Here is a 57,671-nt window from a genome sequence, read left to right on the forward strand (position 1 = left end):
CCATCACATTGGCAAGTGCTTTTTTCAGTTTTTTTTGATTTTTTTGCTGTTTGGGTATTTTCTATTCAAAACCATCTGTTTTTGTCACTTTTCTACGCCAATAACGGCAAATTCCCCCTTCTTACTAGGAGATAAAATGAGCTCTCTGCGCAGTTATAAAGGTATCAAGCCCCAAATCGGTCAACGCGTCTATATAGATAGTAGTTCTATTTTAGTTGGCGACATTCAAATTGGCGATGACTCTAGCGTTTGGCCTTTAGTTGCCGCTCGCGGAGACGTTAACCATATCCATATTGGCGAACGTACTAATATCCAAGACGGAAGCGTCCTTCATGTTACGCATAAGAACGCGGCCAACCCAGAAGGCTATCCTCTTATTATTGGCAATGACGTAACCATAGGTCACAAGGTGATGCTTCATGGCTGTACCATCAAAGACCGTGTTTTAGTTGGTATGGGCGCAATCGTACTGGATGGTGTTGTAATAGAAGATGAGGTAATGATAGGAGCAGGCAGTCTGGTTCCACCCGGAAAGGTTTTGCAAAGCGGTTATCTTTATGTAGGCAGCCCAGTCAAACAAGCACGCCCTCTTAATGATGCCGAACGTGCTTTCTTGCAAAAGTCTGCAGATAACTATGTACAGAACAAAGAGGACTACCTGCATCAGGTAGAAGACCTTAACTAGTTACCTCTACTTTTCCATCAGCGTTGAACTCTTCATCTTCGATAAGCTGCTCGGCAAGTTCCTCTAGATCAAAACGATATTGAGCAAATAGGTCTAGGGCTTGCTGAGCATTGTTGATGGTTTGTCCGGATAATTTTTCCAATTCAGCCTGAGTAACGACACATTCAATCAGTGCCCCAGCCTGCTGAGCAGGGAACGTCATCTCTTTATGTTGCTCATCCCAAGACTGTAGTTCTGGAAATAGGATCGACTGATTCAATTTTACATTCCTTCTAGATTCTTACGCAGTTCGCGCAGAATTTGTTTGGTGCCAGGTCTAAGTCCGCGCCACAACATAAAACTTTCTGCGGCCTGACCAACCAACATACCTAAGCCATCGTAGGCAGCGGCTACCTTATTATCTATAGCCCATTGATTAAACGCTGTGTTGCCAGCACCGTACATCATGTCGTAGACATGAGTGTGCTTAGTAAATATATCAGGAGAGATTTCAGGGAGTTCACCACTTAGACTCGCCGACGTAGAGTTAATCACCACATCAAAACCATCATTTATCTCTGACATTGCTGCGGAATGGACTCGTCCATATGGGGAAAACATCTCTTCAAGTTGTAACGCCTTTGAGAATGTTCGGTTGGTAATAACTATTTCACTTGGTTGTTGATCAAGTAATGGCTTTATTACCCCTCTCGCTGCGCCACCTGCACCAATGATTAGTATTCGCGCATCTTTCAGCGGCACTTGGTGTTGCAACAGATCTTGTACCAACCCTTCCCCATCGGTGTTGTCACCAATGATTTCACCATCATCTAGCTTCTTTAGGGTATTAACCGCACCAGCGAGTTTCGCTCGCTCAGTAAGTCGTGTCGCGAATTGGTAAGCATCTTCTTTGAACGGCACTGTCACATTGCACCCTTTACCACCATTGGCAAAAAATACCTCAGCGCTACTGACAAACTCCCCGACCGGTGCAAGTTCAGCAGTATAGGTGAGAGACTGGTTAGTCTGGCGGGCAAATAGAGTGTGAATAAATGGTGATTTACTGTGTCCAATGGGATTACCAAAAACGGCATAACGATCTATTTGCTGTGTCATATCCTTACCTGCAGAAATAAAAAAGGCCAACTTAGTTAAGTTGACCCTATCACTATCTATATAAGGAAGAAAGCCTTACCACTCTCTTGGTTTAAGGTAATGATCATAGAGCTCTGCTTCCGGTGAGTTAGGTTCAACTTGATAAGCATACTCCCAACGCGCAAGCGGAGGCATCGACATAAGGATCGACTCAGTACGGCCACCACTTTGCAGGCCAAACAGAGTGCCACGGTCAAACACTAAGTTGAACTCAACATAGCGACCTCGGCGATATAACTGGAACTGACGTTCACGCTCGCCATATGCAGTCTCTTTACGACGCTCGATAATAGGTAAATAAGCTTGGGTATAACCTTCACCTACCGCTTTGATGTAATCGAAACACTTATCAAACTCCCAGTGGTTAAGATCATCAAAGAACAGACCGCCAACACCTCGTGTTTCATCGCGATGAGGTAGATAGAAGTAGCGGTCACACCATGCCTTATGCTCAGAGTAAACATCGCTACCGAATGGTGCACACACTTCTTTAGCCGTATTGTGCCAGTACTGGGCATCTTCTTCGAATGGGTAGAATGGCGTTAAATCGAAGCCACCGCCGAACCACCAGATAGGTTCTTCACCCTCTTTCTCGGCAATAAAGAAACGCACATTAGCATGAGAAGTTGGTACATATGGGTTATTCGGGTGCATAACCAAAGAGACACCCATCGCTTCAAAGCGACGCCCAGCAAGTTCAGGGCGATGTGCTGTAGCAGATGCAGGCATTTCTTTGCCTTCAACATGGGAGAAGTTAACGCCACCTTGCTCAAATACCGCACCATCTTTCATGACACGAGTACGACCGCCCCCGCCCAATTTCTCTCCAGGTTCACGGTGCCATTCATCTTCGACAAACACCGCTTGTCCATCAGCCTCTTCCAATTGCTGACAAATTGAATCCTGAAGTTTCATTAAAAACTGCTTAACCGCTAGTTTATCTATGGCTGACATACGACTTCCTTTACTGCAGGGTTATCCCTGTCTTAATACTTGTGAGGTTTTAGCATCGCGAATCTCACTGGGTTTATTACGCCCCCCAGTTTCCCCCTCCAAGACAGCAACCAATTGGCTACCCAATTGCTGGTAGACTTCATCAGTCGTCATACAAGGTGGCTGACCGGTCAAGTTCGCGCTGGTAGAGGTTAACGGCTTTCCAAATGCATTACACATCTTTTGTACCAAAGGATGATCACTCACACGAACTGCAATCGAATTATATTGACCACAAACCCAGACAGAGACTTTATCACTACAAGGCATAATCCAAGTTACCGGTCCTGGCCAACTTTGCTTTACTTGCTCTAACTGCTTTGGCGTTAACTGAGATTCATCAATATAAGGCAACAACTGCTGATAACTTGCTGCGATGAGGATCAGCCCTTTGTCCTTTGGTCTCTGTTTGAGTTTTAGTAGCTTATCTATTGCTTGAGGACTGTCGGGATCGCATCCGACCCCAAACACGCCTTCGGTTGGGTAAGCGATGACTTCACCATTACGCAAAGCGCTGAGCGCCTTATCAAAGTTATCCACCAAGTCACTTCCTATTAATCATCAATCAGAACAAGTGTACAAACATTCGCAACCACACACTAAAGCTATTTATCGACAAATTCATAGGCGTCGCTTTTAAACCCAACGCAAACGTTTGCTTCAGTCAAAAATCCCCGTATAATGCGCTCAAATTATTTGCTCACTATTCTATGTGCTTTGAAGGAGTTTGAGATGAAAGTCGGTATCATCATGGGTTCAAAATCAGATTGGCCAACAATGAAGCTAGCCGCAGAAATGCTAGACAAGTTTGGCGTTGAGTACGAAACCAAAGTTGTGTCAGCGCACCGTACCCCTCAGCTTCTTGCAGATTACGCAACCAACGCAAAACAACGCGGGCTAAAAGTGATTATTGCTGGCGCAGGTGGCGCTGCACATCTACCAGGTATGGCGGCAGCCTTTACATCTCTACCTGTACTGGGTGTACCGGTTCAGTCTCGTGCACTGAGTGGATTGGATTCACTGTACTCAATCGTTCAGATGCCAAAAGGAATTGCTGTTGGTACTCTTGCTATTGGTGAGGCTGGTGCAGCAAACGCAGGCATTCTCGCCGCTCAAATCCTAGGTACTCACGATGAAGAGATCATGGCGAAAGTGGAAGCTTTCCGTCGTGAGCAAACAGAAACCGTTCTAGCAAACCCAAATCCAGCAGAGGATTAAGTCGATGCATGTTTTAGTGTTAGGTGCAGGCCAACTGGCACGAATGATGTCACTTGCTGGCGCACCTCTTAACATTGAGATCTCTGCCTACGATGTCGGTAGTGAAAATATTGTTCACCCACTAACACAAGCTGTTATTGGCCACGGGTTGGAAAATGCGATTGAACAAGCGGATGTCATCACCGCAGAGTTTGAACATATTCCACATCCTATTCTTGAGATCTGCGAGCAAAGCGGAAAGTTTCTCCCATCAACACAAGCGATTAAAGCTGGCGGCGATCGCCGACTTGAAAAATCGCTTCTCGATCAAGCAGATGTTCGTAACGCTAAGTATTATGTGATAGAGACGCGCGAAGATTTCGATCAGGCTATCGACCATGTCGGTATTCCAATGGTACTCAAGAGTGCATTAGGTGGCTATGATGGAAAAGGCCAATGGCGTTTGAAAGAGATGGCTCAAGTAGACCAAATCTGGAATGAGATGGCTGATTGCATTGCGGCAACGCCTACACAAGCAATCGTTGCCGAACAGTTTGTTCCTTTCAACCGAGAAGTCTCTTTGGTTGGCGCTCGTGGTAAAGATGGTTCAATCGCCGTCTACCCACTCGCAGAGAACATCCACACAGACGGCGTGCTGACTCTCTCAACCGCGATTGCAGATACTGAACTGCAAGAACAAGCAAAGGCGATGTTTACTGCGGTCGCAGAGCGACTCGAGTATGTAGGCGTATTAGCGCTGGAGTTTTTTGATGTCGACGGTACCCTGCTGGTCAATGAAATCGCCCCACGAGTACACAACTCAGGTCACTGGACTCAACAAGGTGCAGAAACCTGTCAGTTTGAAAACCATCTACGTGCAGTGTGTGGCTTACCACTTGGCAGCACAAAACTGATTCGTTCGACCTCAATGATCAACATCTTAGGTGAAGATACATTACCAACAGAAGTGCTTGCGATGGATGGGTGTCATATTCACTGGTACGGCAAAGAGAAACGTGCTGGGCGCAAGATGGGGCATATCAATGTCTGTGGAGACTACAACGGTGAGCTTCAGCGTAAATTATGTGCACTGGCCAACCTACTTGATAAGCAAGCGTTTCCTGCGGTGCATGAATTTGCCGAGCACTTCTCGGAATAGAGAATAAGAAGCAAAACGGCGCTTTATGCGCCGTTTTTTATTGCTCTGATTGGGTATGGTGACACTTCCGATTTGCGCACTGGCGCTTGTTGCCACTGGCGAGTTTCTTCTCGACTAATAGTGGATAACCACATTGCTCGCAACTGCCTGCAACTGGGGGTTGATTCAAGGCAAACTTGCATTTTGGATAGTTGTCACAGGCATAAAAGAGTTTACCAAAGCGCGTCTTACGTTCGACAAGCTGCCCTTTATGACATTCAGGACAAGTGTACGTTTGTGGCGTTTGCTCTTCTTTTGGCTTTTCGAGCGACTCAATATGTTGGCACAGGGGATAGTGACTGCATCCAATGAACATGCCATAGCGACCCTGACGCAAAACCAGTTCATTACCGCACTCTGGGCACGCTACCCCTAGCTCTTTAACGATATGGCCATCATTTTGATGCAATGGCTTAATGTAGTCGCAGGCCGGATACTGGTTGCAACCGAGAAAAGGACCATGCTTACCATGACGAAGCTGAAGTTCACCCTCACGGTGCTGTTCCTGACACTTAGGACATGCTTGATGCTCTAACGCATGTTCATGGGCAGAGAACAGCTGATGATCTATTTTGTTACTCATATCTACTCTTGAAGATTAATGCAGAATACCTTGCTCTTTGGTATACAACAGCTCTTCCATAAGCGTATAAGCGTTTTCATTACCTGGCACATTAAATAGCACCATCAACACAATCCATTTCAGATCGTCTAACTCAAACTCATCGGTTTCTAAACCCATAATGCGGTCGATAACCATTTCACGAGTTTCTGTCGTCAACACATTAACCTGCTCTAAAAAGGTTAAAAAGCCACGACATTCAAGGCTCAGACGTTCACACTCTTTAGCCGTATAAATACGAGTTGAGTTTGAAGTGCTACACACTGAAATCGCCGAGTGAGTTTCACTTTGCTGCAGTGCTGCTAACTCTTCTAGCCAGACGAGAGCTTTGTATATGTCTTTTTGATGAAAACCAGCGCGAAGAAGCTCTTCTTCTAGCTCATCTTGATTGACCTGTAAATCTGCATCGCTATGGATGTAGGTCTCGAATAGATACATTAGGATATCCATCATCATAGCTAGCCCCTCCCCTTAAGAATATAGCCACCACTAACTGCAACAACATGCCCTGAGAGCTCAAGCTCCAAGAGCTGCATCATGACTTCCTGCACAGGTATATTGGTCCTGTTTGCAAGAATATCAACTGGTGTAGCCTTACTTCCTACGTTAGCTAACAGCTGAGGAAATGGCAATTGTTCTTTACCACCAATTTCATTGAATAGTTCATTTTGAATCGGAGGCTCACTTTTGTTAGACCACTGCAAAAGCGTTTCTACTTCACTCACAATGTCATCCACCGTTAATACCAAGCAAGCCCCCTGTTTAATCAGAAGGTTACACCCCCTCGCGTTCACATTGTGAATTGAACCTGGCAAGGCAAACACTTCTCGACCTTGTTCAAGAGCGTAACGAGCAGTAATGAGGGAACCACTCTTTTCCGCCGCCTCGACAACCAAAACACCCACAGAAAGACCACTAATTATTCTGTTACGACGTGGAAAGTGTGCCGACTTCGGCTTTGCGTGAGGATGCAATTCAGAAATAAGCGCGCCTCCTGCATCAATAATTCGCCCCGCCAAATCACGGTGGCGTGCCGGATAAACGGTCTGTAGACCACACCCTAGAACAGCAAGAGTTTGTCCGCCTCCCTGTAGAGCACCATCATGTGCGTATCCATCGACCCCAAGAGCTAGCCCACTGGTCACAGCTAAACCCTGCTTCACCAAATGCTTGGCAAACTGACGAGCCGTATTAAGCCCTTCATGACTGGCGGATCGACTGCCCACTATCGCTATTTGAGGTTGCGACAAGCTCGCAACACTCCCTTTAACAAATAAAATTGCGGGTGAACCTGAAGCCTGTTTTAAAAGTTCGGGATAACCTTGATCAAGCAATGTGACAATGTGGTTATTGCCCGCCAGCGCCTGCCATTCAAAACACTGCTCTACGTCTTTCAGCGCGCGATAGTGAAGATAGTCAACCTGCCTGTCGTTCATTCCTAGCGCTAACAAGGCGGTAGCTTTAGAGGTAACGATATTGATTGGAGAATCATATTCCAATAAGCGAGTAAAGCTCTTAGGACCAATTCCGGGAGTAAAATACAGTGACAACCAAGCACTGAGTTCTTCATCAGATACCACTGCTATTCCTTGATGTTTTACAAGCTCGCCTTAGGGGCACGTAGGCAGCTTGAAGTTTAAGGATTTCCTACCCCGTAAATATGCACCAAGCACTCAATCACTTAACAAAACCACCACAATTACCACCTCTAGTTGCTTGGTTTTGTCATCGACATCACTAGCTTCATGAACAAGATGCGACTCAAAAAGCCGCATTGATGCTGTCATTTGAGATGTAAAATGTCTAGAATTGAGCCAACAAGGTTTATCCTGATTTGGCACAGTTCAACATTCGAGTGTATATGTCTGTATTACAAGTATTAACATTCCCAGATGATCGCCTGCGCACAGTGGCAAAGCCCGTAGAAGCAGTGACACCTGAGATTCAAAAGTTCGTTGATGACATGATTGAAACCATGTACGACGAAGAAGGTATCGGCTTGGCAGCAACCCAAGTAGATTTCCACCAACGTATCGTTGTTATCGATGTTTCCGATACCCGTGACGAACCTATGGTTCTGATCAACCCAGAAATTATCGAAAAACGCGGTGAAGATGGCATTGAAGAAGGCTGTCTATCGGTTCCTGGCGCACGTGCACTGGTGCCACGAGCGGCTGAAGTAACGGTAAAAGCACTTAATCGTGATGGCGAAGAATTCACTTTTGAAGCTGACGATCTATTAGCTATTTGTGTTCAGCATGAGCTTGACCACTTAGAAGGCAAACTTTTTGTAGATTATCTTTCGCCTTTAAAGCGTAAACGCATCCAAGACAAGCTTGCGAAAATTAAACGCTTCAACGAGAAAAATACGAACGCTTAATAGCTAACTAATAGAAGGAAGGTACCTTGAGCAAACCTTTAAAAATTGTTTTTGCTGGTACTCCGGATTTCGCCGCCCGTCACTTGGCGGCGTTGTTGTCTTCGGAGCACGAGATCATTGCTGTTTACACTCAACCAGATCGCCCAGCGGGTCGAGGTAAGAAGCTGACAGCAAGCCCAGTTAAAAATATCGCTCTTGAGCATAACATTCCGGTATATCAGCCAGAAAACTTCAAATCAGATGAAGCGAAACAAGAATTGGCAGAACTCAATGCCGATCTCATGGTTGTGGTTGCTTACGGTCTGCTTCTGCCTCAAGTGGTACTCGATACACCAAAACTCGGTTGTATTAACGTTCACGGTTCAATTCTTCCACGCTGGCGTGGTGCGGCTCCGATTCAACGCTCGATTTGGGCGGGTGACAAAGAGACTGGCGTGACCATCATGCAAATGGATATCGGCCTTGATACTGGCGATATGCTAAAAATTGCCACTCTACCCATTGAGGCTAACGACACCAGCGCATCAATGTACGAGAAGTTGGCGGAACTTGGTCCTCAAGCTTTGGTGGAATGCCTGACAGATATCGCGAATGGTACGGCTGTGGCAGAAAAACAAGACGATGAACTGGCAAACTACGCGAAAAAACTCAGCAAAGAAGAAGCTCGTATCAACTGGAATGATGAGGCTGAACACATCGAGCGTTGCGTCCGTGCGTTCAATCCTTGGCCAATGAGCCACTTTGATGCCGCTGAAAATAGCATCAAAGTTTGGCAAAGCCGTGTTGAAGAGCAAACTTCAGCGAAACCTGCTGGCACAATTTTGCAAGCAGACAAGTCTGGTATCTATGTCGCGACAAGCAAAGGTGTACTTGTTCTAGAACAGCTACAGATACCGGGTAAAAAAGCCATGCCAGTACAAGACATTCTTAACTCTCGTGCAAACTGGTTTGAAGTGGGTAGCGTACTTAGCTAGTCCCCGTTCGAGCCCAGTCATTATCATTGGGCTCACTATTACGAACTTTTCGAGAGCAGAGATGCTCTCGCACCATTAAGGTACTCAACATGAATGTTCGCGCTGCTGCAGCCAACGTCCTATTCCAAGTGGTCGACAAAGGTCACTCTCTTTCGAGCGCACTCCCTGCGGCTCAACAAACTATCAAGCCTCGTGACCACGCACTATTACAAGAAATTTGTTATGGCGCATTACGTTACCTCCCACGTTTGGAATCCATTGCCAACGAGTTGATGGATAAGCCGCTCAAAGGTAAACAACGAGTCTTTCACCACCTGATTCTGGTTGGTATCTACCAACTTAGCTTTATGCGTATTCCCGCGCATGCGGCGGTAGGTGAAACGGTAGAGGGAACAAACACTCTTAAAGGCCCACGTCTACGCGGCTTGATCAACGCAGTTTTACGTAATTATCAGCGCAATCAGGAAGAGTTAGACGCTATAGCGGTGAGTCACAATGCTGGCAAATATGGTCATCCAAGTTGGCTACTGAAGTTACTGCAAGAGAGCTATCCTGAGCAGTGGCAAGAGATTGTTGAAGCGAACAACAACAAAGCGCCGATGTGGCTACGTGTTAACCACCAGCACCACTCGCGTGATGAGTACCTTGAATTACTTAAAAATGAAAACATTGATAACACGATTCATAGTGAAGCCAAAGACGCCGTAAAATTGGCCGCCCCATGTGACGTGACAAAACTGCCTGGCTTTGAAAAAGGTTGGGTGTCTGTTCAAGATGCGGCTGCGCAGTTATCGATTAACTACCTAACACCGCAAGATGGCGAACTGATCTTAGACTGTTGTGCGGCCCCTGGCGGTAAAACAGCACACATTCTGGAACACACTCAGGGTTGTGAAGTGGTTGCCATTGATTGCGACGATACACGTTTGAAGCGCGTTCACGATAACTTGCAGCGTTTGAACCTCAAAGCCAAAGTGATTTGCGGTGACGCACGAAATCCGCAAGATTGGTGGCAAGGCGAGCAATTTGATCGCATTCTACTCGATGCACCTTGTTCTGCGACTGGCGTTATCCGTCGTCACCCTGATATCAAGTGGTTACGCCGAGCTGACGACATTGCAGCCTTGGCTGAGCTACAAAGCGAAATCCTTGATGCTATGTGGCAACAACTGAAGCCGGGCGGCACACTAGTGTATGCAACCTGTTCAATCACGCCTCAAGAGAACAAGGAGCAGGTGAAAGCTTTCCTTGCTCGCACTTCAGACGCTCAGTTACAAGGTTCAGATGTGAGTAACCCTGGACGTCAGATTTTGCCAGGTGAAGAGGATATGGATGGATTCTATTACGCCATCCTAACTAAGAACGCGTAAGTGATATGGCGGCAGCAACCCTGTCGCCTTTTTAAGTAGTTAAACGAGAAAACGGTATGAAAATCATCATTCTTGGTGCGGGTCAAGTTGGCGGCACGTTGGCAGAAAACCTTGTCGGTGAGAACAACGACATAACCATCGTCGATAAAGACTCAGATCGTCTACGTGAGCTTCAAGACAAATACGATCTCCGTGTGGTTAATGGTCATGCAAGTCACCCAGACGTACTGCGCGAAGCTGGTGCACAAGATGCTGATATGTTGGTTGCAGTAACCAACATGGATGAAACTAACATGGCAGCTTGTCAGGTGGCTTTTTCTCTGTTTAATACGCCAAACCGTATCGCTCGTATTCGTTCACCAGAATACCTCGCTGAAAAAGAAGCACTATTCCAATCTGGCGCCGTACCCGTCGATCATTTAATTGCACCTGAAGAACTCGTCACCAGCTACATTGAACGCTTGATCCAGTATCCAGGTGCTTTGCAGGTTGTGAGCTTTGCCGAACAAAAAGTCAGCCTAGTAGCGGTGAAAGCCTATTACGGTGGCCCATTAGTGGGTAATGCGCTGTCGGCATTGCGTGAACACATGCCGCATATCGATACTCGTGTAGCGGCGATTTTCCGTCAAGGTCGACCTATCAGACCTCAGGGCACAACCATTATCGAGGCTGATGATGAAGTATTCTTTGTCGCCGCCAGCAATCATATCCGCTCAGTCATGAGTGAACTGCAACGTCTTGAAAAACCTTATCGTCGTATCATGATCGTCGGCGGGGGTAACATCGGTGCCAGCCTAGCGCGTCGTCTTGAGCAGTCATACAGCGTCAAACTTATTGAACGAAGCTATCAGCGAGCTGAAAAGCTATCTGAAGAACTAGAGAACACCATTGTTTTCTGTGGCGATGCTGCCGACCAAGAATTGCTAGCGGAAGAGAACATCGATCAGGTTGATGTATTTATTGCTTTAACCAACGAAGATGAAACCAACATTATGTCAGCCATGCTCGCCAAACGTATGGGAGCAAAGAAGGTAATGGTGTTGATCCAACGCGGGGCCTATGTTGACCTTGTACAAGGCGGTGTTATCGACGTTGCGATCTCGCCACAACAGGCAACAATATCCGCACTGCTAACCCACGTGCGTCGAGCGGATATTGTCAACGTATCTTCACTACGTCGTGGAGCCGCTGAAGCAATCGAAGCAATCGCCCACGGCGATGAAACCACGTCCAAGGTGGTTGGCCGAGCGATTGGCGACATCAAACTACCACCGGGTACCACTATCGGCGCAATCGTTCGTGGTGAAGAGGTACTCATTGCCCATGACCGTACGGTTATCGAACAGGATGATCACGTAGTGATGTTCCTCGTGGATAAGAAGTACGTACCAGACGTAGAAGCACTATTCCAGCCAAGTCCATTCTTCCTATAGGCTCGGGTTATGGTTAACTTTCGTCCCGTACTTTTTGTAATAGGGTTAGTACTTTCTAAACTAGCCCTATTTATGTACGTCCCTACCTTAGTCGCCTTTATCACTGGTACTTCGGGTTTTCTCGAATTTGGTCAAGCTGTGCTAATCACCCATTTAGCCGCCTTCTGTTGCCTGAGTGTTGGGCGAACGAGAGACTTTAAACTCAGTGTGCGTGACATGTTTCTGATCACCAGTTTGGTATGGACTATCGCCAGTGCTTTTGCCGCCTTACCATTCGTGTTTATCAATCACATCAGTTTCACTGACGCCTACTTTGAAACCATGTCCGGTATTACTACCACAGGTTCGACTGTACTTAGTGGTTTAGACACCATGGCACCAAGTATTCTACTGTGGCGATCTATATTACAGTGGCTTGGTGGTATCGGCTTTATCGTAATGGCTGTTGCGGTTCTTCCAATGTTAAACGTTGGTGGTATGAAGCTATTCCATACCGAATCATCCGACTGGTCAGATAAAAGTAGCCCAAGAGCTAAAACAGTGGCTAAAAACATTGTTGCGGTTTATCTGGCGTTAACGGGTTTGTGTATTGTTGGCTACCTGATAACAGGAATGAATCTGTTTGAGGCCATTAACCATGCCTTTACCACGCTATCGACTGGTGGCTACTCCACTTCTGATGGTTCAATGAACCACTTCTCAAATGGCGCTCATTGGGTCGCGACCTTGTTTATGTTTTTAGGTGGGCTGCCCTTCTTGCTGTTCGTTGCCGTCATCAGAAAACGTCGATTGAATGAGTTACTCAATGATGCTCAGGTGCGTGGATTCACTTACTTATTTCTTATAAGCAGCCTCATTATATCGGCTTGGTTGGTGATTCGAGATGGCTACGCGGTGCTCGATGCCCTACGCGTATCTATGTTTAACATCGTCTCCGTTGTCACGACCACCGGATTTGGTCTTGAAGATTTCACCGCTTGGGGAGCTCTGCCAACCACTCTATTTGCGTTCTTAATGATGGCAGGCGCCTGTTCCGGTTCTACCTCTGGCGGCATCAAAGTTTTCCGCTTTCAGATTGCTGTCACCCTACTCAACAAGCAGATGATGAAACTAATTCACCCTTCTGGTGTATTTGTTCAACGCTACAACAACCGTCCGGTCAATGATGATATCGTGCGTTCAGTCGTGGCTTTCGGCTTAACTTTTTTTATCACTATTATCGCGATTGCTGGGGGACTGAGTGCCATGGGCCTTGACCCAATTACCAGTATTTCTGGCTCTATTACTGCCGTTGCAAACGTTGGACCTGGGATGGGTTCTATTATCGGACCAACAGGCAACTTTGCTCCCCTACCTGACGCTGCTAAATGGCTACTCAGCCTAGGAATGTTAATGGGACGCTTAGAGATACTGACTCTACTGGTACTTTTCTTCCCTGCCTTCTGGCGACGTTAAGGAATAAATATGAAAACGACGATTGGACTTTCATGCTTGCTTGCGAGCACCATGATTTACGCGGCGCAGACAGTCACTCTTGCAGATGGACGCCAAGTACAGTTGAATGATGATTTTACTTGGCAATACATAGTTGAAGCGGCAACTGATACACCGTCTATCCCAGTGAAAACCATCGCGGCAATTCCTGTGATTAACCGACAAGTGGGCAGCGTAATTCAACTTGGTAGCCCAAAACCCGTAATGCAGCTATCTGATTCTGGCGTCGATGTACTACTTGGCGCCGCACAGTATCAATCAGATCAGTTGGTTATTGAGACCTCTTTGACTAACCAAAGCACCCAGTCTGTGGTACTGGTTGAAGTAGAGGTAGAGTTATTAAACCTGTCTGGAGAGGTTATCTCTGAACAAACATTTTCGGTTTGGACTTCCATCAAACGCCTTGCTGATACCTACCTAAGGCCTCAACAAGCCGTCGCAGGTAAAACAATCAAGATCCCTGTTGAACGCGCTGAACAGTACCAAATCAACGCAAAAATCATCAAAGTCGAAACCCGTTAAACAGGATCGACATAAAGATAAATCGCGAAAAAATGGCATGCGCATCCTGCTAAAACAAAACCATGCCAGATTGCATGATTGTAGGGGATGCGTTTAGCAACATAGAAGATCACACCCAACGAATAGATCACTCCACCAGCAGCAAGCAAAGTGAGCCCTCCAAGCGCTAAATGCATCGCTAATTGATAAATCACTATCAATGACAACCAACCCATGATCAGATACGTGGCAAGAGAAAGTCGTTTAAACCGATAGACAAACGCCATCTTCATAATGATGCCAAACAGAGCAATACTCCAAATCACCACCATCAAACTGATTGCTAAAGGTGTACGCAAACTCACCAGAAGAAACGGTGTGTAGCTACCCGCTATAAGTAAGTAGATAGCGCAATGGTCGAAAGTTTTAAGCGCTCGTTTCGCTTTTTGATAGGGGACGGCATGGTAGAGAGTAGAAGCAAGAAACAGCACAATCATGCTGCCGCCGTAAATACTCATGCTGGTAATTGTCAGCGCATCGGCGTTGTGTTCTGTAGATTTGAGCAGTAACAGTACCAAGCCAACAATACTCAGCACCATTCCTAAAGCATGGGTGCTCGTATTGGCAAACTCTTCTTTAACACTGTATGCAGCGGCTGGATTCGCAGACATTTGACCTTACTCTTGAGTAACGATTGGAATAATTACTCAGGAGTATGGCATATTAGGCTTACACTTGTAAGCTGAAAATGGTTAATTTTTGGTTAAGAGTGGTTATCCAAATACTCGATCACTTTCTGCCCCGCTTCTTGAGCTGATGTATGCAGCGGAATCGACATCTGACGCTTAAGATCACCGATACCCAGTAAGCTTGCGAGCATACCTTTAGCACCTTCTCGATGGCGATCAATCTCAAACCACATTTGCAGCTCGTCTTCACTACGATAAGCAACCACTTCTAACTCTCGCCAGCGACCGTGAAACGGCCCCGTGGTTGGCACGAACTCAAACTCCTGCACAAACGGCATGGCAAAACCATCGACAGCTTCACATTCCACCTGACGAATACGTAAACCTTGTTCTTCCAGTGCTGTAAAAATGCCATCTAGTAGAGGATCAGGTCGTACCGTCAAGATATCTTTATCGGTTGGATCTTTAGCCATTGCGATATCTAGACCTGTTTCAAGCCAGACTTTGGAATCACCAATCGTGACGGGCGTATTCCAAGGCACATCAAGTTCGACAGAGAAGTCTCGACTTTCACCCGGTTCAATGGTGAACGCATATGGAAGTGACCACTCAGCTAACGCATAACTTGCCGGAACACGGCGCATTCGCCCTGCATTGGCTTTATCTTTATCGTGGTTAGCCGGAACCTCTTTGATATAGCGGCAGTATAGCTTGAGATCGATGTTATCAATCTCTTGCGCAGTCGAGCCACCGTAGACATGAATCGTAATATTGAGTTTTTGTCCCGGATACAGCACTTCTTGCTGAAGCACAGAGTCAACCTTTGCTGAGCCAATACCAAACGTCGCCAGCGTTTTCTTAAACAACGACATACATACCTCCTTGGCAAACACGAGACCATAACAATGTTTCATACTAATCTTGTTTGCTGTCTCACTACTAGTGACTTGTTCACATTATTGCAGCATCTACACATCGATTACATATCGACCAATCTTACTGATAATGCTAATCTATTTATTGATGTGCTTGCATATCAATATTCCTGATTAATTATTTGGATTGGCGTGCGCCAGAAGAGCCAAACTTCAGTAATGGAGCTCAACTCATAGTTAATCAGGCCATTACATTGGCAATGGATATGCCTGACAGTTAGGTAACTCGATGCGCCCAACAGCAGTCAGGTTTTCGCACACAAATCGTAGTGCGATGCGCCGTCGTAGTGGTTTTGCGACCGCTCCAATGGCAAAACAAGTCGCTACTACCATGACTTTAGTTGAAAAAACAGCCTTGATGGCTGCCGCTTCTCCTAAAGTGGTTAAAGCAGCTTAATTAAAAAGCGCAGTCTAGGCTGCGCTTTTTTCTTACCTTCTCCGCACCTATTTGATACCTTTAGCGACAAATCATTATAAGTTGTGTGGAGAAAGCCAATGAAATGCCATCGAATTGAAGAACTGCTCGAACTGCTAGAACCTGAGTGGCAAAAAGATCAGGAAATGAACCTGCTGCAGTTTATCGTCCAACTGGCGCAAGAAGCGGGTTACCATGGGAAACTTGAAGAGTTGACCGATGACGTACTGATCTACCACCTTAAAATGCGCAACAGCAGCAAAGATGAAATGATCCCAGGTCTGAAAAAAGACCAAGAAGATGATTTTAAAACGGCGATTTTACGCGCGCGTGGGATCATCGACTAAAAAAGAGCTCTCCCAAAGGCGACCAGTGGTCGCTTTTTTTATACGCACACAGCTCTTAAAACCCAAACTGTTAGGCGATTTATTTATAAAACTGTAATGATTTTTGTTGTTAAAGGTTGATAGTGTTAAAGAAATAATAATGTTATAGCGTATATAATCGCCGCCCATAAGAGATTACTAAAATAATAGTCAGCAATGTCTACTGAGCGAGAACATAAGAAATCTCGCCAATTAGCCTAAAGAAGGAAGCGTAATGAGTCAGGATAAAATCGATATCAAAGATGTGACTCCCAAGACCTTTAACCCTAAGACTCATAAAACTAAGGGTGACAGGTTTAACCCAAGCAACCGAATCTATGTTCGCGAAAGTAAAGGTACCTTTCAAAAATTACGCCGCTATGGCGGTTGGTTCCTACTGCTATTTTTCGCCCTAATTCCTTGGATCTCTTACGGCGACCGACAAGCCATCTTGTTAGACATTGGCCATCAGCAGTTTAACTTTTTCGGTACAACCCTTTACCCGCAAGACCTCACACTACTTGCACTGCTGTTTATGATCGCCGCATTTGGCCTATTTTTCCTCACAACCTTCTTAGGCCGCGTATGGTGTGGCTACCTCTGTCCACAAACCGTCTGGACCTTTATGTACATATGGTTTGAAGAGAAGCTCGAAGGCAGTGCGAATAAACGTCGCAAACAAGACTCTGGCAAGCTCACAGCTAATCTTGCAATGCGCAAAACAGCAAAACATCTCGCTTGGTGGGCGATTGCGCTGGCCACAGGCTTTACTTTTACTGGCTACTTTGTGCCAATCAAAGAACTCGTCGTAGGCTTTTTCACCTTTAACGCTGAGTTCTGGCCAGTATTCTGGGTGTTGTTCTTTGCAATTTGTACCTATGCCAACGCAGGTTGGATGCGCTCAATTATGTGTATTCACATGTGCCCATACGCTCGCTTCCAGTCAGCCATGTTCGACAAAGATACCTTTATCGTCGGTTATGACACGAAACGTGGAGAAACACGTGGCCCTCGCTCGCGCAAAGCCGATCCAAAAGCACTAGGCTTGGGTGATTGTATTGACTGTGACCTGTGTGTGCAGGTTTGCCCTACAGGTATCGATATTCGTGATGGTCTACAGTACGAATGTATCAACTGTGGTGCCTGTATTGATGCGTGTGACAACACGATGGAACGAATGGGCTATGACAAAGGATTGATCAGCTACACGACCGAACATCGTTTATCTGGCAAGCACACCAAGGTCGCTCGTCCTAAACTGATCGGTTATGGTGCCGTTCTACTCGTTATGATTGGTCTGTTTTTTGTTCAAGTCGCTAGCGTCGATCCTGCGGGTCTAAGCGTACTCCGCGATCGTAACCAGTTATTCAGAGTGAATGGGCTGGGTGAAGTTGAAAACACATACACTCTAAAGATCATCAATAAAACTCAGCAACAGCAAGAGTATCAGCTCAATGTTGAAGGACTTAGTGATGTCTCTTGGTATGGAAAACAGACGGTACAGGTAGCTCCTGGTGAGGTACTTAACCTTCCGATGAGCCTAGGTGTTAACCCTGACAAACTCAGCTCTCCTGTTTCAACAATTCAGTTTATACTGTCCGACAGCGAAGACTTCACTATTGCCGTAGAAAGTCGCTTCATTAAGAAGCTCTAGATTGTCTACTCACCCAATGGAAAGAGGCTCAGCAATGAGCCTCTTTTATTTTATGACACAGCAAGCCTTTAACTTTGATGCATTAACGCCTGACTTTATGTGGTATGCCCTCGAGAGCATCGGTATACGCGCCGAATCGGGATTCTTGGCACTCAACAGTTATGAAAACCGCGTCTATCAGTTCACTGATGAAGAACGCCAACGCTATGTGGTTAAGTTCTACCGACCTGAACGCTGGAGTCAGGAACAGATTCAGGAAGAACATAATTTTACGCTTGAGCTGATCGAATCAGAAATTCCCGTCGCTCCACCAGTCATCATTAATGGTCAAACTCTGCATCACTATCAGGGGTATCTATTTGCCCTGTTTGCCAGTGTTGGTGGCCGTCAATTTGAAGTGGATAACCTAGAACAATTGGAAGGGGTTGGCCGTTTCTTAGGTCGTATCCACAAAGTCGGCTCAAAGCAGGTATTTAAACACAGACCCACTATTGGTCTCGAAGAGTATGTTTATCAGCCGCGCAAGTTACTGCAAAACTCAACCTTTATTCCCATGCATTTGGAAAACGCCTTTTTCAATGATCTTGACCTACTGATCAGCAATCTCGAGACGCACTGGACGGATTCCACTAGCATGATACGTCTGCATGGCGATTGTCACCCAGGCAACATTCTGTGGAGAGATGGTCCTATGTTCGTCGACCTTGACGACGCTCGCAATGGCCCAGCAATTCAGGATCTATGGATGCTACTGAGTGGTGATCGGGCAGATAAAATAATGCAACTCGACATCATCTTAGAAGCGTATCAAGAGTTTAATGACTTTAATCTCAATGAATTGAAACTAATCGAACCTTTGCGTGGTCTACGTATGGTGCACTATATGGCATGGCTAGCAAAAAGATGGCAGGATCCGGCATTTCCTCTCGCCTTTCCATGGTTTAATGATCCAAAATATTGGGAAAGTCAGGTTCTCGGGTTCAAAGAGCAAATATCTGCCCTCAATGAATCACCACTTTCACTCATGCCACAGTGGTAACAACAATAATTACACATGGAGTTAAGAATGAAAAAGCTGTTTGCACTCGTCGCAACAATGATGCTGAGCTTATCGGCTCACGCTGCACAATTTAGTCAAGGTGAACACTATAAAGTCCTTGAACTTGAAGCTTCAAAGAAACCGACAGTGACTGAGTTTTTCTCCTTCTACTGCCCCCACTGTAATAGCTTTGAGCCTATCATTCAGCAGCTAAAAACGCAGCTACCTAAAGATGCTAAGTTCCAGAAGAACCACGTCTCTTTTATGGGTGGCAACATGGGAGAGTCTATGAGCAAGGCTTACGCCACCATGATTGTGCTAAAGCTCGAAGACAAGATGACACCTGTGCTGTTTGACCGAATTCATAACATGCGCAAAGCACCAAAGAACGATGAAGAACTACGTCAAATCTTCCTTGATGAAGGTGTCGATGCAGACAAGTTTGATGCTGCGTTCAATGGTTTCGCTGTGGATTCTATGGTTCGTCGTTTCGACAAGCAGTTCAAAGATAGCGGTCTTTCAGGTGTGCCAGCCGTTGTGGTCAACAACAAATACTTAGTACAAGCTCAATCGATTAAAACGCTTGATGAATACTTTGCATTGGTCAACTACCTACTGACACTGAAGTAATCGCTACAGTTCAAAAAAAGGGAGCCTATGGCTCCCTTTTTAATCCCAATGATGTAATTACTTTTCCTGATGCAACTCCTTGAGCACGGCATCTTTTTCCTTCCAAACATCCCCTAGCCATTGCTGAAACTGACGTTTATACGGTTTGTCGTTAAAGTAATCACCTCGCACTTTTTCATCAACGGGCAGAACCTGGGTACGAACCACTATTCTTTGCATTCTTCCCATCAAAGCATCTTTAAATGGCTTTTCTATATTGTCAGGGTAAGCCAGTGTGACATCGATAATATTATCAAACTGATCGCCCATCGCCGCTAACGTGTAGGCAATACCACCTGTTTTAGGTTGGAGCAGATATTCGTAGCCAGCTGTACTCTTACGCTGCTTTTGCGGTGTAAAACGTGTCCCCTCTACGTAATTCACCACTGTTGTCGGCGTGTGTTTAAATTTGGCACATGAACGACGAGTGGTTGCTAGATCCTGACCACGCTTTTCCGGATGACGAATCAGATACTCCCGCGAATAACGACGCATAAATGGCATATCCAAAGCCCAGCAAGCCATTCCGATGAAAGGAACATAGAGTAATTGTTGTTTAAGAAAAAACTTGGGCATTGGAATGCGATCTTTAAACACGCAGCACAACACGACAATATCAGTCCAACTCAGGTGGTTACTGATCATCAAATACCAACCGTCTTTCTTTAGCTCATCTCCTCCTTGAACATCCCATTCAACTTGGTTCGAAACATTCAGAATGGCCGAGTTAATCGTCGCCCATAACCACATCACTTTATTGGCTAATTGGGTGCCTTTCGCTTTCAACGCCGCAGTTGGAAGAAGAAGCTTGAATATAGCGATAATACAGATAGCTACCGAACACAAAGCTGAGTTTAAGATAACTAAGGAAACATTCAGAATAAGAAGTAAATGTGCCAACATAACGCTTAATAATGAGATTTGAAGAAAATTTAATATAGTTTTACTAATGGATAATAAAACAGCGTGTAATTATACAAGCCATTGGAAAGTTTGAAACTAATCTGGCTATGGTCAGAGTAGTTAATCAACACTATTTCCGGTGATGTCACCTTATTTAGCATTACACTTTTGGAGAACCCACAATGAGCACCAAACCTATCATGCTCTCAGCTGCCATTTTCTGCGCTGCTCCAGCAATGGCCCAACTGTCAGACACCGCTGGTATCAGTGGTGAAATTTCGTTGAGCGCCGGTTACCTTTCTTCAACATCCAATTTCAATACCGATGCCAACGCAACCATTAATGACAACACCCAAAAAGGCGAAAGTGACAGCAGTTTTATACCTGTACCTCTTGGTAGCATCGCCTATACGTTTGGAAGCCAGTTAGATAAACAGTTATATGTGGGTACATCTCGAGAAGATATTGCAGTAGGTACCTTAGCGTTAGAGTTGGGCTATAAGCAACTTCTGGCAAATGGAACAGTGATAGATGCCTCTTTCCTACCGACAATCATGTCTGGTGAAACGTGGTCAGATCCTTTTAAAACAGGTTCGGCAAGAAGCGTGACAGATGAGAAAGGCAATGCCTTCCGTCTAAAATTCAGCAATATCAATAATTCGGGCTTTAGCTTGGACACTGCTTATGCCAGTCAGGAAGTAGAGAACGAACGTTCAGGTTTAGATTCTGGCTACGTGTCATCCGCTCACCTTTTAAAACGAGATGCAGACAAACTCTACCTAAAGGGCGACTATCGGATGCGCATCCAACCCGGTACGTTTTTAGCACCCTCTATTACTTTCGTAAAATCGGATGCTGAAGGGGATGCCTATTCCTTTACTTCATGGGGAGGCGAACTATCCCTATTTAAAGTAATTGAGCGTCACCAGTTTGCTCTCACAGCTGGCTACACGCACTTCAGTTACGATGCATCTAATCCGGTTTACAATACAACGCGTGCTGATGATGAATTTAGCCTGTTTGCGGCCTATGAGTACCAACAATTAATGGGTTTACCTGATTGGTCTCTGATCTCTTTTGCTGGCTATGGACAAAAAGACTCAAACATCAACTTTTACGAAGAACAACAGTTAATATTCTCCGTAGGTGTTAACTACAAGTTCTAAGCATCGGGAAGCCCACGGAGCACCTTCCGTGGGCTTCCATTCAATCTATACCGCTTGTGCGGTAAGTTGTCGCAGCAATCGGTCCATAGAACGATAACCAAGAGCCTCAGCAAGATGATTACGCTCTATTTGAGGTGAACCTTCTAAATCAGCAATGGTACGGGCGACTTTAATGATTCGGTGATACGCACGAATCGATAGACCCAATCGATGCAAAGCATTTTCTAGAAACTGCGCATCCTGCTTTTGCAGTGGACAATAACTCTCGATTTCTCGACTAGTGAGTAAAGCGTTAACCTTGTTGGCACGCGAGAGCATTTTTTCACGCGCTAGCAACACACGCTGTTTGACAACCGAGGTCGACTCTCCTCTATCACCCCCCTCTGCTAGTGTCCCCTTTGGTAAGGCAGGGATTTCCAACGACATATCAAATCGGTCAAGTAAAGGCCCGGACAAACGACTCAAATAACGCAAAATAACTTGTGGGTTAGCTCGAGATAAATTGCCCTCGTAATACCCCGTAGGACTAGGGTTCAAAGCGCCAACCAACTGAAATCGTGCCGGAAATCGCGTTTTCCCTTGCGCGCGTGAAATAATAATTTCACCAGACTCAAGAGGTTCCCGCAAAGAATCCAACACTTTGCGTTCAAATTCTGGCATTTTCCTAATACCGGTTTTAAGTTAGAAATGTTATCAATTAGATACTAGTGATCTTGTCAGGGTTAGTGGGACACATTGCTTCAGATGCTAGCGAAACGATAGGTGGCTGCATCTAGTTTTTAGCCGAGCAACCATCAGTGTTACCTATTCAATCTGACTTCTTTATCTAACTCCTCATCATGAATGGATATTCACTTAGTCGTTAGCTGTAACAACTCACTCACTGAACTCAGATCGAGAGAGGAACACCCCTTAATCATGACCACCACATTAAATTACTAATGCCAAGAGGTGTGCCAGTGCGCTCATCGCTAACACCGTTTTGCCCCAAAGTTTGTTACGTTTCTAAATACGTTCCAGTTACTCAGCTAGTTTTGATGTACAAAAGTAATGCGTGGCAAAACGCAAGGCTTGTCCCATTACCTTCTTAGGCATCATTTGACCCCGACCCAAAATCACCACCTACATAGCCAATCACGTTAGTAGCATTTCAATCAACGTGTGACCGACATCAAGCTTAATTTTGTATGTTATGTGATAAATTTCATAAAATTTTTTAGGTTGGTGAAAATTAAATGCGCTTGTACGAACACGGTTCAGAGTGGAGACGATGGGATCTTCATGTACACACTCCCGATTCAGTATTAGAGACACAATTTAAAGGTGATTGGGATGGTTACATCGCAGCCATCGAGCAATCTGACTCTGGTGTTGCTGTAATTGGTATAACAGATTATTGCTCTATATCTGGTTATGAAAAGGTTGTGGAGTACCGCCAACATGGGCGAATGAAAAACATCGAAACAGTTATCCCCAATATTGAGTTTAGGATTACCCCCAATACCGAAAAACATAAAGGTATAAACATCCATATACTCGTTAATCCTGATTCCACACATCATATAGCTGAAATCAAGAACGCTCTCAGTCGTTTGTTCATAGACCATCACGGTCAAAACTATGCTTGCTCTGAAGACCAGTTAATGAGCTATGGTCGAGCGTTGTATCCAAAGACAGCCCACTGCGATAGAACGTCATTAAGAGAAGGTATTAATAACTTCAAACCGTCTTACGATGTACTCAAGAAATGGTACAGCGGAGAGAAGTGGTTAAAAGAAAACTCCATAGTTGTTGCAGCTAATGGTTCTAATGATGGTGTGTCCGGTATTAGAGACGGTGGGTTTACAGGCTTAAAGAAAGACATCTACCAGTTTATCGACATGGTATTTTCAGCCACACCAAGCGACATTAAATACTTTACGGGTCAAGGTACTAAGAGCAGAGAAGATATTGTAAGTGAACTTGGTCGTCTCGTACCTTGTGTTCATGGCTCGGACGCACATTCTATCGACAAACTGTTTGAACCAGACCAAAAGAGATACTGTTGGATTAAGGCTGACCCTACGTTCAATGGCCTAAAACAGGTTGTTTTTGAGCCTGACCGTGCATTTATTGGTGAACTTTCCCCAGAAACGAAAGCTGAATATCAAACTATCAAACAAGTAAGATACATTGATAATTCTGGTGCTAATAAGTTTTCGAATAAGTGGATACCTCTTAACAAAGACCTGAACACAATCATTGGTGGTAAGTCTTCCGGTAAATCAATGCTTCTGTACCACATTGCGAAGGCTATCAACCCTAGCGAAGTCTCAACCAGAGTAGAGCTATCAAAGTCATCAACCTACAGTGACATTCCTAATTTAGATTTCGAGGTTGAATGGTCGAATAATGAAGTGTCTAGGCTGTCTGATGCTGACGACCAAGCAAAGGCTATCACCTATATACCTCAACTTTACATCAACCAATTGGCTGATAAAGATGGTCGAGATGATTTAAACGAGTTGGTATCTAAAACTCTTCTTCAAGATGAGCAATACAAAGACTTCGTTAATGCTCTTGAGAATAGGGTACGCACAGTCAACTCATCTATTAATGACAAAATTGACACTCGATTCCTACTGATTAGTGAGTATCAAAAGCTACTCAGTGAACTCAATGAAATTGGTAACGATAAGTCTGTTAAAAATGAAATTGCAGCACTTGAAGTGAGAGCAAAGGAGATTCGAGACAAATCTAAATGGACAGAAGAACAAGAGAAGTATTACGCCTACCTAGTTCATAAAAGACAGTGCGTTATTAGGGCAAAAGACAGGCTTACGTATATTCAGTCTGGCTTACGAAAATTCATAGAGAGTATTGATAATCGACAAGAACAATGGATTGACGCGATTCGAGATCAGCTACAACAAGACTCAGGGTTAATTGCACAATCAACGGTTCTCAAAGGCTTACTTGATTCGATGCAACAAGACTTGGCAGAAGGCTTTACTTCAACCAAGGACAAGGCGAATCGAAAGCTAGATTCGATCCCCGATAGATTGACAGCACTAAACGACAAGCTTGAGGGAGTAGAGCATGAACTGAAACCTCTTGAAGAAAACGTGAAAGACAAAGCTGCCCTTGAACAACTGAATAAGCAACTCAAGGTTGAGCGAGAGAAGCTTGCAAAAATCAATGTCAAACTTAAAGAGCTTGAGGCAATTACCAAGAAAGGTGAAGAGTGTATAAAGGAACTAAATGAGCAGTTCAGTTCGTTAATAAATCTATACAAATCTCACTGTACCAAAGTCAGTGAGCACCAAATGGATGACGACATAAAGATTGAGGCAAAGGTTGTTGTCGATGCTAGCAAGTTTGATTCGTTTGTCAGTTGCTACCACAAGTCAGGGGCAATTCGCACGGTAGTCGATGATGTTCAGGATGAAAACGGTGACTACCATTTTGACATTGATACTCACGCTGCGTTTGTAGAGAAGACCGCCAATACAATTAGAGGCAGTCAATCCCCTACCTTGCGCAAGAACCAGAGCCTTAAAGATGCTTACAGGCTCCTTTACGCTGACTACTTCGGTATCGACTTCCTTGTTACTTATAAGAACGACAGCATTGTACATATGTCACCGGGCAAACGTGGCTTGGTCTTACTCAGTTTGATGCTTGAGCTTAGTAACTCAACGCACCCAATATTGATTGACCAGCCAGAGGATAACTTAGATAACAGAACGATTTACTCAGAACTTAAAGACTTCGTTCGTAAATGTAAGAGTAAGAGACAGATTATAATGGTGACACACAACGCAAACCTAGTAGTTGCAGCAGATGCAGAGTGTGTTGTTATTGCAGATCAACGAGGGCAGTCAGGAATAGCAGGCATACACCAATTTGAATATCTTGGCGGCAGCCTAGAGCATAGCTTGAGGTGTGATAACAGCTACGACTACCAATCACTTGATGAGTTAGGCATTCGACAGCATGTTTGCCATATCCTTGAGGGGGGTATCAGTGCCTTCAAAGAGCGGGAACAGAAATATAACCTTCTTTGATTCGAAGGTGCTCCTGTTCATCTTCGAGTCAGCAACCACAGGATTGGCTTTGATATTTGCCACAAACAAAAATTGGGAACTTAATGATCAACTATATAAAGCAAAAGCGGAAGAGAATGGCAAAGGTACAAAGGCGTACTTATGCTGTTATACCTCAAAGTAAAAGAACGGCTATCTATAAGCATCTTAAGGCTGACCTCTGTTCCGATAAGATTTTATCCCACCTTGATGTTGGATTTGAGAAGAGCCTTTTTTTGGCGTCTCTAAGAAACCTGTCTGATCACGGTAACCCGCTGAGGTTAAACAACTTTGCATACTGTATGCGTGAAGTTATAGGGTTAATACTTAGCAAGTATTCTAGTGACGAAGATATCAAAAGATGCCGTTGGTTTGTCCAAGATCCAAATACAGATGTAACTAGAGTTCAACGAGTCACATACGCAATCTGTGGAGGAATGTCTCCAGAATATGTTCGAGAAACTATATTGGAAGTGGAAGATGAGGAGGATGACCTATTAGCCGAAACCTTAAAAAGCTTCAGTAAAAAGTTTAACGCGCTAAGTAAGTACACTCATGTTAGGTCTGATAAATATTTTAACGCGAGTGAGAAAGACTGTGAAGAACAGTCAAAGAATATCTTAGCTCTGACCAGTGATATCTTGACTCTGATAGAAGATTGTAGACGCGAGATACTTTGGAAGATAGAAGAACACTTGAATGATGCTGTAATCAACGCCTCAATAGAAAGAACAATGGAAGGCTTAGACATACTGTCCTCACACGGAATGGTCAACTACCTTGAGTTAGAAGACTACTCAGTTGAAAAAATCACTAGCCAATCAATTGAGATAAACGGCGGCGGCACTGCATATTGTACTCTAGAGTGGGGTTCCAGATCTGATTGGAGAGATGGTGATGGGGCTTCTTTAGATACTGACTTTCCCTTCAACTTCAAAGCATTCGCTTCCATTGCCAACTTTGAAGATGTTGATATACCAGAAAATCACATAGATATTGATAACCGTTCTTGGTACGAGTAGCTGTTTTATTAGACTAATACTAATTGCTATCAAATATTTTTGTTATCGAATAATGCCCTGTTGAGTTACAGGGCATTTTTGTAGTTATCACATACTTAGTGGTCAGGTATACGTAAACTAATCCGTATTTTTCTAATTCAGCAAAATCACTGACACGTTTCTGCCCAAAAACCTTCACATGCGGCACTCTGATCTGCCTTGGCTAACCAGAAATTTGTAAAAGGTCACAATATATCCGTCGAATCTCATACTTAGTGATGTTCAGAAGTCACTACCCTAGTGGTATGAATACAAAGACCTTCCTTCTAGCCCAAATCCATCGAGCAAAACTGGATTGTGACAAATGTTTAGACGATCTTTTTGATATGATGAGTCAAGCATTGATGCGAACCGATTCCGCAGAAATCGATTGGCATTTAATGAACGACTTGATGGGCGATGACATACTTTTGATTATTGTATTGACCGATGCAAACCTAACGATCAACTTTAATGAACTTGTATTGAGAGAGGCGGTGAAGTACGTAATAGCTTTTAGTCGCGAGTTGCCGCATTAACGCCACCTTTGCTCAGACAATTCAACGCTTTTTAGTCCATTTGCTATTTGAAGGCTTAGGGTAATAATTATTAAATCGTTTAATAATTTAAACTAATTCTTTTACATCAAAAAGTTAAACTAATTTAGATTGCATGCGTATTAGCTCAATGATGAGCCTAAGTTCACACTAAAAGTTATTTCCGAAAAGTTGGGGCGCTTTTGACAGTATCCGCTGCCACCATTGACGTCATAGTTTTGATTCGATGTATACCACTAACTACTAGTGGCGCCACACATCGCTTAGGGACAGTTTATCGATTCGATATACCACTCTGCGTTTTTGGGTATAACAGTTTGCGTTTTTGGGTATAACAGTTTGCGCGATGGCTATACAGGCAGCGCAGACAGTACCAGTTTATCGAAACCTATGTACCCGCTTATCGAAATTGGTGTCATAGCTTATTGATTCGTTGCATACCACTACTAGTGACAGCACACATCGCTTTGGGACAAAAGCACTTTAGTCACGGATTAGTTATTCTTTTCATCAAATCGTAGTGAATTTTGATGAATTTTCTCGGATGCCAATGAAAGATGTTGATATTAAGGCTTTTTTTGTTTTTTTAACCGTTATTTGGCTTAATTAACTATTATCTATATTAGGAGAAATTCATTGCCTCCACATATAGCTTTGGGAGAGAGAAGAGCTACGACACCAAGCTTGAGGGCATAGTGAATTTAGGCACCACGACAATATGTGATGGCAATTATTAAATCGTTTAATAATTCATACTAATCATTTTATATCAATAACTTAAAACAACACTCCCATCCAAAAAATGACTACCAAAGCATTATTTGTAAAATGTATATTTTTGCAACCTAACTATCTGATTTGCTTTTATTTAAAGGGGAATTGAAAGTATATTGAATATTTGCATGTACACATATACAGTTAATGTGCATTTTTCATACAAGGGAGGTAAGAGATGAAAATCGTATTACTTGATTGTGATTGTATAAGGGCAGATGGATATACGTTCTCAAATGGAGGTCAAGGTGCCATTAAGTACATTGCTGTTGCAAACCATTCAGCAAAGCTCCCCAAAACACCGACAGGAAAGCCTTTAGGCAAAGTTGCCCCTGTTTTCAAAAACTCAAGCGACTTTATGTTGTTGTACTTGCTTACTAAGCTGCTGATGCGTTCAAAAAAACTAAAGGGTGACAACCAACATGAAATCGCCATCGTTACTAGGGACAAGGCGTTGATTGAAGCTATTCAGATGGTAGCGCAGCGCAATAATGCTCGATGCTACAACTATCCTCAAATTAAGAGCTTGGAGGCAGACTTCTATGCACGATGAAATGGAAAGACTAATGAGAGCAAAGGCGCGAACAGCTAATTAAATCAAAAGGTGATTCGAATAAGGCATTTATTCAAATCAATAAATGAGCCGAGTCAAGGGTGAGTTCAAATCATTGAGTGTTCACTGGCTCAATGGGTAGACAGATTATGGGGATTTGAGGATGCACCTCAGATCCCCTTTCTACTTGCTAGACACCCATCAGTAAACATCTTATCGATGTCATACCCATATAGTGGGTTGGCTACTCATTTGGCTTAACATCGGCAGTGATATAGATATAGTTGAACCAAATTGCGATCGCTGGTTGTCACGAACTCTATAGAGTAAGCTAGTACGTAATCTACTGATTAGGAAGAGTTAATGAGTACAATAAAGAGTAAGGCAAAAAGGTTACCACCATACAAATCTATATGGTTCTGGGTGTTGCCATCGCTCACTCTACTTGCTGTTTTTACATTGGTTTCTATGGCTCAAAATATCTCTGGTTTCTCAGAAGGGTTAAAAGAAATAATGGAAACCTATAAGGTTGCGCTGGCTCTCCTCACTTCCTGTTTTATGATATTAATTCAATGGCTGGTAGCACACCTTTCAAATAAGCCATCCGAACTGGAAGAGCAGCAAGTCATCAATAGACACCTCAGAGAAGAGTATGCTGCCAGTGAACACCTTTTGATTAAGCAATTTGGAAAATTAGCCTCTGACCGTTCATTCACCTTTATTACCACAGAAGACTTGCCAGCAATACACTCCAAGGTGTACGCAGAAGATCGCCTAATACAACGTGGAGAATTAAGTATCTGCGATGAGGCAATACGAGCCTTTGACTACTACTTTGCAAATACCGAAAGGTTGCTAGAAGAAGCTCTAAACCTACTACAAAAAGAAGAAGCCAAAGCGGCACCGAACAGACATATAAAAGAAAGCCTGATCATTCAGTTAATGCAGTATCTAAATCAGTGTGTACTGACTCTTCATTACGAAACAGGGATGAAGGTGATTGACCTAGATCGTTCTGATGTTAATGCCTACCGAGACGCTTTTTTTGAAACTCTACATCTAACAAACTTTTTAGGGGGAGAATTAGCCCCCATTGTGAATCGCGTGGTTGATACCCCATCAACCGAAAGTTCCAATTCACAAGAAGATATACAAAACATGTTTGCTGCCGCCAATGAAATAGCAGAGAGCCTAGTTACCAGTAGTGAAGGGGCAACATGCGGTGGCTTGCATAGAAGTATCCAACTAAGATCTATTATAAAACAAGCACAAGGCTCCCCCTTGTATCTCTTAGCTTGTCAGGTTATTCAGGATATTGTTCTTGAGCCTCTACTAGACGAAAACAATAACATCGGTGTAGTTCAGGTCGATGACGACTATCCGAAATACGACATTTACAATCAATCTGGAGAGAATAACCTCACTCTTAGTTATGTCGAAGTTGATGAGCATACTTTGACACTGACTTTAAGCGGTGAAGGTGAAAATATAAAGGCTACCGTGAAGTTTATAGATTCAGAAAAGCAAAGGTTTGAGGTTGATAGGGATATGGGGGGACGCTTTACCTTAGAATGCAAAAAAGCCATTAATAGGCACCTGTCTAATTGCTGATTATCCCATTAAAGCCCTCTAGAAAGGGCTTAGTATCCCAAGCAACCAGCGTATCAAAAATGAGTATCGAGCTTTATTGTCTCGAAGATACAGTACATCTATCGATATCAGACTGAAAAGCTTCCAACAATCTATTGATCTCAACGAGCGCAGCAGTAGATGTTAGCTCCTTTCTTGCTATCTGCTCCTCCACCATCTCTAACTGACGTTTAGCAAGCTCAACACTCGACTTAAGAGAAACGGCATCATAGACCTTTGTATAGCCATGAATATCAGCGAAGGCTAGATCAATGTAGGTGTCCAAAGAGCTAAGCATTGTGTGACCAGTCCACTGCTGAAGCTGCATTTTAAAGGTTTGGGTATGAAGCAGATGTTTTCGGAAATCATCTTTATCATTCACTTCTTTGGTAGTGAGGATTAGCTCCTTAAGCTTATCTGTGATGAATGCGTGTCTCCAGAGATGTGGATGCAACTCCCCCTCAATACCAAGCTCTTTCTTCCATCGGTTCATGTACGTTGTCCATGAATCAGCAGAGAAGGGCTGACCTGTGGTTAAACTAATAAAGAGGTAGTCATGTTGGACTTTCTTCTTCCTCATGACCTTCTTGCGATATTTGATGTAATCCCCAATTACAGATAATAAAACGTGTGGTACGGGAATCTTTCGGCTAGTGATGTCATCCTGACGCTTCAGGGTGGTAAGAGTGAGCATACAAGTGCGTTTAGCCTCTTCGTAATGGCTCATTTTAATCAAATGAAGTTCCGTTACTCGACCACCTAATTGCTCCATCGCTGTATATATCGCTATATCTCTTTTGCGCTTGTCTTTGCTTTTCTGAGTCTTTATATACTCCCACACCCGCAAAGCATCATCTTGAGAAACAGGATGGCGTCTCTTGACTTCATCTTTTGTTGGCACCGCTGCATGGGTGACTTTGACACCCTCTTTAAACCCTTTTTTACCTTCCAATTTGGTTTTAAAAGGCTTTTCGATCAACTGAATTGAATTAGCTTTATCCGCGCCAATAAAGTAACTCAAATCATGAAAGTCTTGGACAAACTTCAAGAATTCAAGACAGGTATGGGCTATCTTTATAACCGAATTATTCTTGCGTACCAGTTCACCAAGAGAGGTTCTTTCCACCTGCAAACATTGAATAAAAAGCGTAAATGTGGCATCGGTAAGCTGGCTAAATCGACTCAACATCGGCTGCTTTTCAATAAAATGCACCAAATGAATAATATCGTATGCATATCCGCGAAGAGTATCTCCTTTTCGGTTTCTCCGTGCCATCATCTGTATGTAGGCATTGGCTTCATAGCAAGGTGCATGATTACTGTAAGTAATGAATGGGATGTCTAAAGGCTTACGAAAGATAAGCTTGCCATCAAACCCAAGATGGCTCCATTGTTCAAAACCTTTGAGTTTATGAACCGCCATCAAACCTCTCCATTCAGTGTGTAATTCATCTGAGCTTCAATCTTTCTACTATGCTCTCTGTAAAGCTCCTGCCGCACTTCTACTGTTCCTTCATAATTCGCTAGTTGTTTTAGTTTAGAGCGCAATTCTGTAACCATAGCGGTCAGTAAAGAATTGCTACGCCGTGCAACATCAAGCTCTGACTCAAGCTCGGCAACTCTTCGCTTCAAACCCGCTTTGCTTTGTTTATTACCTTTGGTGGCACTTTCCTCACCATTCGCATTCTCTATCGCCCTTTTTGCATGAATGCGCAGCTCATCTAAGGATAAGAAGCCCCTCTCTAGAAGAGCCTCTGAGATGTTTTTGACCGTGTTTAATGAGCACGGGGCAATGTTCCGCTCTTGGTTCTGATATTTAGCGATAGCCGATTGAGATTTGAGAGCAATAACTAGCTCTTCATCATCTTTAAACTCAGCGGGAGTTGTGATTATTTCTCTCAAAAGCTTTTCTGTTTCAAGCACCTTGACTTGGTTTTTCTCCAGAACTTTCATGTTTCTAATCCTTAATCAAGGTCTTTGATTTTTAAAATAAGATTAAAGGTTTGAGTGGCGTTGCCATCGCAATCATCTACGGTGAAGAACTCTGGCTCCAGCGTGATACGCCCCTCCTCCAAAAGGTGGAGAACCTCTGTCTCAATATCCTGCTCTTTTTGAATTTGGCTGATGTGAGGAATGGTTAGATAGGACTCATCATCGTAGTCTTCCGCGGCTTCGCTCACTGACTCTATAGTGATCGGCGTTGAACTATCACCCGTCATTCGCTCTGCAATAATTTTGCGAACCTCTTCAATTCCATCGAGCTTGGCAAGCTCAGAGGTGGAATCAACCACACCACGAACAATTACACTGGCTTTAGCTCCATTTAGTACCGCACCTGTTTCTGATTCTGAGATATAGTGGTACAGATGTTCCATATCTGAATGTGCGAGCATCCAACGCAGGGCATCCATACCATCGAACCCTTTAGACCAGAAGAATGCCATCGCAAAGAAACGTCTCAGTTGGTGCTGACGAACGTAATTACGGCGGTACTCACCGTTGTCATATTGCACCAAGTCCGTTTCTAGGTAATCACATAAGGCATCAAGGTGCGCATTATAGGTTGTATGTGCTGTCTGACTTAAAAGGCAACGACTTGAGTCTAAATTGTTAAATAGAGAAAGTTTTCCTATAGATAGATTCAATTCACTTGCCTTTATGTTGAATTGTTCCAGTTGCCAGATGAACTTGGCGATAGATGAGTGAATAGGTCTCTCTATGGTTTCATTTTCCCCTTTTGAGCCTGTCTTTTTTGCCCTAAATATCAAATTGTAATCTACGTTTTCACCTTCTTTTGAAAAGGGATTTATGTTGCTAGGTGATAGGTTGCCATGTGGCTTCAACTTGATTAATTCATCTTGTCTTCGAGCCATGATTGCCCCCACCAAGACCTGTATTGCGCCTTGCAGCACAGAGAACAAGTCAAATAAGCTCTCGTTGGCTCGAATCCGCTCAAAGCGATTTTCAACGCTATCAGCAAAGCCTTTAACCTGCTTTATCCCTTTTTTCAGGTATTCACTACTCAGGCAATTGATCGCCTCCGTTTGCAACCAGTAACCTCGCTCTGAGCCAGACATCTCTCGATGCAACTCTTCATTCCAAGCTTTGGATTTTTCAGATGGGCGGAGTGTGTTGGAAGCTTGTTTAGCAGATTTGCTTCTTGCTTCAGACAGCAGCTTTAATATTTCATCCAGTAAAGTAACAGTGCCTTCCTCTGTAGGTAGATGCTTTTTGGCAAACTCATAGCTCTGACGAATTAAATTAAACACAAAGGTAGGCGGCAGGGTTCTGGTGCGTCCCACTCTTTTTAGGTTAACTAACTGACTAATGAGACCTGAACTGACACGCTCGGACAAGATTGAAGGACTGGCAGCATCTTCACGCTCAAGGTTGGTATATATCAATTGAATTACTTCAATGTATTTCGAGATAGCCTTTTCACTCGTGCCTGTTGAGGTGTCTCGATTCTCAACCGCACGATACTCTGAGTTTCGCGTTGGCTCTTTCAAGTGAAGTTCGAGATAACGGGGAGCATTAATGTCGTGATATAGCATCTTACCATCAAATAGCAGCTTCCTGAGCACAGCAGAGTTGCCACTGTATTTAATGAACTCTTTAGCATCTTGATAATAGCCTTGTTCAAAGAGCCAAGCGCACGCCTTTTCTCTCTCTACTAGAAATAAGAAACTTTCATCTTGCACCATGTCTTCTGTAACGTAGGGAAACCTCTCTTTAAACGTTTGTGCATCGGCATCAGAAACACTCTGAGAAGCGTAATCAAGTAATACCTGAGTGCGCTTCTCAATCTCATACACACCTTGAAAATTTCCGTGCTCGGCGTATTTCGTCAAGATGTTCAGCCAGAAGTCATCATTCACATTCAGGAGATGATATTTTGCTAGTTTCAATTCTTTCGAGTGCAGCAAGATAGCATTGATGAGAGCGATTACCTTGATAACTTTTTGATAAGCCGTTTTTGGGCTAATAATCTTCCCACCATTTTCAAGTGGGTTGTCTGCTGCTGTGATCCAGTATTTGAAACTGTTTAATAACTTTTGATGCCTTGTATCCGTTAGTTTCTTACCATCATCCAAGTAAACCGTTTCCCAGTGTATCGTTTTTGGGGTTTTGCCAAATCTTAGTACCCATTTTTTTGCAGAAAAACTGGACTCTAACCATTCGGGCTGTCTGTCATCGTAACCGTAGATGCCTGTATGGATGTTCGTAATGATATCTAAAGCTCGATAGTCATCATTTGCCACTGAGAAATTGATAATATCTTCAAGAGTTTCTGAACTAAGACCATCCAAAAGCGAATGGTCTAACACGATGCGTTCAATGAGGTTAGCAATAGAGGAATTGTCGATAGCAATACTTAACATAGCAGCGCTCCCTTGATTGAGTCAGTGTTTAGACTGTTATTAGTTGCAATATCAAGCATTCTCATAAGATCATCATCAGCACTATGTTTGCCTGAACTTAGGGTATCTAAAATAAAAACTGCTGATTGATACCAGTGAGTCACAATATCTAAAAAAGATTCCCCATTATCACTACTCTCAACGACAAGGCGTATCGCCATTAATAACTGCAAAAGAGATGTCGAGATGGTGTATGTCAACTGGTCAAATTCTAATGATTCAGAACTTTCATTATCAGTGTTCGTTTGCTGAGTAAAACCATGATCGAAATGCTCAGGAATATTGCTGATGCCGTGGTTGTTCAAGAACTCTTCGATATCTTGAGCGCTCATGTTTACAGCATCAAGTAGATGTACTGAATCTTTCATGGCTTCAAGTAAAATAGCGTTCTGGAACTGACGTATCCAACGTGCGTTAAAGAAGTCCATGAGTGGTTTAGGAAGGTAAGATGCCAGTAGTCTCGCATTTTTCTTTTCATGGCCAAGCGCCTCGGCAGCGGCATCCATTGAGCGTGTTTCCAAGTAAATTTGAAAGCCTCTGTGTCGTCTGATTGAGCGTAATGAATGAATGTCAGAAATAGCCTTAGCATCTTTCAAGGTGATATCGCTACTCATATCAAAGAACGACTTATCTTGAAGCCAATCATAAAAATCATTTGCAGAATGAAGAGTGGTATTGAGTTGAGCTTGACGTATTGCATTAGTAGCGGTTGCAGTCAAAATCATCTTTCGCCAATTCACATCCCCTTTCTGCTTTAGGTGCTCACGGCTCATACGAGTATGCTTTATCAAGAACTCAACTATAGATTTAGAAAACTCATTGAGCACCACTTCTTGCTGCGCGTTGGTCGCTCCCTTGCGGGGTTTGTAACTGACCGCAATGTGCTGATTACCCACTTGCTTGAAACCAACCTGATTGCCATTCACATCAAATAAATCCCACTTTTCTAACCAAGAGGGGGTTATCAGTGGATGCTCCATCACAAGAAGCGTCAAAAGAACATTTAGTGTTGAGTTAGTTGGTAAATTTAACTCGGTGATGAGTTGACTAGATTTACCGTGATACCCCAAAAATGATAAATAGCCCGTAGCTTTTGCAGCGATGCCATGTGCATAAAAGGTTGCCACTGTATTTTCTAGCCTATCTGCACCGATAATATTTTGATATTGAGAATTATTGCCATTGCGACTCAGTGGTTTGACTGAACCTGTGCTCTGAAATGCTTTATTTCTATTCTCTCGATCTAAAAGCTCCTCAAATTTCAAGAGACACACATGCTTTATATGCGCCATATCTCTATCTACACGTTGCTGAATAATTGAAATAGCCTCTTCATCTTTAATTTTGAGTGGGATGTTAGTAAACCATCTGAGGTTTTCTGACTGCGTAGCGCTGCCGCCAATTGAAAAGGTAGGCGCTGCATCTTTTGGAGCTTTCCAGTCTGGAACGATAAATGGTTTGTGAGGCTCAGCAAAAACACCTGTGTTGATAAAGCACTCAGTATAGTGGTTAATGGTATTTCGCCATCTTGTGTGAAAACTCTTCGGGCAGTGCTGGGCACCTTGGGAGCGCACAAATAGCACTTTAAACACCTTGTGGAAGAATAGCTGCACATGGTTACGACTTAGAAGGGCTTCTATTGTCAGTCCGTCTCGGTCGGTATAAACAGTGGAGATACCAACAAAAAGTTTTTTGAGTTCTTTTAATGCATTGCTTAGAGATGATGATTTTTGTGTAAAAGCGTAGTTTTTAAGAGCAAGATGAACCTTGTTGGTAAACGTCTCACCGAAATTAACATAAAGCGTATCCAGATGAGCCTCATGCTCTTTACCTTCTTTTGACACCACCTTCCAACCATTAAGGTAGTCAGCTTTTGCTTTATCTATATTGAGCTTTTGGAACTGAGTTAGACAACTTGAAGCATCTGCGGAGGTTTTTACACTCGAAAACCTTACTTCATTCAAGGTCAAATGCTTATCTTGCGCAATGTAACGGAAGAGGGCTTTGATTTGATTACATAAGCTATATCTGCGCCCAAGGGCGATATCATCATTGCTATAAACAAAACCAATGAACAACTGAAAGTGTGCGTTAAGTGAGCCTGAATCATTCAGTATCTCCAATGCACTGTAGTTGCCTTGTCCAACCAAGTAGCAGTAAGCCGCATAAAGATTCAATATTGGTTGTATAAGTCCTGGGGAGACTGAGGATTCAGCAGCAAGCGCTAGGTAGTTAGAGTATTCCGCTGACAGTGCAGTTTTTAGCAAAGAAAGTTCATTTAATGTTTTTACATTCACAACCAAACCTCATCGATTGACAACTCATAATCACCTTAGTTGTCACACCGACTACTGTCAACGTAAATTGAGGTATAAACTTTCAAAATAAACCTTTAAAATCATTATATTACCACAAATCTGACAGCAAATAGGTATTAGGATTATTGGCGTCTCATCAAGAAACAACAAACCATTGTGGGCAAGTGAAATCTCACCCGGTCTCGGAATAGAGCCACCTCCCACTAAGGCTGCCATTGAACTTGTATGGTGTGGAGCGCGAAATGGTCTCTGCTTCCAGTTATGAACATTAATCTCTTGTTGTGTCAGTGAAGCGATCGAAGCAGTTTCTAACGCTTCTTGATCGGACATCTCGGGTAATAAATCACACAGCCTCGACGCCAACATCGTTTTGCCTGTCCCGGGAGGGCCTAGAAAAAGCAAATTGTGGTTACCAGCAGCGGCAATTTCCAAGGCGCGTTTGCCTTGTTGCTGACCAATAATGTCCTGCATGTCACGCTGTAAATACGACTGACTATCCTGGTATTCGCTTTGGTGAAGAGACAAGGGTTGCTGACCCGAAAGGTCTGCACACACCTCTAGTAGACTGCGAGCTGATTTATGCCGTTCCGCCCCAACCAACGCCGCTTGATCACCATTTTGATGTGGTACAACTAAGCTACGTTTAACACGATTGGCGGCTAAAGCAGCAGGTAGAACACCTTTGACGTATCTCAGTTCACCTGACAGTGCCAATTCACCAATAAATTCTCGCTCAGATAAAGCGACGGTAGGTATTTGCTCTGAAGCGGCCAAGATACCCAACGCAATGGGCAAATCAAATCTCCCTCCCTCTTTGGGAAGATCGGCGGGAGCAAGATTCACCGTAATTCGTTTCGCTGGAAACTCAAAGCGTGAATTCACAATGGCGCTGCGAACTCTATCTCGTGATTCTTTAACCGTCGTTTCGGGTAACCCAACCAAACAAAAACCGGGCATACCATTACTAATATGTACTTCGACTGTCACCGAAGGTGCTTCAACCCCCACACACGCTCGACTGTGAATAATGGCTAATCCCATAGTGAATCCATCTTGTAGATGCTCATTATTTATCCCCCTGATAGTTAGTTCATTTTCTTATCAAGGTTGTTATATAGCTTGGCTAGATGCTGAGAGAATGTGAAAAAAGAATGAGTTTTTGCTTGTCATTTAACGGATATGTATGTTACCACTAGAGACGCAAACATTTTCGTGCCCTATTCGGCACACATAACTATAGAAAATAAGATGAACTTTAACGCCCGCACTAACGCACTGATTGCCCTGATTATCGTGGTCATTATTGACACCGCGCGGGGTCTAGTGGGCGAAAGATAACCACAGAATAGAAAAAACCCCCGCACTGCAAAGTCCGGGGGTTTTTTTACAATTAGTACGCTGAAAAATTTGGCTGACATAAATTTAAAGCTCATTAATAGAGCTTGCAGGAAGAATGGGAGCGCACATGACGTGCAATAAAACACAACATCAAGATAAGGACAGCCGAGGGGGTAGAGGATGACAGGTGCAGAGCTAGTCGTAGCTGCTCTACAACAGCAAGGAATCAAAACCGTTTTTGGTTACCCTGGCGGTGCCATTATGCCAATCTATGACGCACTATATGATGGTGGCGTTGAACATATCCTCTGTCGCCATGAACAAGGTGCAGCAATGGCTGCAATTGGTATGGCTCGAGCAACACAAAGTGTCGCCGTATGCATGGCCACTTCAGGTCCCGGTGCTACAAACTTAGTGACAGGTTTGGCCGATGCTTTCATGGACTCTATTCCGCTAGTTGCCATTACTGGTCAGGTTGCGAGTTCGCACATTGGTACTGACGCATTTCAGGAAATGGATGTCATAGGAATGTCACTATCCTGTACCAAACACAGCTATCTCGTTACCGACATCAATGAACTGGCCCCCACATTGGCCGAAGCATTTGAAGTAGCTAAAACTGGCCGCCCAGGCCCTGTGATCGTGGATATCGCTAAAGATGTACAGCTTGGGCAAGCTCCTGTTGAGCTACTACCACCATTTACTCCACCTGCAATGCCCGTTGCCAGCCAAGAAGCAATAGCTAAAGCTCAGGAGCTTCTTTCACAAAGTTCTCGTCCTGTTCTTTATGTTGGTGGTGGCGTACAACTAGGTCACGCAACCAACGCCGTGCGCGAATTCTTGCGTCTAAACCCTATGCCGTCAGTCAGTACACTTAAAGGCTTGGGCACTATCGAGCGTCACGATCCACATTACCTAGGTATGCTAGGGATGCACGGAACCAAGGCTGCAAACCTTGTTGTTCAAGAGTGTGACCTTCTGATTGCCGTTGGCGCACGTTTCGATGACCGTGTTACTGGTAAGCTAGACACTTTCGCTCCCAATGCCAAAGTTATCCATATCGATATCGATGCAGCTGAAATTCATAAACTTCGCCAAGCAAACGCTCCAGTTCGTGCAGAGATTCCAGCCGTTCTTCCTCATCTTGAACTGACTCAAGATATTACGCCTTGGGTTAAACACAGTGAAAGTCTGCGCAGTGGATTTAAGTGGCGCTATGACCACCCTGGTGATCTGATCTACGCACCGGGACTACTCAAGCAGCTTTCTGACCTCATGCCAGATAGTTCGATTGTTTCAACAGATGTTGGTCAACACCAAATGTGGGCAGCTCAGCATATTCAGCCTCGTGATCCGCAGAACTTCATCACTTCGGCAGGTCTTGGCACCATGGGCTTTGGCTTGCCAGCAGCAATGGGCGCCGCAGTAGCTCGTCCTGTTGATCAGTCTATTCTCATTACGGGTGATGGTTCGTTTATGATGAACGTGCAGGAGCTTGGAACACTAAAACGTCGCCAAATTCCTGTAAAAATCGTACTACTCAACAACCAACGCTTAGGCATGGTGCGCCAATGGCAATCATTGTTTTTCGATGGCCGCCACAGCGAAACTATCTTAGATGATAACCCTGATTTTGTAATGCTAGCCAAAGCCTTTGATATTCCTGGTAAAACCATCACCAAGAAAGAAGAAGTTGAGCCAGCACTAAAAGAGATGCTAGAAAGTAACACGTCATACCTTCTTCATGTTTTAATCGATGAGGAAGAGAATGTCTGGCCACTTGTACCACCAGGTGCATCAAACAATGACATGCTGGAGAACACATAACATGGAAAGATACTTAATCGACATTAAAGCAGACGACAAACCCGTTCTGCTAGAACGTGTACTTCGCGTTGTTCGTCATCGTGGCTTCACTGTTAAACAGGTGGCAGGCACACAAAACCACGAAAGCAAAATCGCCAGCGTAGAGATCATCGTTGATAGCGACCGCCCAATCTCGTTCCTAACCAATCAGATCGAGAAGCTTTGGGACGTGCGCACCGTTGAAGTCACGCAAATTGCGCGAGATGAATTACCAAATAACAACTTACAACAAAAGATTTGTGCATAAGGAAGGCAATAATGGCTACAAAAACAGCAGATTACATTTGGTTTAATGGTGAGATGGTTCCTTGGGCGGAGGCAAACGTACACGTTTTGACTCACGCGATGCACTACGGCACTTCAGTATTTGAAGGCGTACGCTGCTACAACACACCAAATGGTCCAATTGTCTTCCGTCATCTAGAGCATGCGAAGCGTCTGAAAGATTCAGCAAAAATATACCGTTTCCCGATTCCATACACGATTGAAGAAATCATGGAAGCAACGCGTGATACTCTGCGTCAAAACAAACTAGACAGCGCTTACATCCGTCCACTCGGTTTTGTGGGTAACGTTGGCCTTGGTGTTTGTCCACCTGTAGGCACAGAGATGGAGCTTATCATTGCTGCGTTTCCTTGGGGTTCTTACCTAGGTGAAGATGCGCTAGAAAAAGGTGTAGATGCCATGATTTCTAGCTGGAACCGCGCTGCGCCAAATACCATTCCAACCGCAGCAAAAGCTGGTGGTAACTACCTTTCTTCTCTACTGGTTGGTGGTGAAGCTCGTCGCCACGGATATGCTGAAGGCATCGCACTCAGCGTTGATGGTTACCTATCTGAAGGTGCAGGTGAAAACATTTTTGTGGTTAAAGATGGCGTGATCTGCACTCCACCAGCAACCAGCGCTATCCTACCAGGCATTACTCGTGACTCCATCATGACCATCGCTCGCGATCGTGGTTACGAAGTGCGTGAAGCTAACATTGCTCGTGAAGCACTGTACCTTGCAGACGAAGTATTCATGACAGGTACCGCCGCAGAAATCGTTCCTGTTGCGACGATCGACAAAATTGAAGTGGGTAGCGGTAAACGCGGCCCTATCACTAAAGAGCTGCAAGAAGCTTACTTCGGCCTATTCAACGGTACGACTGAAGATAAATGGGGTTGGCTAGATTACGTTTACCCAGAGAACGCACCGGCAAAATAAGGAAGTAGTAAGATGCCTAAATATAGATCAGCAACCACCACTCATGGACGCAACATGGCGGGTGCGCGCGCTTTATGGCGTGCGACCGGTGTTAAAGATGAAGACTTTGGTAAGCCAATCATTGCGGTAGTGAACTCATTTACTCAATTTGTACCAGGTCACGTTCACCTTAAAGACATGGGTCAGTTAGTCGCTCGTGAAATTGAGAAAGCAGGCGGTATCGCTAAAGAATTTAATACGATCGCGGTAGACGATGGCATCGCGATGGGTCACGGTGGCATGCTCTACTCGCTACCATCACGTGAACTGATTGCTGACTCAGTAGAATACATGGTCAATGCTCACTGTGCTGATGCCATGGTCTGTATCTCGAACTGTGACAAAATCACTCCGGGGATGCTAATGGCGTCAATGCGCCTCAACATCCCTGTAATTTTCGTCTCTGGCGGCCCTATGGAAGCGGGTAAAACCAAGCTTTCTGATCAAATCATCAAACTAGACCTTGTTGATGCCATGATCCAAGGTGCTGACCCGAAAGTTTCTGACGAACAAAGCGAACAGATCGAGCGTTCAGCGTGTCCAACCTGTGGTTCATGTTCAGGTATGTTCACAGCTAACTCAATGAACTGTCTGACTGAAGCTCTAGGCTTATCTCAGCCAGGTAACGGCTCAATGCTCGCGACTCACGCAGACCGTGAAGCACTATTTATCAACGCTGGTAAACGTATCGTTGAACTGACAAAACGTTACTACGAACACGATGACGCCTCGGCTCTACCACGTAATATCGCGACCTTTGACGCATTCGAAAATGCGATGGCATTGGACATTGCGATGGGTGGTTCAACCAATACCATCCTGCACCTATTGGCGGCTGCACAAGAAGGTGACGTTGACTTTGATATGGAAGACATCGACCGCCTATCTCGTCAGGTACCACATCTATGTAAAGTGGCGCCATCTACGCAGAAATACCACATGGAAGACGTGCACCGCGCTGGTGGTGTAATGGCTATCCTTGGTGAGCTTGACCGCGCTGGACTGCTACACAGCGATGCACGTACCGTACTCGGTCTTTCTATGAAAGAGCAGTTGGCCAAGTACGACATCATGCAGACCGAAGATGAAGAGGTTCTAAAATTCTTCCGCGCGGGTCCTGCAGGCATTCGTACTACTAAAGCATTCTCGCAAGATTGCCGTTGGGATCGTCTAGATGATGACCGCAAAGAAGGTTGTATCCGCACGAAAGAAAATGCCTTCAGTCAGGAGGGTGGCTTAGCCGTTCTTTCAGGCAACATCGCTCTCGATGGTTGTATCGTAAAAACAGCAGGGGTGGATGAAAGCATCCTTAAATTTACCGGTCCGGCTGTCGTCTTCGAAAGCCAAGAAGATGCCGTTGAGGGTATTCTGGGCGGCAAAGTGAAAGCTGGCGATGTGGTCATTATTCGCTACGAAGGCCCTAAAGGTGGCCCTGGTATGCAAGAGATGTTGTACCCAACGACTTACCTCAAATCTATGGGTTTAGGTAAAGAGTGTGCCCTGCTGACTGACGGTCGATTCTCAGGCGGAACATCAGGACTATCCATCGGTCACGCTTCTCCTGAAGCGGCCAATGGTGGTGCTATCGGTCTGGTAAAAGAAGGCGATATGATCGCAATTGATATTCCTAACCGTTCAATCTCTCTTGAGGTTTCAGAACAGGAACTTGCTGAGCGCCGTGCAAAACAAGACGAACTTGGCTGGAAACCAGTTGATCGTCAACGTGAAGTATCATTTGCACTAAAAGCTTACGCGAGTATGGCGACCAGTGCTGACAAAGGTGCGGTACGAGATAAATCTAAGCTAGAGGGCTAGCTTATGACGCTTACGCAACAAACTGGCGCAGACTATCTGCGCCAGATCTTAAGAGCTCCAGTTTACGAAGTGGCGACCGTTACGCCACTTCAGGATATGCCTCGTCTTTCGGCTCGTATTGGCAATAACGTTCAAATTAAACGTGAAGACCGCCAACCAGTACACTCGTTCAAACTGCGAGGTGCGTACAATATGGTCGCGAGTTTGAACGATGAACAGAAATCCGCAGGGGTGATCGCTGCGTCGGCCGGCAACCATGCACAAGGCATGGCGTTATCGGGTACGAAACTAGGCATAAAAACGACCATTGTCATGCCTAAAACGACACCGGATATCAAGGTAGAAGCGGTGCGCGGATTTGGCGGCAATGTGGTTCTACATGGTAGCAACTTTGATGAAGCTAAAGCGGAAGCTGAACGTTTGTCGGCTGAGCATGGTTACACCTTTGTTCCTCCGTTTGATCACCCTTTGGTCATTGCTGGTCAGGGAACAATTGGAATGGAGATGCTGCAACAAAATGGTCATCTCGATTACATCTTTGTCCCTGTTGGTGGTGGTGGTCTTGCTGCGGGCGTTGCTGTTTTAGTCAAACAACTGATGCCTGAGATAAAAGTCATTGCTGTTGAACCAGAAGATTCCTCTTGTCTGAAAGCCGCTCTAGACGCAGGAGAGCCTGTCGTCTTAGATCAAGTGAGTATGTTTGCTGACGGCGTAGCCGTAAAACGTATCGGAGAAGAGACATTCCGCCTTTGCCAAAAATACATTGATGGACACATTTCGGTATCCAGCGATGAAATCTGCTCTGCGGTAAAAGATATCTTTGAGGATACCCGTGCGATTGCCGAACCTTCTGGTGCACTGGCTCTGGCTGGACTAAAGAAATTTGCAGAAAAGAATGAACTCAAGGGTAAAAACCTTGGAACCGTTTTATCAGGCGCAAACACTAACTTCCACGGTCTGCGTTACGTCTCCGAGCGTTGCGAACTTGGTGAAAAACGTGAAGGCCTGCTAGCTGTCACGATTCCTGAACGCCAAGGGGCATTCTTCGAATTTTGTAACTTAATTGGTGGCCGTGCCGTCACTGAGTTTAACTACCGTTACAATGATGATTCTTTAGCGAATATCTTCGTCGGTGTTCGTCTGCAGGGTGGTCAAGAAGAGTTAGAACATATCATTCATGATCTACGTAACGGCGGCTACCCAGTGGTTGATTTGTCAGATGACGAAATGGCAAAACTGCATATTCGCTACATGATTGGTGGAAAGCCATCTAAACCACTGAAAGAACGTCTCTATAGTTTTGAGTTTCCTGAGTACCCCGGCGCTCTGCTTAAATTTTTAAGTACCCTAGGAACACACTGGAATATTAGCCTGTTCAACTACCGCAACCATGGTGCTGACTATGGTCGAGTACTGTGTGGCTTTGAATTGGATGAGTCAGATCTCTCTCAATTCTCAGCTCATCTGCGTGAATTGGGTTATCAGTGCAAAGACGAAACCGACAACCCGTCGTATAAGTTCTTCCTTTCCTAGTCAGGATACCCTCAATACTCAGCCTCTTGCTTTCAGTAAGAGGCTTTTTTATTTGGCTTTAGCGATTTTTCGCTCTCAACCGCTAACACTAACTGTCTGCTTATTGGACAGAATGCGTGATACGCATAGATATAATGCTAAAGTTTCATTTTAGTCATACCTTATTTAGGTCTACACTCAATTCTGTTTTTTAATTGCTGCCCGTGGTGGAGACGACAAATGTTTAACGCACTGATCCTAAACCAAGAAGACAAACGCACTATTGCTTCCATCGAGCAAATCGATGAATCACAACTCCCTCAAGGTGAAGTCCTAATCGATGTCGATTACTCATCTCTCAACTACAAAGATGGTTTGGCTATCACTGGTAAAGGCAAAATTATTCGTAATTTTCCAATGGTGCCTGGTATTGATATGGCGGGAACCGTTGTCAGCTCTGAAGACAATCGCTACCAAGCGGGTGACAAAGTTGTACTCACCGGCTGGGGTGTGGGTGAAAACCACTGGGGTGGCATGGCTCAGCGTGCTCGTTTACAAGCAGACTGGCTAGTCCCACTGCCAAAAGGTATCGACAGCAAAAAAGCCATGATGGTAGGAACCGCAGGTTTTACTGGTATGTTGTGTGTGCAAGCTCTGCTTGATGCCGGCATCACACCAGAGTCCGGTGAAGTACTAGTAACGGGTGCGAGTGGCGGTGTTGGCTCGGTTGCGGTATCGCTGCTGGCAGCGTTGGGCTACCAAGTCACAGCTGTCACCGGACGTGTCGAACAAAATGGTCCACTACTAGAGAAACTTGGCGCTAGCCGAATCATTGACCGAGCGGAATTTGAAGAACCTGCGCGCCCACTAGAAAAACAAGTTTGGGCGGGTGCGGTGGATACCGTAGGCAGTAAGGTGCTAGCGAAAGTTCTTGCACAAATGGATTATAACGGCGCTGTAGCAGCATGTGGGCTTGCTGGCGGCTTCGACCTACCAACAACCGTCATGCCGTTTATTCTACGTAACGTACGTCTACAAGGCGTTGACTCGGTGATGTGCCCAACCGAAAAACGTATTGCGGCGTGGGAGAGACTGGTTGAGCTCCTTCCAGAAAGCTACTTTGAACAAGCATGTACAGAGATTGAGCTTCAAGATGCACCAAAATACGCTGAAGATATCACCAATGGTCAAGTAACAGGTCGAGTGGTGATCAAACTTTAGCGGCAGCAAAACTCAAAGAGCCAGCACCTGTAATGCTGGCTCTTATTGATTCTGCCTGTCTAGTCTAACCCAATATCTTCTATTCGCTTGGCAATTAAACGACTACATTCTTCTTTAACTATCCCACGCAGCCACTCCTGAGAAGGTGAATGTTCACAGCGGGGATGCCAAATCATTGAATAATCAAAGGGCGTAAACTGAAACGGCAACGGCTTGATGAGCAAATCATACCGTTCAGCAACTAAGTACGCCAAATCAGCAGGCACGGTAATAATGATTGGCATGGTATCCACAATCGCCAACGCCGCCTCAAGATGATATGCCCTTAACACCATTTTCCGCTCAGGTTGATCAATCAAAGCCTGCTCAATCAGTGCCTTAACGCCATCACTGATCGCGATCATCGCATGCGGATAGGTCAAATAATCCGATAGGCTCATCTCTTTATCTGCTAAAGGATGCTGTTTTGAGAGCAAGCAAAGCACACCTACCCTTCCAAGAATTTCACTGCGTAGCGGTTCGACTGGGCCAATAGGTCGGCAGATGGCTAAGTCTGCTCCTTGATAAGTCAGTTGATCAGCGAGTCTGTCATGTTGCAGAGGTAGGAAGTTAAACGAAACATTCGGCGCTTCTTGATAGATTCGCGGTAGAGCAAAGGGCAGTATGGTTTGCATCGCGTAATCTGTGGTCGCTATATTGAACGTCTGATCGCAGCTCCTTGGCTCAAACTCTAATGGTGACAACAGCTGACGAAGAGATTCGAGAGGTTCACCCAAAGCCTGATCGATTTCCAGCGCTTTTTGAGTTGGGATCAAGTGCTGACCTTGCCGAGTAAACAGTGGATCGGAGAGCATTTCACGTAAACGCCCCAGAACTCGACTCATAGCCGATTGACTGAGGTTAAGGCGGTTTGCCGCTTTGCTGACGCTGCACTCCTCGATAAGAACACGAAGCGCCACCAACAAGCTAAGATCACGACGATAAATGTCTTCTAATTCCACGTTTAACCATCATTTTTTGAAAAGGTGTCTGCAATTGTACCTTTTTCAGGCAAAAAAAATCCCGCTTTTCAGCGGGGAAGCCCAAGAAAACTGGGGATAGTGTCGGAATGTAGTTGAGCGTAGTGACAGAAATGAATGACCGTTGGAAGCGCAATCATCCATTCTCTTGCTCTTCAGATGCGCTCGGCCAGCGATGCATCTCGAGCCAGATCCCTACAACCGTCGCACCCATGCCGAGTAGCGGCATAAACGAAGACGATTCTGCTGGTGAACGTAAAACAAGAGCGCAGAAAGAGATAAAGCACAACACTGAATAGATTGTTAACCGATCTAATGCTGTCAACATAATAGCTCCCTCGTTCAAATGTTACCAACTTGTTAACTAAGTTAAAACAAAATGATCCATTTGCCAAGGGGTTATTGAATATTTTTTCTTCACTAGTATTATCTAGGCCAAATTAGGTAACCAAAGATACGACCATGACATTCAATATCGAGCAGGCAAATCAAACATTAGAGGCAGAAGGACTACGCTGCCCAGAGCCAGTGATGATGGTCAGGAAGACAATTCGAAACATGCAAGATGGTGAGGTTCTGCTTGTTAAAGCCGATGACCCATCAACGACCCGTGACATTCCCAGTTTCTGCCGCTTTATGGATCATCAGTTAATCGGTTCTCAGACAGAACAACTGCCATACCTATATTTAATTAAGAAAGGAATGGCATAGAGGCCATTAGCAAGAGATGAAAAAACGGCTGCCCTAGGGCAGCCGCTACTTTATTCGTCGTATTCTATGGTGTGAACTTCAGCCTGAAGTTTATTGATCTGCTTTCTCATGGCACGCATCTCTTCATGCATCGGTATTATGTGAGCGACTCGAATCCAAGCCTCAACCGTCAATCCAGTCAAAATGAACGTACCCGCAACAATGGGCAACCACATGTCCGTTAGCACCAAAGCCAGCAAACACAACACAAGGCCAAAGGTGAACAAGTAACTCTGACTTCTAGGGGTGATCCCCGTATAACGTGTAAGCATCATATCGCCCTCTCGCTATCATTCACATGGTTAAATTACCATGACAAACATGACACTAATATGTCAGCGATCACGTCTACGAACGATTTCAATCGATACTTTGAACTGACGCATTCTAAAGGCTAGCTATTGATATTTAACACCATATCCTTAGCAAACTACTAGTAAATTGCAGCACCAGTCGCTAAGGCGATGAATAGCAAAGCGGTCACTTTTCGGATCAAATCCAGTGGCATTTTGTCTGCTGACAGTTTACCGATCAGTACCACAGGCACATTGGCCAAAAGCATACCTATGGTGGTGCCAAGAACAACCCAACTCAGAGCATCCGCATATTGCGCACCTAAAATTGAGGTTGCGATTTGCGTTTTATCTCCGATCTCAGCGACAAAAAATGCAATAAAACTGGCGATGAAAGGTCCTCGATTCGAAATCTCTTCATCGTCATCAAGTTTGTCTGGAATCAGTACCCAAGCGGCCATAGCAACGAAACTGACCACCAGCACCCATTTTAAAACTTCCGGTGAAAGATAATCAGCAACGACAACACCTAGCCATGCTGCTAACGCGTGGTTGGCAATGGTGGCAAGAAAAATGGCTGCGATAATGGGTATAGGTTTACGGTATCGACTCGCTAACAGGAGTGACAATAATTGAGTTTTATCACCGATTTCCGCCAGTGCGACGGTGGTAATAGAAATAGCTAAAACGCTCACGACATGCTCTTTTGAGGTAGGGATTATTTTTAACCAAAGACAAACCTCATGCCCCACCCCGGTTCATGATGATTTGTCTAAGGTCTTGCTAAACACGAGTGACGTTTTTGATTGTTATCTGTCACTACTCGTCTCGAACGCCATGATGATTTTGCATCAATTATGTTGACGAACGAACCTACTATCCCAGTGTTGATAAATAGGTAAGCTACTCCCCAAAGACAGCGGAATTCTATCGATCCCCTTGCCGATTCTCAAGTAGGAAACTACAAATAAACTCCCTTTTAGGAAAATTTGGTTAGATAAGGCAGAAAAATTCTATTAAAGGGGATTTTTGCCTATGAATTAGTCAAGATTACCTCTACTCCCATGCCTAATATCTGGGTATACTTGATTGTTATTTTTTATCAATTTTAGACACAAGAATCGCGCGAATTACTATGCAAAAATACGATATCAAAACCTTCCAGGGAATGATCCTCGCGCTGCAGGATTACTGGGCACAAAATGGCTGCACAATCGTTCAGCCTCTAGATATGGAAGTAGGTGCAGGCACCTCTCACCCAATGACATGTCTACGTGCACTTGGCCCAGAGCCAATGTCGACAGCTTACGTTCAACCTTCACGTCGTCCAACCGATGGCCGTTATGGTGAAAACCCGAACCGTCTGCAGCACTACTATCAGTTCCAAGTAGCTCTAAAACCATCTCCAGATAACATTCAGGAGTTGTACCTAGGCTCGCTTGAAGTTCTTGGTATCGACCCGCTAGTTCACGACATCCGCTTCGTAGAAGATAACTGGGAAAACCCAACACTAGGTGCATGGGGTCTTGGTTGGGAAGTGTGGCTAAACGGCATGGAAGTGACTCAGTTTACTTACTTCCAGCAAGTGGGCGGCCTTGAGTGTAAACCAGTAACTGGCGAAATCACTTACGGTATCGAGCGTCTAGCTATGTACATTCAAGAAGTGGACTCAGTTTACGATCTAGTGTGGAACGTTGCTCCAGACGGTAGCAAAGTCACTTACGGTGATATCTTCCACCAAAACGAAGTTGAACAATCTACGTACAACTTTGAACACGCAGACGTAGATTTCCTATTTAGCTTCTTCGATCAGTGTGAAAAAGAGTCTAAGCAACTACTGGAGCTTGAGAAACCTCTTCCTCTACCTGCTTACGAGCGCATCCTGAAAGCGGCACACGCCTTCAACCTACTTGATGCACGTAAAGCAATCTCTGTAACTGAGCGTCAACGTTACATCCTTCGTATCCGCAACCTGACTAAGTCAGTTGCAGAAGCCTACTACGCATCTCGCGAAGCGCTTGGCTTCCCTATGTGTAAAAAAGAAGGTGAGGAGAAGTAATCATGGCTAAAGAATTTCTAATTGAACTCGGTACAGAAGAGCTACCACCAACGCAACTTCGTACATTAGCAGAAGCGTTCGCAGCAAACTTCGAAGCGGAGCTAAAAGGTGCAGACGTTGAACACCAAGGTGTGAAATGGTATGCCGCTCCTCGTCGTTTAGCTCTTAAAGTGTCAGCACTGGCTGAAGGTCAAGCAGACAAAGTCGTTGAAAAGCGTGGCCCTGCTGTTGCTGCTGCTTTCGATGCTGAAGGTAACGCAACCAAAGCAGCACAAGGCTGGGCTCGCGGCTGTGGTATCACAGTTGACCAAGCTGAGCGCATGGTCACGGACAAGGGTGAATGGCTACTGTTCAAACAAGAAGTAAAAGGCCAAGCAACCTCAGAAATCGTTGTGGAACTTGCTGCTAAAGCTCTTGCTGATCTACCAATCGCAAAACCAATGCGTTGGGGCGATAAAGCAACACAATTTATCCGTCCAGTGAAAACACTAACCATGCTTATGGGTTCGGATCTGATCGAAGGTGAAATCCTTGGTGTTGCGTCAAGCCGTACTATCCGTGGTCACCGCTTCATGGGTGAACAAGAGTTCACTATCGACTCTGCAGAGCAATACCCAGCGATTCTAGAAGAACGCGGTAAAGTAATGGCAGATTACGAAGCACGTAAAGCGATCATTCTTGCTGACGCACAAAAAGCAGCAGCAGCCGTTGGTGGTATTGCCGATCTAGAAGACGACTTAGTAGAAGAAGTAACTTCTCTTGTTGAGTGGCCTGTTGTACTTACTGCAAAGTTCGAAGAAAAGTTCCTAAAAGTGCCTTCTGAAGCTTTGGTTTACACCATGAAAGGTGACCAAAAGTACTTCCCTGTATACGATGAAAACAAGCAACTGCTACCAAACTTCATCTTTGTATCAAATATCGAATCAAAAGAGCCTCGCTACGTAATCGAAGGTAACGAGAAGGTTGTACGTCCACGTCTAGCGGATGCAGAATTCTTCTTTAACACTGACCGCAAGCGTCCTCTTATCGACCGTCTTCCTGAGCTAGAGCAAGCTATCTTCCAAAAGCAACTTGGTACGATCAAAGACAAAACTGACCGTATTACCGCTCTTGCTGGCTACATCGCTAAGCAGATCGACGCTGATGTTGAAAAAGCAACTCGCGCAGGTCTATTGGCTAAGTGTGATCTAATGACTTCAATGGTATTCGAATTTACCGATACTCAAGGAGTTATGGGCATGCATTACGCCAAGCATGACGGTGAAGACGAACAAGTTGCACTGGCGCTGTATGAGCAATACATGCCTCGTTTTGCTGGTGACGACCTACCAAGCACAGGTATCTCTTCAGCAGTCGCTATGGCGGACAAACTAGACACTATCGTCGGTATCTTTGGTATTGGCCAAGCACCTAAAGGCTCTGACCCATTTGCACTTCGCCGCGCTTCTCTAGGTGTACTGCGTATCATCGTTGAAAACGGCTACAACCTAGACCTCGTTGATCTTATCCGCGAAGCAAAAGTCCAGTTTGGTAACAAGCTGACCAATGACAACGTTGAGCAAGATGTTATCGAGTTCATGTTGGGTCGTTTCCGCGCTTGGTATCAAGATGCAGGCTTTAGCGTCGATATCATTCAAGCAGTACTCGCGCGTCGTCCAACCAAACCAGCAGACTTTGACCAACGTGTTAAAGCGGTATCTCACTTCCGTGAGTTGGAAGCGGCAGAAGCACTCGCAGCAGCGAATAAGCGTGTAGGCAACATCCTTGCTAAATTTGATGGTGAACTAGCAGCAGAGATCGACCTAGCTCTTCTCCAAGAAGACGCAGAAAAAGCACTAGCTGAAAGCGTAGAAGTGATGACTGAAGCTCTTGAGCCAGCGTTTGCGACAGGTAACTACCAAGAAGCATTAAGCAAGCTTGCAGACCTACGTGAACCTGTCGATGCGTTCTTCGATAACGTTATGGTTATGGCGGATGATGAAGCGCTTAAGACAAACCGTCTAACGCTACTGAACAATCTACGTAACCTATTCTTGCAAATTGCTGATATCTCACTACTACAGAAGTAAGCATTAATCGTAAGAATCGATTGAAATCACCAAGACTAAGGGAAGCAATTGCTTCCCTTTTTTTTCTTTACCTTCCAGCGAACTCGCAACAGATTGCTCACAGCAACACTCCAAACATCGATCCAATGAGACTGGATTTGTGATCAAAAAGTAAATTATTTTCTGCCATGCTTAGATTGGCTCTTTGCGTTGTACTCACATTAAGGTATGTTCAAGGATTATTCGCTTTACTAGCTGTTTCTAGTAACTCATTACACTTAAAGCAATCACAATGAATTAGGTATAACTACAAATGCAATTCTCGAAGTTTGGTGAAAAATTTAATCAGTATTCTGGTATCACACGATTGATGGATGATTTAAATGATGGTCTGCGTACCCCAGGAGCCATTATGCTCGGTGGAGGCAACCCAGCCGCGATTCCAGCTATGCTCGAAGACTTTCGCCAAACCAGTGAAGAGATGCTCGCCAGTGGCGAATTGATCGCAGCCATGGCCAATTATGATGGTCCACAAGGCAAAGATGCATTTGTTAAAGCACTCGCTAACTTATTGAAAGAGACTTATGGTTGGGATATCAGCGAGAAGAACATCAGTCTGACAAATGGCAGTCAAAGTGGTTTTTTCTACTTATTTAACCTGCTCGCAGGTCAACAGCCAGATGGTTCCCACAAAAAAATTCTGCTGCCTTTGGCTCCTGAGTATATTGGCTATGGCGATGCTGGGGTTGATGAGAACATTTTTATCTCTTACCACCCAGAGATAGAATTGCTCGATAATGGCCTATTCAAGTATCACGTCGACTTTGAGCAACTTAAGGTTGATGAATCCGTGGCGGCTATCTGTGCATCACGCCCGACTAACCCTACAGGTAATGTTCTAACGGATGAAGAAATTCACAAGTTGGACAAGCTCGCACGTGAAAACAACATTCCGCTGATTATCGATAACGCTTACGGACTACCATTCCCAAATATCATCTTCGAAGATGTACAGCCATTTTGGAATGAGAACACCATCTTATGTATGAGCCTATCAAAACTAGGTCTACCGGGTGTTCGCTGTGGAATTGTCATCGCCAATGAAGAAATCACTCAAGCAATGACGAATATGAACGGCATTATCAGTTTAGCACCGGGGAGCATTGGACCGGCGATCGCTCATCATATGATTGAAAAAGGTAACTTACTGAAACTCAGTTCAGAAGTCATTAAACCTTTCTACCAACAAAAGTCACTTCGCGCCGTTGAACTGCTGCAAAACGCAATTACCGATCCGCGTTTTCGTATTCATAAACCGGAAGGCGCTATTTTCCTTTGGTTATGGTTTGATGAGCTTCCAATCACTACCATGGAACTTTATCAGCGTCTTAAAGCACGTGGGGTATTGATTGTACCTGGCGAGTATTTCTTTATCGGCCAAGAAGATGACTGGGAACACGCTCACCAGTGTTTACGCATGAACTATGTGCAGGATGACGAGATGATGCAGAAAGGTATCAATATTATCGCTGAAGAAGTGGCGCGAGCCTATCAAGAGGCTTAATTTAATCAGAAGTAAAACAGCCCAAAGCTAAGCTTTGGGCTGTTTTCGTTTAAATTGCGCTAATATGTTCGCATTGGTAGAAGGTCGCTTCTACCGTAGAAGAACGCTGATAAACGCCGCCAAATGTAGAAGAGCCCGCAAATCCGCGATTAATATAGTTAGCACCCAGTGCCGCCGCTTCTTCACCAAAAGTAGAGTTAATCTTTTGTTCAGCATCCATACTGTCAGGGCCTAATGACACGATCCCCATGATACTTTGCGAGTTAGGGTTGTAAGCAGACTGACCTTTAAGTGTACAGTTCGCCGATTTTTCAGGGTTAGCATAAGCGATTCGAATTGTTTCACCATTTGATGCGACATAATCTGTAGCCAATGGTGCAACTAAGCTAGAACAACCAGAGACAGCAACAATCAACGCTGCCAATACCACTTTTTTCATTCTATTTTCCAAGTTTATTAATTGTCGGCGCAGAAACTACTGATGGATGGAATTGAGAGCAATAAAAAAGAGCGCTTATAGGCGCTCTTTCACTCTCAGCTCTCATTTATGAGACGGAATATTAACCTTCAATGAGTTTTTGACCATTAATAGCAATCTTACGTGGTTGCATCGCTTCAGGGATTTCGCGTTCAAGATCAATGTGGAGAAGACCATTTTCCATGCTCGCGCCGACAACTTTTACATAGTCTGCTAGCTGGAACTTACGCTCGAAATCGCGCTCTGCAATACCTTGATAAACGTATTTTTTCTCTTCTTCGGGTTTACGCTCGCCTTTGACGATCAGCATGTTGTCATTTTGAGTTAAATCTAACTGCTCTTCAGCAAAGCCCGCCACAGCCATAGTAATACGGTAGTGATTATCGTCTTGCTGCTCAATGTTGTATGGAGGGTAACCACCAGAAGAGTTCTTCGAAGAGTTCGCTTCCATCATGTTGAACAGACGATCGAAGCCAATTGCATTGCGGTATAGTGGAGTGAAATCTACAGTTCTCATAGTGCTATCCTTTTAGTAAGCAATAGTCTTAGTCGTGAGTTTGCGTGGTTCGATACTATGATCGGAGCCTTGCCGACTAAGGGACTCATTCACTATTCCTCTGGCTACCTCTGTTAGGTCTAAGCACGGGGACATAGCAACGAATCAAGTTTTAAATTGTGTGCCTTTAGGTCATCCTCTCTTGAGCGATACCTTACAGCGAGTCCAGAGGTTCTGTTTCTTCTCTCTTGAGCAAGACAGCTTTCCTCTTCAACAATAGATATGTGGTTGGGGTAAATTAGTTTCAAGGGATTGTTTTCAAATATTTTTCAATCCAATGTTTTTCAATTACTTACAAAAACAAAAAAGCACCGTCCAATGGACAGTGCTTTAAATTAATTGAAACAAAGCTATTTAGCTTTAGTTCAAGGAAGAGCCCCCTGACACAGAAATTAAGCCAAAGAGCGAAGTATCAAAGATACTAAACGTCTAGGTTAGCTACTTTCAGTGCGTTCTCTTCGATGAAGTTACGACGCGGCTCAACTTGGTCACCCATTAGAGTTGTGAACAATTGGTCAGCACCTACGGCATCTTCAATCGTTACTTGCATCATACGGCGCGTTTCTGGATCCATTGTGGTTTCCCAAAGCTGATCTGGGTTCATCTCACCTAGACCTTTGTAACGCTGTAGGCTAAGACCACGACGAGATTCTTTAATTAACCACTCTAGAGCCTCAACAAAGCTAGCAACAGGCTGAGTACGCTCACCACGTTTGATGTAAGCGCCCTCTTCAATGAGACCGTCTAGTGCTTCAGACAGTGTCGCAAGTTTTCCGAACTCTTTAGAGTTAAGCAGATCAATACTGAGTACATGTTCGTGCGTCACACCATGAGTACGTACAATGATCTTAGGTAGGCTTAGACCAAGCTCTGCATGCTGTTCCACTTCGAAGCTGTATTGGCTAGCACCGACTTCTTTCGCGTTCAACTGCTCAACGAGAGTTTTCGTCCAAGCTTCTACAGCAGCCGAGTCATTACATTGCTCTGCCGTTAAACGTGGTACGTAGATAAGCTCATGCACCAGTGCGCGTGGGTAGCGACGGCTCATACGATCCACCAGCTTAATACCCGCATTGTACTGCTGAACTAGCTTCTCTAGCGCTTCACCAGACAATGCTGGTGCTTGTGCATTCACATGTAGAGACGCGCTATCTAGAGCCAGTGACACTTGGTACTGGTTCATCGCATCTTCGTCTTTAATGTACTGCTCTTGCTTACCTTTCTTCACTTTGTATAGCGGTGGCTGAGCAATGTACACGTAGCCACGCTCAATGAGTTCAGGCATTTGACGGTAGAAGAAGGTCAATAGAAGCGTACGAATGTGCGAACCATCGACGTCAGCATCGGTCATGATGATGATGTTGTGGTAACGCAGTTTATCTGGGTTGTACTCGTCACGACCAATACCACAACCAAGAGCGGTAATAAGCGTTGCAACTTCTTGAGAAGAAAGCATTTTGTCGAAACGTGCTTTCTCAACGTTCAGGATCTTACCTTTAAGCGGTAGGATAGCCTGGTTCTTACGGTTACGGCCTTGTTTTGCGGAGCCGCCTGCCGAGTCACCCTCCACTATGTAGAGTTCAGACAGAGCTGGATCTTTTTCCTGACAGTCTGCCAGTTTACCAGGTAGACCTGCTAGGTCTAACGCACCTTTACGACGAGTCATTTCACGAGCTTTACGCGCCGCTTCACGAGCACGGGCCGCATCGATAATTTTAGAACAAACCATCTTCGCTTCTGCTGGGTTCTCAACTAGGAACTCAGACAGTTTTTCGCCCATTGCAGACTCTACCGCAGACTTCACTTCAGAAGAGACCAGCTTGTCTTTAGTTTGGCTAGAGAATTTCGGATCTGGAACTTTAACCGAAACAACAGCGGTTAGACCTTCACGAGCATCATCTCCCGATGTCGCTGTTTTTGCCTTCTTAGAGAAGCCTTCTTTGTCCATGAAAGTGTTCAGGGTACGAGTCAATGCCGCACGGAAGCCGGCCAAGTGCGTACCACCATCACGCTGAGGAATGTTGTTAGTGAAACAGTAGATATTCTCTTGGAAGCCATCGTTCCACTGCATCGCAACTTCAACAGCAATGCCATCTTCACGTTCGAAGTCGAAGTGGAAGATCTTGTCGATGATTGGGGTTTTGTTGGTGTTAAGATGCTCAACGAATGCTTGGATACCACCTTCAAACATGAAGTGGTCACTCTTATCTTCTTCACGCTCGTCGATCAGTTTAATCGAGACACCTGAGTTTAGGAAAGACAACTCACGTAGACGCTTAGCGAGAATATCGTAGTGGAATTCCGTGTTAGTAAAAGTCTCTGCACTCGGCCAAAAACGGATCTTCGTACCCGTTTTATCTGAATCACCAATAACTGCTAGTGGCGCTTCAGGCTCACCATGACGATAGGTTTGCGTATGGATATGACCGCCACGATGAATCGTTAGCGTTACTTTTTCTGACAAGGCGTTTACTACTGAAACACCTACACCGTGTAGACCACCCGAAACTTTGTACGAGTTATCATCGAACTTACCACCAGCATGAAGTACTGTCATGATAACTTCAGCCGCAGAGACTTTCTCTTCTGGGTGCAATTCTGTCGGAATACCACGACCATCATCGCTTACAGAAACTGAGTTATCCTCATGAATTGTCACAATGATGTCTTTACAGTGACCTGCTAACGCTTCATCAATTGAGTTATCCACCACCTCGAAAACCATGTGGTGCAGA

General features: G+C 44.6%; 51 protein-coding genes, 2 pseudogenes and 1 riboswitch (1 of these 54 running past the window's edge). Of the genes and pseudogenes, 30 read left to right on the top strand and 23 right to left on the bottom strand.

The annotated features are described in order from the left end of the window. The first annotated feature begins 136 nt into the window (after positions 1–136). Positions 137–685 (top strand): gamma carbonic anhydrase family protein, encoded by a 549-nt coding sequence (locus tag ACQEXP_RS15540; protein ID WP_426970838.1) that lies wholly within the window; start codon positions 137–139, stop codon positions 683–685. Here the strand turns inward: ACQEXP_RS15540 and ACQEXP_RS15545 are convergent. From ACQEXP_RS15545 to ACQEXP_RS15560, 4 genes are all read right to left on the bottom strand, one after another. Further along, positions 678–944, bottom strand: a complete 267-nt coding sequence (locus tag ACQEXP_RS15545) for a DUF1488 domain-containing protein (protein WP_426970840.1) — start codon at positions 942–944, stop codon at positions 678–680. The two genes, ACQEXP_RS15540 and ACQEXP_RS15545, sit on opposite strands and share 8 nt — an antisense overlap. A gap of 2 nt (positions 945–946) precedes the next feature. Next, entirely contained in the window at positions 947–1,780 is an 834-nt protein-coding gene (gene aroE, locus ACQEXP_RS15550; RefSeq protein WP_426970842.1) for a shikimate dehydrogenase, read from the bottom strand. Positions 1,781–1,855: 75 nt separating this feature from the next. Beyond that, positions 1,856–2,773, bottom strand: a complete 918-nt coding sequence (gene hemF, locus ACQEXP_RS15555; protein ID WP_269378318.1) for an oxygen-dependent coproporphyrinogen oxidase — start codon at positions 2,771–2,773, stop codon at positions 1,856–1,858. 21 nt (positions 2,774–2,794) lie between these two features. Beyond that, complete coding sequence (locus tag ACQEXP_RS15560; RefSeq protein WP_269378316.1) at positions 2,795–3,352, bottom strand: L-threonylcarbamoyladenylate synthase; 558 nt, start codon at positions 3,350–3,352, stop codon at positions 2,795–2,797. A gap of 192 nt (positions 3,353–3,544) precedes the next feature. Here ACQEXP_RS15560 and purE point away from each other — a divergent pair, with 192 nt between their 5' ends. After that, on the top strand, positions 3,545–4,030 hold the full coding sequence (purE, locus tag ACQEXP_RS15565) for a 5-(carboxyamino)imidazole ribonucleotide mutase (protein ID WP_269378315.1): 486 nt from the start codon (positions 3,545–3,547) through the stop codon (positions 4,028–4,030). Between the two features lie 4 nt (positions 4,031–4,034). Then, positions 4,035–5,168: a 5-(carboxyamino)imidazole ribonucleotide synthase gene (locus ACQEXP_RS15570; RefSeq protein WP_426970845.1), complete on the top strand. Its 1,134-nt coding sequence runs from the start codon at positions 4,035–4,037 to the stop codon at positions 5,166–5,168. 37 nt (positions 5,169–5,205) lie between these two features. On the opposite strand, the gene ACQEXP_RS15575 is transcribed toward ACQEXP_RS15570, so the two are convergent. Genes ACQEXP_RS15575 through dprA form a run of 3 tightly spaced genes read right to left on the bottom strand, consistent with a single transcriptional unit; the run spans position 5,206 to position 7,409 of the window. Beyond that, on the bottom strand, positions 5,206–5,790 hold the full coding sequence (locus ACQEXP_RS15575) for a topoisomerase DNA-binding C4 zinc finger domain-containing protein (RefSeq protein WP_426970847.1): 585 nt from the start codon (positions 5,788–5,790) through the stop codon (positions 5,206–5,208). A 15-nt stretch (positions 5,791–5,805) separates the two neighbouring features. Continuing rightward, positions 5,806–6,285 carry a DUF494 family protein gene (locus tag ACQEXP_RS15580; RefSeq protein WP_269378311.1) on the bottom strand — a complete coding sequence of 160 codons (480 nt, stop codon included), beginning with the start codon at positions 6,283–6,285 and terminating at the stop codon, positions 5,806–5,808. 2 nt (positions 6,286–6,287) lie between these two features. Next, complete coding sequence (gene dprA, locus ACQEXP_RS15585; RefSeq protein ID WP_426970849.1) at positions 6,288–7,409, bottom strand: DNA-processing protein DprA; 1,122 nt, start codon at positions 7,407–7,409, stop codon at positions 6,288–6,290. 281 nt (positions 7,410–7,690) lie between these two features. Here dprA and def point away from each other — a divergent pair, with 281 nt between their 5' ends. The 6 genes from def to ACQEXP_RS15615 all read left to right on the top strand — a co-directional run bounded on the left by def (position 7,691) and on the right by ACQEXP_RS15615 (position 14,002). Beyond that, positions 7,691–8,209: a peptide deformylase gene (gene def, locus ACQEXP_RS15590; RefSeq protein WP_138972826.1), complete on the top strand. Its 519-nt coding sequence runs from the start codon at positions 7,691–7,693 to the stop codon at positions 8,207–8,209. 26 nt (positions 8,210–8,235) lie between these two features. Then, positions 8,236–9,183 carry a methionyl-tRNA formyltransferase gene (gene fmt / locus ACQEXP_RS15595; RefSeq protein WP_269378310.1) on the top strand — a complete coding sequence of 316 codons (948 nt, stop codon included), beginning with the start codon at positions 8,236–8,238 and terminating at the stop codon, positions 9,181–9,183. Between the two features lie 89 nt (positions 9,184–9,272). Further along, a complete protein-coding gene (rsmB, locus tag ACQEXP_RS15600) occupies positions 9,273–10,553 on the top strand; it encodes a 16S rRNA (cytosine(967)-C(5))-methyltransferase RsmB (RefSeq protein ID WP_426970851.1) in 1,281 nt (426 codons plus the stop codon). 56 nt (positions 10,554–10,609) lie between these two features. After that, positions 10,610–11,986, top strand: coding sequence for a Trk system potassium transporter TrkA (trkA, locus tag ACQEXP_RS15605; RefSeq protein WP_269378308.1), 1,377 nt, complete (start codon positions 10,610–10,612; stop codon positions 11,984–11,986). 9 nt (positions 11,987–11,995) lie between these two features. Further along, complete coding sequence (locus ACQEXP_RS15610) at positions 11,996–13,441, top strand: TrkH family potassium uptake protein (protein ID WP_269378307.1); 1,446 nt, start codon at positions 11,996–11,998, stop codon at positions 13,439–13,441. A gap of 9 nt (positions 13,442–13,450) precedes the next feature. Then, entirely contained in the window at positions 13,451–14,002 is a 552-nt protein-coding gene (locus ACQEXP_RS15615; protein ID WP_426970854.1) for a DUF3157 family protein, read from the top strand. Here ACQEXP_RS15615 and trhA read toward each other — a convergent pair. Further along, positions 13,999–14,652: a PAQR family membrane homeostasis protein TrhA gene (gene trhA, locus ACQEXP_RS15620; protein WP_426970855.1), complete on the bottom strand. Its 654-nt coding sequence runs from the start codon at positions 14,650–14,652 to the stop codon at positions 13,999–14,001. The genes ACQEXP_RS15615 and trhA overlap by 4 nt on opposite strands. Before the next feature lie 92 nt (positions 14,653–14,744). Continuing rightward, positions 14,745–15,542: a sporulation protein gene (locus ACQEXP_RS15625; protein WP_426970857.1), complete on the bottom strand. Its 798-nt coding sequence runs from the start codon at positions 15,540–15,542 to the stop codon at positions 14,745–14,747. Positions 15,543–15,834: 292 nt separating this feature from the next. On the opposite strand from ACQEXP_RS15625, the gene ACQEXP_RS15630 reads away from it, so the two are divergent. The 5 genes from ACQEXP_RS15630 to ACQEXP_RS15650 all read left to right on the top strand — a co-directional run bounded on the left by ACQEXP_RS15630 (position 15,835) and on the right by ACQEXP_RS15650 (position 19,708). Further along, complete coding sequence (locus ACQEXP_RS15630; protein WP_269378302.1) at positions 15,835–16,002, top strand: hypothetical protein; 168 nt, start codon at positions 15,835–15,837, stop codon at positions 16,000–16,002. Between the two features lie 98 nt (positions 16,003–16,100). After that, a complete protein-coding gene (locus ACQEXP_RS15635) occupies positions 16,101–16,367 on the top strand; it encodes a YihD family protein (RefSeq protein ID WP_138972833.1) in 267 nt (88 codons plus the stop codon). Positions 16,368–16,620: 253 nt separating this feature from the next. Beyond that, positions 16,621–18,039, top strand: coding sequence for a cytochrome c oxidase accessory protein CcoG (gene ccoG, locus ACQEXP_RS15640; RefSeq protein WP_269378300.1), 1,419 nt, complete (start codon positions 16,621–16,623; stop codon positions 18,037–18,039). 52 nt (positions 18,040–18,091) lie between these two features. Then, on the top strand, positions 18,092–19,078 hold the full coding sequence (locus tag ACQEXP_RS15645; RefSeq protein ID WP_426970907.1) for a serine/threonine protein kinase: 987 nt from the start codon (positions 18,092–18,094) through the stop codon (positions 19,076–19,078). A gap of 27 nt (positions 19,079–19,105) precedes the next feature. Next, complete coding sequence (locus ACQEXP_RS15650; RefSeq protein ID WP_426970859.1) at positions 19,106–19,708, top strand: thiol:disulfide interchange protein DsbA/DsbL; 603 nt, start codon at positions 19,106–19,108, stop codon at positions 19,706–19,708. 57 nt (positions 19,709–19,765) lie between these two features. Here ACQEXP_RS15650 and ACQEXP_RS15655 read toward each other — a convergent pair whose 3' ends face one another. Next, positions 19,766–20,650: an acyltransferase gene (locus ACQEXP_RS15655; RefSeq protein ID WP_426970861.1), complete on the bottom strand. Its 885-nt coding sequence runs from the start codon at positions 20,648–20,650 to the stop codon at positions 19,766–19,768. Between the two features lie 182 nt (positions 20,651–20,832). Between ACQEXP_RS15655 and ACQEXP_RS15660 the strand changes: the two genes are divergently transcribed. Further along, entirely contained in the window at positions 20,833–21,816 is a 984-nt protein-coding gene (locus tag ACQEXP_RS15660) for a DUF2860 domain-containing protein (protein ID WP_426970863.1), read from the top strand. A gap of 45 nt (positions 21,817–21,861) precedes the next feature. Here ACQEXP_RS15660 and ACQEXP_RS15665 read toward each other — a convergent pair. Beyond that, positions 21,862–22,479: pseudogene (locus ACQEXP_RS15665) on the bottom strand (ATP-binding protein); the annotation flags it as partial. A gap of 572 nt (positions 22,480–23,051) precedes the next feature. Here ACQEXP_RS15665 and ACQEXP_RS15670 point away from each other — a divergent pair. From ACQEXP_RS15670 to ACQEXP_RS15690, 5 genes are all read left to right on the top strand, one after another. After that, positions 23,052–25,862, top strand: coding sequence for a TrlF family AAA-like ATPase (locus ACQEXP_RS15670; RefSeq protein ID WP_426970865.1), 2,811 nt, complete (start codon positions 23,052–23,054; stop codon positions 25,860–25,862). A gap of 116 nt (positions 25,863–25,978) precedes the next feature. Next, positions 25,979–26,902, top strand: coding sequence for a hypothetical protein (locus ACQEXP_RS15675; RefSeq protein ID WP_426970867.1), 924 nt, complete (start codon positions 25,979–25,981; stop codon positions 26,900–26,902). A 365-nt stretch (positions 26,903–27,267) separates the two neighbouring features. Then, positions 27,268–27,459: a hypothetical protein gene (locus ACQEXP_RS15680; protein ID WP_426970869.1), complete on the top strand. Its 192-nt coding sequence runs from the start codon at positions 27,268–27,270 to the stop codon at positions 27,457–27,459. Positions 27,460–28,429: 970 nt separating this feature from the next. After that, the gene (locus ACQEXP_RS15685) at positions 28,430–28,804 is read left to right on the top strand and encodes a hypothetical protein (protein ID WP_426970871.1); all 375 of its coding nucleotides are present in this window, start codon (positions 28,430–28,432) and stop codon (positions 28,802–28,804) included. A gap of 363 nt (positions 28,805–29,167) precedes the next feature. Continuing rightward, positions 29,168–30,415, top strand: a complete 1,248-nt coding sequence (locus tag ACQEXP_RS15690) for a hypothetical protein (protein ID WP_426970873.1) — start codon at positions 29,168–29,170, stop codon at positions 30,413–30,415. A gap of 73 nt (positions 30,416–30,488) precedes the next feature. Here the strand turns inward: ACQEXP_RS15690 and ACQEXP_RS15695 are convergent, their stop codons facing one another. From ACQEXP_RS15695 to ACQEXP_RS15715, 5 genes and pseudogenes are all read right to left on the bottom strand, one after another. Then, positions 30,489–31,856 carry a tyrosine-type recombinase/integrase gene (locus ACQEXP_RS15695; RefSeq protein ID WP_426970875.1) on the bottom strand — a complete coding sequence of 456 codons (1,368 nt, stop codon included), beginning with the start codon at positions 31,854–31,856 and terminating at the stop codon, positions 30,489–30,491. Then, positions 31,856–32,386: a hypothetical protein gene (locus ACQEXP_RS15700; protein ID WP_426970876.1), complete on the bottom strand. Its 531-nt coding sequence runs from the start codon at positions 32,384–32,386 to the stop codon at positions 31,856–31,858. Before ACQEXP_RS15700 ends, ACQEXP_RS15695 begins: the two co-directional genes overlap by 1 nt. Positions 32,387–32,397: 11 nt before the next feature. Beyond that, complete coding sequence (locus ACQEXP_RS15705; RefSeq protein WP_426970878.1) at positions 32,398–34,815, bottom strand: integrase; 2,418 nt, start codon at positions 34,813–34,815, stop codon at positions 32,398–32,400. Further along, positions 34,809–37,151, bottom strand: a complete 2,343-nt coding sequence (locus ACQEXP_RS15710; protein ID WP_426970880.1) for a hypothetical protein — start codon at positions 37,149–37,151, stop codon at positions 34,809–34,811. Before ACQEXP_RS15710 ends, ACQEXP_RS15705 begins: the two co-directional genes overlap by 7 nt. 147 nt (positions 37,152–37,298) lie before the next feature. Further along, positions 37,299–38,213 (bottom strand): annotated as a pseudogene (locus ACQEXP_RS15715) (YifB family Mg chelatase-like AAA ATPase); the annotation flags it as partial. Positions 38,214–38,690: 477 nt separating this feature from the next. On the opposite strand from ACQEXP_RS15715, the gene ilvG reads away from it, so the two are divergent. The 6 genes from ilvG to ACQEXP_RS15745 all read left to right on the top strand — a co-directional run bounded on the left by ilvG (position 38,691) and on the right by ACQEXP_RS15745 (position 46,169). Then, positions 38,691–40,337 carry an acetolactate synthase 2 catalytic subunit gene (gene ilvG, locus ACQEXP_RS15720; RefSeq protein ID WP_426970882.1) on the top strand — a complete coding sequence of 549 codons (1,647 nt, stop codon included), beginning with the start codon at positions 38,691–38,693 and terminating at the stop codon, positions 40,335–40,337. A gap of 1 nt (position 40,338) precedes the next feature. Then, positions 40,339–40,623: an acetolactate synthase 2 small subunit gene (gene ilvM / locus ACQEXP_RS15725; protein ID WP_171760864.1), complete on the top strand. Its 285-nt coding sequence runs from the start codon at positions 40,339–40,341 to the stop codon at positions 40,621–40,623. 11 nt (positions 40,624–40,634) lie between these two features. Beyond that, positions 40,635–41,582, top strand: a complete 948-nt coding sequence (gene ilvE, locus ACQEXP_RS15730; protein WP_426970883.1) for a branched-chain-amino-acid transaminase — start codon at positions 40,635–40,637, stop codon at positions 41,580–41,582. A 12-nt stretch (positions 41,583–41,594) separates the two neighbouring features. Next, on the top strand, positions 41,595–43,436 hold the full coding sequence (gene ilvD / locus ACQEXP_RS15735; RefSeq protein ID WP_426970885.1) for a dihydroxy-acid dehydratase: 1,842 nt from the start codon (positions 41,595–41,597) through the stop codon (positions 43,434–43,436). Between the two features lie 3 nt (positions 43,437–43,439). Then, entirely contained in the window at positions 43,440–44,969 is a 1,530-nt protein-coding gene (gene ilvA, locus ACQEXP_RS15740; RefSeq protein ID WP_426970887.1) for a threonine ammonia-lyase, biosynthetic, read from the top strand. A 219-nt stretch (positions 44,970–45,188) separates the two neighbouring features. Next, complete coding sequence (locus tag ACQEXP_RS15745) at positions 45,189–46,169, top strand: MDR family oxidoreductase (RefSeq protein ID WP_331417326.1); 981 nt, start codon at positions 45,189–45,191, stop codon at positions 46,167–46,169. A gap of 59 nt (positions 46,170–46,228) precedes the next feature. On the opposite strand, the gene ACQEXP_RS15750 is transcribed toward ACQEXP_RS15745, so the two are convergent. After that, a complete protein-coding gene (locus ACQEXP_RS15750) occupies positions 46,229–47,170 on the bottom strand; it encodes a LysR family transcriptional regulator (protein ID WP_269378283.1) in 942 nt (313 codons plus the stop codon). Positions 47,171–47,324: 154 nt separating this feature from the next. After that, on the bottom strand, positions 47,325–47,516 hold the full coding sequence (locus tag ACQEXP_RS15755) for a hypothetical protein (protein WP_071985918.1): 192 nt from the start codon (positions 47,514–47,516) through the stop codon (positions 47,325–47,327). A gap of 134 nt (positions 47,517–47,650) precedes the next feature. Between ACQEXP_RS15755 and tusA the strand changes: the two genes are divergently transcribed. Next, positions 47,651–47,899 carry a sulfurtransferase TusA gene (tusA, locus tag ACQEXP_RS15760; protein WP_138972849.1) on the top strand — a complete coding sequence of 83 codons (249 nt, stop codon included), beginning with the start codon at positions 47,651–47,653 and terminating at the stop codon, positions 47,897–47,899. Positions 47,900–47,949: 50 nt separating this feature from the next. Here tusA and ACQEXP_RS15765 read toward each other — a convergent pair whose 3' ends face one another. Together ACQEXP_RS15765 and ACQEXP_RS15770 are read right to left on the bottom strand one after the other, a co-directional pair. Then, positions 47,950–48,210 (bottom strand): hypothetical protein, encoded by a 261-nt coding sequence (locus ACQEXP_RS15765; protein ID WP_269378323.1) that lies wholly within the window; start codon positions 48,208–48,210, stop codon positions 47,950–47,952. Positions 48,211–48,371: 161 nt separating this feature from the next. Then, positions 48,372–48,926 carry a TMEM165/GDT1 family protein gene (locus tag ACQEXP_RS15770; protein WP_426970890.1) on the bottom strand — a complete coding sequence of 185 codons (555 nt, stop codon included), beginning with the start codon at positions 48,924–48,926 and terminating at the stop codon, positions 48,372–48,374. A 90-nt stretch (positions 48,927–49,016) separates the two neighbouring features. Next, a riboswitch (yybP-ykoY riboswitch) is annotated at positions 49,017–49,155 on the bottom strand. 211 nt (positions 49,156–49,366) lie between these two features. Here ACQEXP_RS15770 and glyQ point away from each other — a divergent pair. The 3 genes from glyQ (at position 49,367) to ACQEXP_RS15785 (ending at position 53,902) form a co-directional block, all read left to right on the top strand. After that, positions 49,367–50,290 carry a glycine--tRNA ligase subunit alpha gene (gene glyQ, locus ACQEXP_RS15775; protein ID WP_138972852.1) on the top strand — a complete coding sequence of 308 codons (924 nt, stop codon included), beginning with the start codon at positions 49,367–49,369 and terminating at the stop codon, positions 50,288–50,290. Between the two features lie 2 nt (positions 50,291–50,292). Next, positions 50,293–52,359 carry a glycine--tRNA ligase subunit beta gene (gene glyS, locus ACQEXP_RS15780; protein WP_269378279.1) on the top strand — a complete coding sequence of 689 codons (2,067 nt, stop codon included), beginning with the start codon at positions 50,293–50,295 and terminating at the stop codon, positions 52,357–52,359. Between the two features lie 292 nt (positions 52,360–52,651). After that, complete coding sequence (locus ACQEXP_RS15785; protein WP_426970892.1) at positions 52,652–53,902, top strand: valine--pyruvate transaminase; 1,251 nt, start codon at positions 52,652–52,654, stop codon at positions 53,900–53,902. Positions 53,903–53,951: 49 nt separating this feature from the next. Here the strand turns inward: ACQEXP_RS15785 and ACQEXP_RS15790 are convergent, their stop codons facing one another. From ACQEXP_RS15790 to gyrB, 3 genes are all read right to left on the bottom strand, one after another. Further along, positions 53,952–54,341 carry a hypothetical protein gene (locus tag ACQEXP_RS15790; protein WP_269378276.1) on the bottom strand — a complete coding sequence of 130 codons (390 nt, stop codon included), beginning with the start codon at positions 54,339–54,341 and terminating at the stop codon, positions 53,952–53,954. 121 nt (positions 54,342–54,462) lie between these two features. Continuing rightward, complete coding sequence (locus ACQEXP_RS15795) at positions 54,463–54,897, bottom strand: Hsp20 family protein (protein ID WP_269378274.1); 435 nt, start codon at positions 54,895–54,897, stop codon at positions 54,463–54,465. A gap of 460 nt (positions 54,898–55,357) precedes the next feature. Further along, positions 55,358–57,671, bottom strand: the 3' portion of a protein-coding gene (gene gyrB, locus ACQEXP_RS15800) for a DNA topoisomerase (ATP-hydrolyzing) subunit B (RefSeq protein WP_426970895.1). Its footprint extends 104 nt past the window's final position; the window shows 2,314 of its 2,418 coding nt (coding positions 105–2,418); its start codon lies off the right edge, out of view; its stop codon occupies positions 55,358–55,360.

Origin of the sequence: Vibrio sp. TRT 1302 (assembly GCF_050113875.1) — a bacterium.
Taxonomy (GTDB): domain Bacteria; phylum Pseudomonadota; class Gammaproteobacteria; order Enterobacterales; family Vibrionaceae; genus Vibrio.

Bases quoted from the DNA above. Each gene is read 5' to 3' on its own strand.
- ACQEXP_RS15540 (WP_426970838.1), top strand. From the start codon at position 137: ATGAGCTCTCTGCGCAGTTATAAAGGTATCAAGCCCCAAATCGGTCAA.
- aroE (WP_426970842.1), bottom strand. From the start codon at position 1,780: ATGACACAGCAAATAGATCGTTATGCCGTTTTTGGTAATCCCATTGGA.
- hemF (WP_269378318.1), bottom strand. From the start codon at position 2,773: ATGTCAGCCATAGATAAACTAGCGGTTAAGCAGTTTTTAATGAAACTT.
- purE (WP_269378315.1), top strand. From the start codon at position 3,545: ATGAAAGTCGGTATCATCATGGGTTCAAAATCAGATTGGCCAACAATG.
- ACQEXP_RS15570 (WP_426970845.1), top strand. From the start codon at position 4,035: ATGCATGTTTTAGTGTTAGGTGCAGGCCAACTGGCACGAATGATGTCA.
- ACQEXP_RS15575 (WP_426970847.1), bottom strand. From the start codon at position 5,790: ATGAGTAACAAAATAGATCATCAGCTGTTCTCTGCCCATGAACATGCG.
- ACQEXP_RS15580 (WP_269378311.1), bottom strand. From the start codon at position 6,285: ATGATGATGGATATCCTAATGTATCTATTCGAGACCTACATCCATAGC.
- def (WP_138972826.1), top strand. From the start codon at position 7,691: ATGTCTGTATTACAAGTATTAACATTCCCAGATGATCGCCTGCGCACA.
- rsmB (WP_426970851.1), top strand. From the start codon at position 9,273: ATGAATGTTCGCGCTGCTGCAGCCAACGTCCTATTCCAAGTGGTCGAC.
- trkA (WP_269378308.1), top strand. From the start codon at position 10,610: ATGAAAATCATCATTCTTGGTGCGGGTCAAGTTGGCGGCACGTTGGCA.
- ACQEXP_RS15610 (WP_269378307.1), top strand. From the start codon at position 11,996: ATGGTTAACTTTCGTCCCGTACTTTTTGTAATAGGGTTAGTACTTTCT.
- ACQEXP_RS15615 (WP_426970854.1), top strand. From the start codon at position 13,451: ATGAAAACGACGATTGGACTTTCATGCTTGCTTGCGAGCACCATGATT.
- trhA (WP_426970855.1), bottom strand. From the start codon at position 14,652: ATGTCTGCGAATCCAGCCGCTGCATACAGTGTTAAAGAAGAGTTTGCC.
- ACQEXP_RS15625 (WP_426970857.1), bottom strand. From the start codon at position 15,542: ATGTCGTTGTTTAAGAAAACGCTGGCGACGTTTGGTATTGGCTCAGCA.
- ACQEXP_RS15630 (WP_269378302.1), top strand. From the start codon at position 15,835: ATGCGCCCAACAGCAGTCAGGTTTTCGCACACAAATCGTAGTGCGATG.
- ACQEXP_RS15635 (WP_138972833.1), top strand. From the start codon at position 16,101: ATGAAATGCCATCGAATTGAAGAACTGCTCGAACTGCTAGAACCTGAG.
- ccoG (WP_269378300.1), top strand. From the start codon at position 16,621: ATGAGTCAGGATAAAATCGATATCAAAGATGTGACTCCCAAGACCTTT.
- ACQEXP_RS15645 (WP_426970907.1), top strand. From the start codon at position 18,092: ATGACACAGCAAGCCTTTAACTTTGATGCATTAACGCCTGACTTTATG.
- ACQEXP_RS15650 (WP_426970859.1), top strand. From the start codon at position 19,106: ATGAAAAAGCTGTTTGCACTCGTCGCAACAATGATGCTGAGCTTATCG.
- ACQEXP_RS15655 (WP_426970861.1), bottom strand. From the start codon at position 20,650: ATGTTGGCACATTTACTTCTTATTCTGAATGTTTCCTTAGTTATCTTA.
- ACQEXP_RS15660 (WP_426970863.1), top strand. From the start codon at position 20,833: ATGAGCACCAAACCTATCATGCTCTCAGCTGCCATTTTCTGCGCTGCT.
- ACQEXP_RS15670 (WP_426970865.1), top strand. From the start codon at position 23,052: ATGCGCTTGTACGAACACGGTTCAGAGTGGAGACGATGGGATCTTCAT.
- ACQEXP_RS15675 (WP_426970867.1), top strand. From the start codon at position 25,979: ATGGCAAAGGTACAAAGGCGTACTTATGCTGTTATACCTCAAAGTAAA.
- ACQEXP_RS15680 (WP_426970869.1), top strand. From the start codon at position 27,268: ATGATGAGTCAAGCATTGATGCGAACCGATTCCGCAGAAATCGATTGG.
- ACQEXP_RS15685 (WP_426970871.1), top strand. From the start codon at position 28,430: ATGAAAATCGTATTACTTGATTGTGATTGTATAAGGGCAGATGGATAT.
- ACQEXP_RS15690 (WP_426970873.1), top strand. From the start codon at position 29,168: ATGAGTACAATAAAGAGTAAGGCAAAAAGGTTACCACCATACAAATCT.
- ACQEXP_RS15695 (WP_426970875.1), bottom strand. From the start codon at position 31,856: ATGGCGGTTCATAAACTCAAAGGTTTTGAACAATGGAGCCATCTTGGG.
- ACQEXP_RS15700 (WP_426970876.1), bottom strand. From the start codon at position 32,386: ATGAAAGTTCTGGAGAAAAACCAAGTCAAGGTGCTTGAAACAGAAAAG.
- ACQEXP_RS15705 (WP_426970878.1), bottom strand. From the start codon at position 34,815: ATGTTAAGTATTGCTATCGACAATTCCTCTATTGCTAACCTCATTGAA.
- ilvG (WP_426970882.1), top strand. From the start codon at position 38,691: ATGACAGGTGCAGAGCTAGTCGTAGCTGCTCTACAACAGCAAGGAATC.
- ilvM (WP_171760864.1), top strand. From the start codon at position 40,339: ATGGAAAGATACTTAATCGACATTAAAGCAGACGACAAACCCGTTCTG.
- ilvE (WP_426970883.1), top strand. From the start codon at position 40,635: ATGGCTACAAAAACAGCAGATTACATTTGGTTTAATGGTGAGATGGTT.
- ilvD (WP_426970885.1), top strand. From the start codon at position 41,595: ATGCCTAAATATAGATCAGCAACCACCACTCATGGACGCAACATGGCG.
- ilvA (WP_426970887.1), top strand. From the start codon at position 43,440: ATGACGCTTACGCAACAAACTGGCGCAGACTATCTGCGCCAGATCTTA.
- ACQEXP_RS15745 (WP_331417326.1), top strand. From the start codon at position 45,189: ATGTTTAACGCACTGATCCTAAACCAAGAAGACAAACGCACTATTGCT.
- ACQEXP_RS15755 (WP_071985918.1), bottom strand. From the start codon at position 47,516: ATGTTGACAGCATTAGATCGGTTAACAATCTATTCAGTGTTGTGCTTT.
- tusA (WP_138972849.1), top strand. From the start codon at position 47,651: ATGACATTCAATATCGAGCAGGCAAATCAAACATTAGAGGCAGAAGGA.
- ACQEXP_RS15765 (WP_269378323.1), bottom strand. From the start codon at position 48,210: ATGCTTACACGTTATACGGGGATCACCCCTAGAAGTCAGAGTTACTTG.
- glyQ (WP_138972852.1), top strand. From the start codon at position 49,367: ATGCAAAAATACGATATCAAAACCTTCCAGGGAATGATCCTCGCGCTG.
- glyS (WP_269378279.1), top strand. From the start codon at position 50,293: ATGGCTAAAGAATTTCTAATTGAACTCGGTACAGAAGAGCTACCACCA.
- ACQEXP_RS15785 (WP_426970892.1), top strand. From the start codon at position 52,652: ATGCAATTCTCGAAGTTTGGTGAAAAATTTAATCAGTATTCTGGTATC.
- ACQEXP_RS15790 (WP_269378276.1), bottom strand. From the start codon at position 54,341: ATGAAAAAAGTGGTATTGGCAGCGTTGATTGTTGCTGTCTCTGGTTGT.
- ACQEXP_RS15795 (WP_269378274.1), bottom strand. From the start codon at position 54,897: ATGAGAACTGTAGATTTCACTCCACTATACCGCAATGCAATTGGCTTC.